Source organism: Paraburkholderia steynii, from assembly GCF_900100565.1.
GTDB classification, from domain to species: Bacteria; Pseudomonadota; Gammaproteobacteria; order Burkholderiales; family Burkholderiaceae; genus Paraburkholderia; species Paraburkholderia terrae.
The window spans coordinates 1-56,765 of record NZ_FNDI01000001.1 but is presented as its reverse complement, the minus strand read 5'-3'; the positions used below and the strand labels follow the sequence as shown (position 1 = coordinate 56,765).

Annotated in this window: 52 protein-coding genes (1 of these 52 running past the window's edge); 26 read left to right on the top strand and 26 right to left on the bottom strand. The window is 63.0% G+C overall.

What is annotated here, in order from left to right; genetic code table 11:
• Positions 1-574: the 5' portion of a P-loop nucleotide/nucleoside kinase family protein gene (locus BLT65_RS00280; protein WP_091773943.1), read on the bottom strand. 47 nt of this gene lie to the left of the window's left edge; 574 of the gene's 621 nt are visible here — the first part of the coding sequence; its start codon is at positions 572-574; its stop codon lies beyond the left edge, outside the window.
• A gap of 169 nt (positions 575-743) precedes the next feature.
• On the opposite strand from BLT65_RS00280, the gene BLT65_RS00275 reads away from it, so the two are divergent.
• The 4 genes from BLT65_RS00275 (at position 744) to corA (ending at position 3,149) form a co-directional block, all read left to right on the top strand.
• On the top strand, positions 744-989 hold the full coding sequence (locus tag BLT65_RS00275; protein ID WP_007588356.1) for a FitA-like ribbon-helix-helix domain-containing protein: 246 nt from the start codon (positions 744-746) through the stop codon (positions 987-989).
• Entirely contained in the window at positions 976-1,404 is a 429-nt protein-coding gene (locus BLT65_RS00270; RefSeq protein WP_091773941.1) for a type II toxin-antitoxin system VapC family toxin, read from the top strand. Before BLT65_RS00275 ends, BLT65_RS00270 begins: the two co-directional genes overlap by 14 nt.
• A gap of 89 nt (positions 1,405-1,493) precedes the next feature.
• On the top strand, positions 1,494-1,967 hold the full coding sequence (locus tag BLT65_RS00265) for a hypothetical protein (RefSeq protein WP_091773937.1): 474 nt from the start codon (positions 1,494-1,496) through the stop codon (positions 1,965-1,967).
• A gap of 204 nt (positions 1,968-2,171) precedes the next feature.
• Positions 2,172-3,149, top strand: a complete 978-nt coding sequence (gene corA, locus BLT65_RS00260; RefSeq protein ID WP_042314781.1) for a magnesium/cobalt transporter CorA — start codon at positions 2,172-2,174, stop codon at positions 3,147-3,149.
• A gap of 42 nt (positions 3,150-3,191) precedes the next feature.
• Here corA and BLT65_RS00255 read toward each other — a convergent pair whose 3' ends face one another.
• The gene (locus BLT65_RS00255; RefSeq protein WP_042314780.1) at positions 3,192-3,830 is read right to left on the bottom strand and encodes a LysE family translocator; all 639 of its coding nucleotides are present in this window, start codon (positions 3,828-3,830) and stop codon (positions 3,192-3,194) included.
• Between the two features lie 551 nt (positions 3,831-4,381).
• Between BLT65_RS00255 and BLT65_RS00250 the strand changes: the two genes are divergently transcribed.
• From BLT65_RS00250 to BLT65_RS00190, 11 genes are all read left to right on the top strand, one after another.
• Positions 4,382-5,338, top strand: coding sequence for a sugar ABC transporter substrate-binding protein (locus BLT65_RS00250; RefSeq protein ID WP_042314779.1), 957 nt, complete (start codon positions 4,382-4,384; stop codon positions 5,336-5,338).
• Positions 5,339-5,666: 328 nt separating this feature from the next.
• Entirely contained in the window at positions 5,667-7,253 is a 1,587-nt protein-coding gene (locus tag BLT65_RS00245) for a sugar ABC transporter ATP-binding protein (protein WP_091773934.1), read from the top strand.
• Entirely contained in the window at positions 7,250-8,296 is a 1,047-nt protein-coding gene (locus BLT65_RS00240; protein WP_091773932.1) for an ABC transporter permease, read from the top strand. The genes BLT65_RS00245 and BLT65_RS00240 overlap by 4 nt, the downstream gene beginning before the upstream one ends.
• 117 nt (positions 8,297-8,413) lie before the next feature.
• Positions 8,414-9,457: a LacI family DNA-binding transcriptional regulator gene (locus tag BLT65_RS00235; RefSeq protein ID WP_091773930.1), complete on the top strand. Its 1,044-nt coding sequence runs from the start codon at positions 8,414-8,416 to the stop codon at positions 9,455-9,457.
• 75 nt (positions 9,458-9,532) lie between these two features.
• Positions 9,533-10,462, top strand: coding sequence for a ribokinase (rbsK, locus tag BLT65_RS00230; protein WP_091773928.1), 930 nt, complete (start codon positions 9,533-9,535; stop codon positions 10,460-10,462).
• A 229-nt stretch (positions 10,463-10,691) separates the two neighbouring features.
• Positions 10,692-12,440, top strand: a complete 1,749-nt coding sequence (locus BLT65_RS00225; RefSeq protein ID WP_091773926.1) for a methyl-accepting chemotaxis protein — start codon at positions 10,692-10,694, stop codon at positions 12,438-12,440.
• Positions 12,441-12,812: 372 nt separating this feature from the next.
• The gene (locus BLT65_RS00220) at positions 12,813-13,574 is read left to right on the top strand and encodes a 2-keto-4-pentenoate hydratase (protein WP_091773923.1); all 762 of its coding nucleotides are present in this window, start codon (positions 12,813-12,815) and stop codon (positions 13,572-13,574) included.
• Between the two features lie 903 nt (positions 13,575-14,477).
• The gene (locus BLT65_RS00205) at positions 14,478-16,400 is read left to right on the top strand and encodes a PrkA family serine protein kinase (RefSeq protein WP_007586951.1); all 1,923 of its coding nucleotides are present in this window, start codon (positions 14,478-14,480) and stop codon (positions 16,398-16,400) included.
• Between the two features lie 141 nt (positions 16,401-16,541).
• Positions 16,542-17,813 (top strand): YeaH/YhbH family protein, encoded by a 1,272-nt coding sequence (locus BLT65_RS00200; protein WP_042314770.1) that lies wholly within the window; start codon positions 16,542-16,544, stop codon positions 17,811-17,813.
• Complete coding sequence (locus BLT65_RS00195) at positions 17,810-19,546, top strand: SpoVR family protein (protein ID WP_091773921.1); 1,737 nt, start codon at positions 17,810-17,812, stop codon at positions 19,544-19,546. The genes BLT65_RS00200 and BLT65_RS00195 overlap by 4 nt, the downstream gene beginning before the upstream one ends.
• A 966-nt stretch (positions 19,547-20,512) precedes the next feature.
• Positions 20,513-21,808 carry an MFS family transporter gene (locus tag BLT65_RS00190; protein WP_091773919.1) on the top strand — a complete coding sequence of 432 codons (1,296 nt, stop codon included), beginning with the start codon at positions 20,513-20,515 and terminating at the stop codon, positions 21,806-21,808.
• A gap of 104 nt (positions 21,809-21,912) precedes the next feature.
• Here BLT65_RS00190 and BLT65_RS00185 read toward each other — a convergent pair whose 3' ends face one another.
• Together BLT65_RS00185 and BLT65_RS00180 are read right to left on the bottom strand one after the other, a co-directional pair.
• Entirely contained in the window at positions 21,913-22,893 is a 981-nt protein-coding gene (locus BLT65_RS00185) for a glycosyltransferase family 2 protein (protein ID WP_091773917.1), read from the bottom strand.
• A gap of 280 nt (positions 22,894-23,173) precedes the next feature.
• On the bottom strand, positions 23,174-23,362 hold the full coding sequence (locus BLT65_RS00180) for a hypothetical protein (RefSeq protein WP_091773915.1): 189 nt from the start codon (positions 23,360-23,362) through the stop codon (positions 23,174-23,176).
• 117 nt (positions 23,363-23,479) lie between these two features.
• Between BLT65_RS00180 and BLT65_RS00175 the strand changes: the two genes are divergently transcribed.
• The gene (locus tag BLT65_RS00175; protein WP_007586962.1) at positions 23,480-23,710 is read left to right on the top strand and encodes a hypothetical protein; all 231 of its coding nucleotides are present in this window, start codon (positions 23,480-23,482) and stop codon (positions 23,708-23,710) included.
• A 55-nt stretch (positions 23,711-23,765) separates the two neighbouring features.
• Here the strand turns inward: BLT65_RS00175 and BLT65_RS00170 are convergent, their stop codons facing one another.
• Entirely contained in the window at positions 23,766-24,230 is a 465-nt protein-coding gene (locus BLT65_RS00170) for a hypothetical protein (RefSeq protein ID WP_091773913.1), read from the bottom strand.
• A gap of 148 nt (positions 24,231-24,378) precedes the next feature.
• Positions 24,379-25,701, bottom strand: coding sequence for an MFS transporter (locus tag BLT65_RS00165; RefSeq protein ID WP_244186389.1), 1,323 nt, complete (start codon positions 25,699-25,701; stop codon positions 24,379-24,381).
• 267 nt (positions 25,702-25,968) lie between these two features.
• Here BLT65_RS00165 and BLT65_RS00160 point away from each other — a divergent pair, with 267 nt between their 5' ends.
• From BLT65_RS00160 to cls, 4 genes are all read left to right on the top strand, one after another.
• Positions 25,969-26,829, top strand: a complete 861-nt coding sequence (locus BLT65_RS00160) for a mechanosensitive ion channel family protein (RefSeq protein ID WP_091773911.1) — start codon at positions 25,969-25,971, stop codon at positions 26,827-26,829.
• A 270-nt stretch (positions 26,830-27,099) separates the two neighbouring features.
• A complete protein-coding gene (locus BLT65_RS00150; RefSeq protein ID WP_042315252.1) occupies positions 27,100-27,312 on the top strand; it encodes a hypothetical protein in 213 nt (70 codons plus the stop codon).
• 305 nt (positions 27,313-27,617) lie between these two features.
• Positions 27,618-27,881, top strand: coding sequence for a hypothetical protein (locus BLT65_RS00145; RefSeq protein WP_091773907.1), 264 nt, complete (start codon positions 27,618-27,620; stop codon positions 27,879-27,881).
• A 79-nt stretch (positions 27,882-27,960) separates the two neighbouring features.
• Positions 27,961-29,223 carry a cardiolipin synthase gene (cls, locus tag BLT65_RS00140; RefSeq protein ID WP_091773905.1) on the top strand — a complete coding sequence of 421 codons (1,263 nt, stop codon included), beginning with the start codon at positions 27,961-27,963 and terminating at the stop codon, positions 29,221-29,223.
• A 416-nt stretch (positions 29,224-29,639) separates the two neighbouring features.
• Here the strand turns inward: cls and BLT65_RS00130 are convergent, their stop codons facing one another.
• From BLT65_RS00130 to BLT65_RS00110, 5 genes are all read right to left on the bottom strand, one after another.
• Positions 29,640-30,731, bottom strand: a complete 1,092-nt coding sequence (locus BLT65_RS00130; protein WP_091773902.1) for a porin — start codon at positions 30,729-30,731, stop codon at positions 29,640-29,642.
• A 105-nt stretch (positions 30,732-30,836) separates the two neighbouring features.
• Positions 30,837-31,154 carry a high-potential iron-sulfur protein gene (locus BLT65_RS00125; protein ID WP_042315257.1) on the bottom strand — a complete coding sequence of 106 codons (318 nt, stop codon included), beginning with the start codon at positions 31,152-31,154 and terminating at the stop codon, positions 30,837-30,839.
• Positions 31,135-31,914: a Pr6Pr family membrane protein gene (locus BLT65_RS00120; protein WP_091773900.1), complete on the bottom strand. Its 780-nt coding sequence runs from the start codon at positions 31,912-31,914 to the stop codon at positions 31,135-31,137. Before BLT65_RS00120 ends, BLT65_RS00125 begins: the two co-directional genes overlap by 20 nt.
• A gap of 183 nt (positions 31,915-32,097) precedes the next feature.
• The gene (locus tag BLT65_RS00115) at positions 32,098-33,573 is read right to left on the bottom strand and encodes an esterase-like activity of phytase family protein (RefSeq protein ID WP_091774820.1); all 1,476 of its coding nucleotides are present in this window, start codon (positions 33,571-33,573) and stop codon (positions 32,098-32,100) included.
• A 295-nt stretch (positions 33,574-33,868) separates the two neighbouring features.
• Positions 33,869-34,777, bottom strand: coding sequence for a formate/nitrite transporter family protein (locus tag BLT65_RS00110; protein ID WP_091773898.1), 909 nt, complete (start codon positions 34,775-34,777; stop codon positions 33,869-33,871).
• 179 nt (positions 34,778-34,956) lie between these two features.
• Between BLT65_RS00110 and BLT65_RS00105 the strand changes: the two genes are divergently transcribed.
• Together BLT65_RS00105 and BLT65_RS00100 are read left to right on the top strand one after the other, a co-directional pair.
• On the top strand, positions 34,957-35,619 hold the full coding sequence (locus tag BLT65_RS00105) for a J domain-containing protein (protein WP_091773896.1): 663 nt from the start codon (positions 34,957-34,959) through the stop codon (positions 35,617-35,619).
• A 73-nt stretch (positions 35,620-35,692) separates the two neighbouring features.
• Complete coding sequence (locus BLT65_RS00100) at positions 35,693-36,232, top strand: hypothetical protein (RefSeq protein ID WP_091773894.1); 540 nt, start codon at positions 35,693-35,695, stop codon at positions 36,230-36,232.
• A 106-nt stretch (positions 36,233-36,338) separates the two neighbouring features.
• On the opposite strand, the gene BLT65_RS00095 is transcribed toward BLT65_RS00100, so the two are convergent.
• Together BLT65_RS00095 and hpaC are read right to left on the bottom strand one after the other, a co-directional pair.
• Entirely contained in the window at positions 36,339-36,632 is a 294-nt protein-coding gene (locus BLT65_RS00095; RefSeq protein ID WP_042315264.1) for a hypothetical protein, read from the bottom strand.
• Positions 36,633-36,766: 134 nt separating this feature from the next.
• The gene (hpaC, locus tag BLT65_RS00090) at positions 36,767-37,300 is read right to left on the bottom strand and encodes a 4-hydroxyphenylacetate 3-monooxygenase, reductase component (protein WP_091773892.1); all 534 of its coding nucleotides are present in this window, start codon (positions 37,298-37,300) and stop codon (positions 36,767-36,769) included.
• Between the two features lie 387 nt (positions 37,301-37,687).
• Here hpaC and BLT65_RS00085 point away from each other — a divergent pair, with 387 nt between their 5' ends.
• A complete protein-coding gene (locus tag BLT65_RS00085) occupies positions 37,688-38,320 on the top strand; it encodes a response regulator transcription factor (protein WP_208545724.1) in 633 nt (210 codons plus the stop codon).
• Between the two features lie 51 nt (positions 38,321-38,371).
• Here BLT65_RS00085 and BLT65_RS00080 read toward each other — a convergent pair whose 3' ends face one another.
• From BLT65_RS00080 to BLT65_RS00060, 5 genes are read right to left on the bottom strand one after another with little or no spacing between them, the layout of a single operon-like run.
• Positions 38,372-39,115: an SDR family NAD(P)-dependent oxidoreductase gene (locus tag BLT65_RS00080; RefSeq protein ID WP_091773887.1), complete on the bottom strand. Its 744-nt coding sequence runs from the start codon at positions 39,113-39,115 to the stop codon at positions 38,372-38,374.
• Positions 39,116-39,166: 51 nt separating this feature from the next.
• Positions 39,167-40,306 carry an amidase gene (locus BLT65_RS00075; RefSeq protein WP_091773885.1) on the bottom strand — a complete coding sequence of 380 codons (1,140 nt, stop codon included), beginning with the start codon at positions 40,304-40,306 and terminating at the stop codon, positions 39,167-39,169.
• On the bottom strand, positions 40,303-40,830 hold the full coding sequence (locus tag BLT65_RS00070; RefSeq protein WP_091773883.1) for a nuclear transport factor 2 family protein: 528 nt from the start codon (positions 40,828-40,830) through the stop codon (positions 40,303-40,305). Before BLT65_RS00070 ends, BLT65_RS00075 begins: the two co-directional genes overlap by 4 nt.
• A 3-nt stretch (positions 40,831-40,833) precedes the next feature.
• The gene (locus tag BLT65_RS00065) at positions 40,834-41,211 is read right to left on the bottom strand and encodes a hypothetical protein (protein ID WP_007586999.1); all 378 of its coding nucleotides are present in this window, start codon (positions 41,209-41,211) and stop codon (positions 40,834-40,836) included.
• A gap of 51 nt (positions 41,212-41,262) precedes the next feature.
• Positions 41,263-42,444 (bottom strand): acyl-CoA dehydrogenase family protein, encoded by a 1,182-nt coding sequence (locus BLT65_RS00060; RefSeq protein WP_091773881.1) that lies wholly within the window; start codon positions 42,442-42,444, stop codon positions 41,263-41,265.
• Between the two features lie 195 nt (positions 42,445-42,639).
• Between BLT65_RS00060 and BLT65_RS00055 the strand changes: the two genes are divergently transcribed.
• Positions 42,640-44,130: a PAS domain-containing sensor histidine kinase gene (locus tag BLT65_RS00055; protein WP_091774817.1), complete on the top strand. Its 1,491-nt coding sequence runs from the start codon at positions 42,640-42,642 to the stop codon at positions 44,128-44,130.
• A gap of 7 nt (positions 44,131-44,137) precedes the next feature.
• Here the strand turns inward: BLT65_RS00055 and BLT65_RS00050 are convergent, their stop codons facing one another.
• The 3 genes from BLT65_RS00050 to BLT65_RS00040 all read right to left on the bottom strand — a co-directional run bounded on the left by BLT65_RS00050 (position 44,138) and on the right by BLT65_RS00040 (position 46,368).
• Complete coding sequence (locus tag BLT65_RS00050; RefSeq protein WP_042315292.1) at positions 44,138-44,524, bottom strand: tautomerase family protein; 387 nt, start codon at positions 44,522-44,524, stop codon at positions 44,138-44,140.
• A 63-nt stretch (positions 44,525-44,587) separates the two neighbouring features.
• The gene (locus BLT65_RS00045; RefSeq protein ID WP_042315276.1) at positions 44,588-45,088 is read right to left on the bottom strand and encodes an aromatic-ring-hydroxylating dioxygenase subunit beta; all 501 of its coding nucleotides are present in this window, start codon (positions 45,086-45,088) and stop codon (positions 44,588-44,590) included.
• Positions 45,085-46,368, bottom strand: coding sequence for an aromatic ring-hydroxylating oxygenase subunit alpha (locus BLT65_RS00040; RefSeq protein ID WP_091773879.1), 1,284 nt, complete (start codon positions 46,366-46,368; stop codon positions 45,085-45,087). Before BLT65_RS00040 ends, BLT65_RS00045 begins: the two co-directional genes overlap by 4 nt.
• A 174-nt stretch (positions 46,369-46,542) precedes the next feature.
• On the opposite strand from BLT65_RS00040, the gene BLT65_RS00035 reads away from it, so the two are divergent.
• The gene (locus BLT65_RS00035; RefSeq protein ID WP_091773877.1) at positions 46,543-47,463 is read left to right on the top strand and encodes a LysR family transcriptional regulator; all 921 of its coding nucleotides are present in this window, start codon (positions 46,543-46,545) and stop codon (positions 47,461-47,463) included.
• Positions 47,464-47,465: 2 nt separating this feature from the next.
• Here BLT65_RS00035 and BLT65_RS00030 read toward each other — a convergent pair whose 3' ends face one another.
• From BLT65_RS00030 to BLT65_RS00010, 5 genes are all read right to left on the bottom strand, one after another.
• Positions 47,466-48,437, bottom strand: coding sequence for a PDR/VanB family oxidoreductase (locus tag BLT65_RS00030; RefSeq protein ID WP_091773875.1), 972 nt, complete (start codon positions 48,435-48,437; stop codon positions 47,466-47,468).
• 122 nt (positions 48,438-48,559) lie between these two features.
• On the bottom strand, positions 48,560-49,540 hold the full coding sequence (gene acuI, locus BLT65_RS00025) for an acrylyl-CoA reductase (NADPH) (protein WP_091773873.1): 981 nt from the start codon (positions 49,538-49,540) through the stop codon (positions 48,560-48,562).
• Positions 49,541-49,764: 224 nt separating this feature from the next.
• Positions 49,765-50,334 (bottom strand): hypothetical protein, encoded by a 570-nt coding sequence (locus BLT65_RS00020; protein ID WP_091773871.1) that lies wholly within the window; start codon positions 50,332-50,334, stop codon positions 49,765-49,767.
• Positions 50,335-50,558: 224 nt separating this feature from the next.
• Positions 50,559-52,301 carry a PQQ-binding-like beta-propeller repeat protein gene (locus tag BLT65_RS47065; protein ID WP_091773868.1) on the bottom strand — a complete coding sequence of 581 codons (1,743 nt, stop codon included), beginning with the start codon at positions 52,299-52,301 and terminating at the stop codon, positions 50,559-50,561.
• Positions 52,302-52,488: 187 nt separating this feature from the next.
• Positions 52,489-53,538: a hypothetical protein gene (locus BLT65_RS00010; RefSeq protein ID WP_091773866.1), complete on the bottom strand. Its 1,050-nt coding sequence runs from the start codon at positions 53,536-53,538 to the stop codon at positions 52,489-52,491.
• A gap of 924 nt (positions 53,539-54,462) precedes the next feature.
• Here BLT65_RS00010 and BLT65_RS00005 point away from each other — a divergent pair.
• The gene (locus BLT65_RS00005; RefSeq protein ID WP_091773864.1) at positions 54,463-56,382 is read left to right on the top strand and encodes a hypothetical protein; all 1,920 of its coding nucleotides are present in this window, start codon (positions 54,463-54,465) and stop codon (positions 56,380-56,382) included.
• Positions 56,383-56,765 lie beyond the last annotated feature (383 nt).

Below are 56,765 nucleotides of genomic sequence, written 5' to 3'. Positions count from 1 at the left end.
GGACGATCCGCGCGAGCAGCGCGTCGTAATCGGCAGATGCGGGTGCCGTGTTGTCGAACATCAGAAGGCCGTCCCGCGCGTCGCCCGTCGGCACGAAGCGGCGCTGCCGGTATTCATCCCAATGCGCGAGCTTGTAGGCGTCGTTGGGATTGCCGCGCGCGGCGATCCGCTCGCGCGCCGTTTCTTCCTCTGTCGATACCCACACGACGCTGATGTTCACATCCCTCGGCACGCCGAGCCACGCGTGATCGAACAGCTTGCGCTCGCGCACTTCGCGCGACAGCGGGCCGACGGCGATCACGCCGATGCCCAGCCGGAGGTTCTCGGCGGCCGTGTCGAACAGCCCCCGGTACTCCGGGTCGCGAAAGTGCTGAAGGAAGAGCGGGCTGTCGCGATCGTTCGGATCGCCCGTCAGCGCACCGATCGCGGCCGCGCTGTAGACGCCGTATAGCGTGTCCTTGTCGAGCAGGCAGAAGGCCTGGCCGGTTGCCCTCATCAATGGGCCGATCAGCTGTTTGGCGAGCGTCGTCTTGCCGGTGCCCGCATGGCCACAGATAAAAACCAGGTGCGTCACGTCGATGAATTCCGGTGGTGAAGGTGGGAGGGCGGCGCGCCGTTCGCGAGCCGCCGCAACCGATCTTGAATGGGATGGCGGCATGTCGCAACCCCTATGCCATCTGGCCAGATTGACTGCGCGAATCTGTTTGATATCATTGCTATCACACGTGTGGCGGGGAATGGAAATGGCAAATCTTTTGGTCCGAAATCTGGACGATGCGTTGGTGCAGAACCTGCGTGAGCAGGCCGCGGCTCACGGGCGCAGCGTCGAAGCAGAGCATCGGGAAATCCTGGCGCAAGCGCTCTTTCAGCCCAAGAAGCTCAGCTTCGCGGAATTGCTGATGAGCATGCCCGACGTCGGCGACGACGCCGACTTCGAGCGCCGCAATGACGTAACTGACGATAGCGGGGGACCGGGTGTATTTGATTGATACCAATGTAATCAGCGAAATGCGCAAGAGCAGCCGCGCCAATCCAGGCGTGCAGGCTTTTTTCGAAACGGCGAAGAAAGGCGGGCATCGCCTGTATCTGTCGGTGGTGACGGTCGGCGAGTTGCGGCGCGGCGTCGACCTGATCCGGCATCGGGGCGACAAGTTCCAGGCGTTGCGCCTGGAAGGCTGGCTCGACACGATCATGAGTTCGTTCAGCAGCCAGATCCTGAATGTCGGCACCGACGTCGCGCAGACGTGGGGCCATCTGCGCGTGCCGGACCCCGAGCACTCGCTGGACAAGCTGATCGCGGCGACGGCCCTGATCTACAACCTGACTGTCGTGACGCGCAACGTGGCAGACTTCGATGGCACGGGCGCACGGGTGCTGAATCCGTTCCAGCTTCTTGACGCATGACCTGTCCTGCGTAGCAGCGGGCAAGGGCGCATGACGGCAAGACCAATCGACCAGCAGGGAAGGCGAACCATGCAACGGGGAGACGAACGATGACACGCACGCAAAGCCGCGCGTCGCGGGCAGCGATCAAGGTCATGGCGGCGGCTTCAGGCGCTGCCGCCGCTGCCATCATTGCCGCGCTTCTCTCCGGGTGCGCAGCAACGCCCGCCGACAAGGTGCCGTTCAAGGACGTCCCCGCCGATCGCATCGTCAAGCAGGGCTACACGCAGCCAGGCGCCGACAAGGTCGCCGTCGATCTACGTCGCGAGCGGAGCGATAACGTGATCGTGCGGTTTCGGGACGCGCTCGTGTATGTCGACGGCGAGCGGGTCGCGGACATCATGAACGGCGAGCACATTGTCCTCTGGCTCACGCCCGGCACGCATCGCATCGGCGTGTCGACGCAGTTCGATCCCGTCGTCGAGATCAACTTCATCGTCACGCCCGACAGCCGCTACTCGAATCGCGCCAGCGTCTCGTTCAAGGACGATCACCGGATCATGCTGCGGCGCGTCGCCAATTGATTGAAGGTGAGTGAATGAGCTGGGCTCGGCGCGGCGTTGACAATTCGACACAGCGTATCGGTTCAACTCCACGTAACATCGCAGCTTGACACCGCGCGCCGCGCGGCTTTGCATTGGACTGCGACCCGACGGAGACATCGGCTCGCCCATCGCGACTAACAATTTGTAATCCGCAAAGCCGATTCGTATTCAAGGTATTCAATCATGCTGATCAACTGCGCCGCGTACCAGGACGGCCGCAAACTGGCCGACATCGAAATCGACGACATCAGCGTCTATGTCGCCAAACCCGAATGCTTCGTGTGGGTCGCTCTGAAAGATCCCGGCCCCGGCGAACTCGAAGTGATGAAGCACGAATTCGGACTGCACGAACTGGCCGTCGAGGACGTGCGCCATGGTCATCAGCGTCCGAAGATCGAGGAGTACGGCGACTCGCTGTTCGCCGTCATGCACACCATCGAAACCGACGACGACGGCGAATTCGTGATCGGCGAAGTCGATGTATTCGTCGGCTCGAACTATGTGCTGTCGGTGCGGCGCGGTACGCGTCACGGGTTTCAGGAGGTCCGCGCGCGTTGCGAGCGCGAGCCCCAACTGTTGAAGGAAGGGGCGGCGTTCGTGCTGTACGCGCTTGCAGACAACGTCGTCGACCGGTACTTCCCGATTCTCGAAGCAATCGGCACCGAGATCGAGGAAATCGAAGACCGCATCTTCGACAAGCACGATCTGGCCTCGTCCCGCGCGATCATCGAAGACCTGTACTCGTTAAAGCGCCGTCTCGTGATGCTGCAGCATCACATCGCGCCGTTGCTCGAAGGCATCAGCAAGCTGACGGGCGGGCGTATTCCCGCCATCTGCGTCGGCATGCAGGCGTACTTCCGCGATGTGTACGATCATCTGGACCGCAGCGTGCGGACCATCGAAGGCCGCCGCGAAATGATCGTCACGGCCATCCAGGTCAACCTCGGCATGATCTCGCTGGCGGAGAACGAGGTGACCAAGCGGCTCGGCTCGTTTGCCGCGCTGTTTGCCGTGCCGACCATGATTGCCGGCATCTACGGGATGAACTTCCAGGAGATTCCCGAACTGCATTTCAAGTACGGGTATCCCATCTGCCTGCTCGTCATGCTGCTGATCGACTTCGGGCTGTACCGCGGCTTCAAGAAGGCGAACTGGCTTTGACGCGCGCGGGTCGCCTTGACGAATACCTCAGCGCGAAATGTCTCAGCGCTTCGTCAATGCGAGCCGCACACCCAGGCCGATAAAGCCCGCGCCGATCACCCGGTCGATCCACCGCCGCACGGAAGGCCGCGAGTTCACGGCGCGCGCCGCCGTCGAGGCGAGCCACGCGATCACGCAGTCGTTGAAAAGCCCGAGCGTCACGAACACGGCGCCCAGCACGAGAAACGCGAGCGTCTTGTGCGGGCTGTCGGCGCTGACGAATTGCGGGAAGAACGCGATATAGAACAGCAGCACCTTCGGGTTCGACGCGTTGGTCACGAAGCCGCGAAACAGCAGCGTGCCGCGCGACAGACGCGGCGCGCCCGGTGCCGCTTCGCCCTTGACCACGGCGGCCGCCGTGGGCCACAGCATCCGCAAGCCGAGATACATCAGATATGCGGCGCCGATCCACTTGATCGCATTGAAAGCGCCCGGCGACGCCGCCAGCAGCGCCGTGATGCCGAGCGCGCACGCGACGGTATGCATGCAGCCGCCGAACGCGACACCGAGCGCGGAAAGCATGCCCGCGCGGCGTCCCTGGGCGATGCTCTGGCCAGCGACATACGCGATGTCCGGCCCGGGCGTCAGATTGAGCACGGTGACGGCGACGAGAAACAGCGGGAACTGGCTGATACCCAACATGGCAACCTCGTGGCAACTCTGCAGATGAATACACGGCCAGCCTCGATGCTGAGAGCAACGGCAAGCGATGACCGAATGCGTTCGGCCCATGATACCCCGTCCCATCTGTTGCGCCGATCGCGACGCCTGGCGCTATTTAACTTGCAGCACGCGCAATTAAGCGCCAGCATATGCGACCTGCTTGCCACATAACTTGCGGCTTGCGGGAAGCTAGGGAAGCAGCAGTAAGGCGATACCGGCGCATTCCAGCGCCGTGCATCAACGAACGCCGCTGCGAACCGCACGTGAGCCTTTGCACAGGCCGCGTCGTTCGCACAGGCCGACCAACGCAGAACAAGCGAGCCATTCTTGCAACGACGACATTCGCCGTACCGCCGAAGCTACACGGCAAGCCGTGCGTCCAGCCGCGCGCTGCACGTCGCGGCGCGCTGTGCAGCGCAGCACTGTCAGTCGTTGACACTGCGAACAGGCGCCGCCGAGAATAGCGCTCGCAAACGTTTGCGGACAATCAAAAAACGGGCTCGCACGAGTCCAACAACTGGAGATACTGCATGAACCAACGCATTCGCCGCCGCGTTTTGACCACCGCCGTCGTGCTCACGGCAGCCGCCGCGATGCCGTTCTCGTCGGCGTGGGCCCAGGCCGCGAAGAAACCCAAAGTCGCGCTCGTGATGAAGTCGCTCGCCAATGAGTTCTTCCTCACGATGGAAACGGGCGCGAAGGACTACCAGAAGCACAACGCCAACCAGTTCGACCTGATCACGAACGGCATCAAGGATGAGACCGACACGGCGAACCAGATCCGCATCGTCGAGCAGATGATCGTGTCGAAGGTCGATGCGATCGTGCTCGCGCCGGCCGATTCGAAGGCGCTCGTGCCAGTGGTCAAGAAGGCGGTGGATGCCGGCATCATCGTCGTGAACATCGACAACAAACTCGATCCCGACGTGCTGAAGTCGAAAGATCTGAACGTGCCGTTCGTCGGCCCGGACAACGCGAAGGGCGCCGAGAAGGTGGGCGACTATCTGGCCAAGAAGCTGAAGTCGGGCGACGAGGTCGGCATCATCGAAGGCGTGTCGACCACGACCAACGCGCAGCAACGCACGGCGGGCTTCAAGACGGCGATGCAGAAGGTCGGCGCGAAGATCGACTCGGTGCAATCGGGCGAATGGGAAATCGACAAGGGCAATGCAATCGCTTCGTCGATGCTCAATGCATATCCGAACATCAAGGCGCTGCTGTGCGGTAACGACAACATGGCGATCGGCGCGGTGTCGGCCGTGCGCGCGGCGGGCAAGCAGGGCAAGGTCTATGTGGTCGGCTACGACAACATCAACGCGATCAAGCCGATGCTGAAGGATGGCCGCGTGCTCGCCACGGCTGACCAGTACGCGGCCAAGCAGGCTGTGTTCGGCATCGACGTCGCGCTCAAGGCGATCTCCGAGCACAAGAAGCAGTCGGATCTGTCGGGCGTCGTCGAAACGCCTGTCGATCTCGTCACGAAGTAACGGCCCGCGCGGGTGTCGGACGGCACGCTGCCGGTGGTGCGTGCCGGCCTCGCGCGAATGTTAACCAAACGCTCAAGAAATTCGCCGCGCCGCCGTTATGCCAGAGGTAAGCGTCATGACGACGGGCCACTCGCGCGACGATGAGGACGGACAACGCGCATTCCGAAGTGTTCTGCTTCGGCATGCGCAGGGCTTTGTGCCTCGCTTGTGCCTGGTTTGTGCGCTTGCCGCATGACTTGCGCGGCCGCCGGCCAGCGCCGCCTGACGTGATGCCGGCCTCGCCGGATTCGCGCAGGCGCCGCACGGCGGCTACGAGATCTGGATCACGATGGCATCAACCGACCAACAAACATTGCCTGCCGTGCTGTCCGTGAAGGGCATAGGCAAGACCTACGTCGAGCCTGTGCTCGCCGATGTCTCGCTGGCGTTGCACGCCGGGGAGGCGCTCGCGCTGACGGGCGAGAACGGCGCGGGCAAGAGCACGCTGTCGAAGATCGTCGGCGGGCTGGTCGACCCGACGACGGGCACGATGCAGCTCGAAGGCAAACCGTATGCGCCTGCGAGCCGCACAGAAGCGGAAGCGCTCGGCATCCGGATGGTGATGCAGGAACTGAATCTGCTGCCAACCTTGTCGGTCGCGGAGAACCTGTTTCTGAACCGTCTCCCGCGCAACGGTTTTGGCTGGATCGATCGCGGCAAGCTGCGCGAGGATGCGCGCGCGGCGATGGCGCAAGTCGGGCTGGAGGCGATCGACCCGGACACGCTGGTCGGCGAGCTGGGCATCGGCCATCAGCAGATGGTGGAGATCGCGCGCAACCTGATCGGCGATTGCCGCGTGCTGATTCTGGATGAGCCGACGGCGATGCTGACGGCCCGTGAAGTCGACCTGCTGTTCGAGCAGATCGACGCGCTGAAGGCACGCGGCGTCGCGCTCGTCTATATCTCGCACCGGCTCGAAGAACTGGCGCGCGTGGCCGAGCGGATCGCCGTGCTGCGCGACGGCAAGCTGGTGCGTGTCGACGCCATGGCGAACCTGACGAGCGACCAGATCGTCACGCTGATGGTTGGGCGGGAGATCGGCGAGCGGATCGATCTGGGCGTGCGCAACATCGGCGCGACGCTGTTGAAGGTCGAACGGATGAGCCGCGCGCCCGTGGTGCGCGACGTGTCGTTCGAGGTGAAGGCGGGCGAGATTTTTGGGGTCAGCGGACTGATCGGCGCGGGACGCACGGAACTGATGCGGCTGATCTACGGCGCCGACCAGAAGGATGGCGGCACGGTATCGCTGGCGGCTGCGCCGGGGGCCACGCCCACTCCCGTGCAAATCGACACGCCCGCCGATGCCGTGAAGCACGGCATCGCGCTGATCACGGAAGACCGCAAGGGCGAAGGCCTGTTGCTGCCGCAGCCGATCGCGGCGAACGTTTCGCTGGGCAATCTGCGCAGCGTCGCGCGGCATGGCATCGTCGACGCCAAGCGCGAGAATGCGCTGGCAAAGAAACAGATCGATGCGATGCGCATCCGCACGTCGGGGCCGGCGCAGCCGGTCGGCGAGCTGTCGGGCGGCAACCAGCAGAAAGTGGTGATTGGCCGCTGGCTCGCGCGCGATTGCAGGGTATTGCTATTCGACGAACCGACGCGCGGCATCGATGTCGGCGCGAAGTTCGATATTTATGGATTGATGGGCGCGCTGGCTCGTGATGGGCGCGCGCTGGTGGTCGTGTCGAGCGACCTGCGCGAACTGATGCTGATCTGCGACCGGATCGGCGTGATGTCGGCGGGACGCATGACGGGTGTGTTCAAACGGGACGAGTGGACCCAGGACGCGCTGCTCGCGGCGGCATTCGCGGGCTATCGCAATCGCGAGGCGCTGCTGCACACGCACGACACCGACGAGGGAGAAACTCAGTCATGAACGACCAACGGGTCACGGACAAGGATTCGACGGGAAGCGCCGGAGCCGGTGCCTCGGCGCCCGCCGCCGATCCGTCGGCGCCGCTCGCGAGCGGCAAGCCGGCGGGCACGCGTCTGGGCTTTTCGAACTATCTTGGCCTGATGGGCGCGCTGATCGCGATGATCGCGCTGTTCTCGGTGCTGAGCTCGCATTTCCTGACCTACGAGACCTTCGTCACGATCGCGAACCAGATTCCCGATCTGGTCGTGATGTCGGTGGGGATGACCTTCGTGCTGATCATCGCGGGCATCGACCTGTCGGTGGGCTCGGTGCTGGCGCTGGGCGCGTCGGTCGTGAGCGTCGCGGCGCTCAAGTGGCAACTCGGTCCGTTCGCGGCGGCGGTGCTGGGTCTCGCCGCGGCGGCGCTGACGGGCACGGTCACGGGCGCGGTGACGGTGGGCTGGCGGATTCCGTCGTTCATCGTGTCGCTCGGCGTGCTGGAAGCGGCGCGCGGGCTGGCTTACCAGATGACGAACTCGCGCACCGCCTATATCGGCGACGCGTTCGACTTTCTGTCCAACCCGATCGCCGTCGGCATTTCGCCCGCGTTCCTGATCGCGGTGGCGGTGATGATCGTCGCGCAACTGGTGCTCACGCGCACGGTGTTCGGCCGCTATCTTGTCGGCATCGGCACGAACGAGGAGGCGGTGCGGCTCGCGGGCGTGAACCCGAAGCCGTACAAGGTGATCGTATTTGCATTGATGGGCGCGCTGTCCGGGCTTGCGGCGCTGTTTCAGATTTCGCGCCTGGAAGCGGCCGACCCGAACGCGGGCGCCGGGGTGGAGCTGCAGGTGATCGCGGCCGTCGTGATCGGCGGCACGAGTCTGATGGGCGGGCGCGGCTCGGTGATCAGCACGTTTTTCGGCGTCTTGATCATTTCGGTGCTGGCGGCGGGCCTCGCGCAGATCGGCGCGAACGAGCCGACCAAGCGAATCATCACGGGCGCCGTGATCGTGGTCGCGGTCGTGCTGGACACGTATCGCAGCAGGCGCAAACGCAGTTGAAACAGGGGCCGCCGTGGCGCGGGACGGCGGACACCCAGTAAGAACTAACGAGAGCACCGCGGATGCAGCATGAGCTGCATTGGCCAGTAGTCAGAACAGGCAGGGGGTTTTCAGCTTATGGCGACGATCAAGGATGTGGCGGCCATAGCCGGCGTGTCGTTCACGACGGTGTCGCATGTCGTGAACAATACGCGGCCGGTGTCGGCGGATGTGCGCTCGAAGGTCGAACTGGCGATCCGCCAGCTCAACTACGTGCCGTCCGCCGTCGCGCGGTCGCTGAAGGCACGCTCGACGGCGACGATCGGGCTCGTCGTGCCGAACAGCACGAACCCGTATTTCGCGGAAATGGCGCGCGGGATCGAGGATGGTTGCGCGCGCAATGGCTATTGCCTGTTCTTCTGCAACTCGGACGACGATCCGGCGAAGCAACGCAATTATTTGCGGGTGCTGCAGGAAAAGCGCATCGACGGGTTGATCGTCGCATCGGCGGGTGACGACGCGACGCTCGCCAAGACGCTGGCTGATTCGCGCGAGCCGCTGGTGATCGTCGACCGGAACATCGAAGGCATATCCGCCGATCTCGTGCAGATCGACCACGAAAAGGGCGCTTACCTCGCGACGCGCCATCTGCTGCAACTCGGACACTCGAAGATCGGCTGCATCACGGGCCCGGTCGAGACGGCTGTCAGCGCGATGCGCGTGCATGGCTTCATCCGCGCGATGGCCGAGCGCGGCATCGAGATCGCGCCGAACGGTATCGTCGAAAGTGATTTCTCGGGCAGCGGCGGCTACCGCGCGGCGGGGCAACTGTTCGACACGGTGCAGCCGACGGCAATCTTCGCGGGCAACGACATGATGGGCATCGGCGCGCTGCGCGCGGCGGCCGAACGCGGCCTGCGCGTGCCGCAGGACGTGTCGGTGATCGGTTTCGACGATATCGAACTGGGGCGCTTCACGTACCCGGCGCTGTCGACGGTCGGCCAGTCGGTGCGCGCGCTTGGCGAAATGGCGGCGCAGACGCTGATCGAGCGGATCAGCGGCACGCCGGCGGGCGCGCCCTCGGGCGCCGCGTTCCGGCGCCGCGTGATCGCGCCGCGCCTGATCCTGCGCGAATCGACGGCGGCTTTTGCGGGGGCGCGTCGCGGGGCCAAAGCGGCCTGAGCGCAGCCGTGGCGCACGCATGACGAATGCGGGCGCAACGAGGAAGTACCCGGTTGGCAACCACAGGAGGCAACCGTGGCAACGAATGAAGCGCGCGGCCACGTAACCGTGGTCGGCAGTCTGAATATGGATCTCGTCGCACGTGCGCCGCGCCTGCCGCAGCCCGGCGAAACGCTCGCGGGCCACGCGTTCGCGCAGGTCGCGGGCGGCAAGGGCGGCAATCAGGCCGTCGCCGCGGCCCGCCTCGGCGCGCAGGTGTCGATGCTCGGCTGTGTAGGCGCCGATGCGAACGGCGCGCAACTGCGCACGGGCCTCGAAGCGGAAGGCATCGACTGCGCGGCGCTGGAGACGAGCGCGACGGCGCCGACAGGCGTCGCGCTCATCATCGTCGACGACGGCAGCCAGAACGCGATCGTCATCATCGCGGGCAGCAACGGTGAGGTGACGCCCGCGACGCTCGCGCGGCATGAAGCCGCGCTGGCGGCGGCGCAGGTCGTGATCTGCCAGCTGGAGACGCCGCCCGCCGCCGTGCATGCGGCGCTGGCCGCCGCGCGACGGCTCGGCAAGACCGTCATTCTCAACCCCGCGCCCGCTACGGGCCCGCTGCCCGCAGACTGGCTGCCCCTCATCGACTATCTGATTCCGAACGAACTCGAAGCCTCGACGCTGACGGGCTTGCCCGTATCGTCGCCGGATGAAGCCATCGCCGCCGCCGACGCATTGCGCCGCGCGGGCGCCCGCAATGTGATCGTCACGATCGGCGCGCAAGGCGTCGTGGCCGCGCTCGGCGAGGCGGCGCCTCAGCATTTCGATGCGCCGCGCGTCAAGGCCGTCGATACGACGGCTGCGGGCGACACGTTCATCGGCGGCTTTGGTGCGCAACTGGCGCGCGGCGCGGATGTCGCCGACGCGATCCGCTTCGCGCAGCGCGCCGCGTCGATTTCGGTGACGCGCGCCGGAGCGCAGCCGTCCATTCCTACCCGCGCCGAAGTCGGCAGTGCCTGACGCTCGCGACGCTCGAAGCCAACGGGCGTAGCGTCGCCCGTTGTCGCTTGTAATACTTACAATCTCTTCCAGGTCATTTCCTCAGACCATATAGAAGCTTCAAGTCTTCCGTCGATGTGCCGTAAACGCAGTCAGAGCGCCATGATCCATAGCAAACGGCGCCGCGCACAACCACCGCATACGCAATGCGTTATCAAGCGCCTCTCATCGACATCTCACAGGAAGAAGCATGAATAAGGGCATCACCATCAAGGCGCGAATCGGCCTGACGATGGCTTTTCTCGCCGCGTTGCTGGTCGCGATCGGCCTTCTCGGGCTGTTCGGCCTGAGCCGCTCGAACGAATCGATGCGCGACATGTACACGAACCAGATGCCGAGCGCCGTCGATATCGGCAACGCCGAGATCTATGCGGCGCGCGAGCGTCTCGCGCTGGATCGCGCGGCGTTCATGATCGGCACGCCGGAAGCGGCTTCGACGCTGGAGCGCGCCCGTTCGATGCGCACATTGTCGGATGAATGGTGGAAACGGTATCTGTCGCTGCCGCGCGAAAGCGAAGAAGATCGCCTCGCGCAGGAAGCCTCGAGCAAGCGGGACGCGCTGCATCAGGTGATGGAGTCCTTCTACGCAATCGTTAGCGCAAACGATCAACCGAAAATTCTCGACGGCGCGAAGCGTCTGCAAGCCGCCTACAACGACCTCTCCACGGCCGACGACACGCTGCGCAAATACCAGTTCGAACAGGCAAAAGACGGCTTCGACAGCGCGCAGTCGAGTTTCTCGACGTTCCGCGTGTTCAGCATCATCGGACTCGCCGCGGGCGTGCTCGCCGCGCTGTTCTCATACTTCACGCTGCGCGGTGCGATTGCGCGGCCGCTGTCGGAAGCGCTTGGGCACTTCGACGCGATCGCCTCGGGCGATCTGCGCCGTCCCATCGTCCCGACCTCGCGTGACGAAATGGGCCAGCTGATCGAAGGCATCGGCAAGATGCAGCGCAGCCTGACGGAGACGGTTCGTTCCGTGCGTTCGGGCAGCGAGTCGATCGCCACGGCCACGCGCCAGATCGCGGCGGGCAATATCGACCTGTCGTCGCGCACGGAAGAACAGGCCTCGGCGCTGCAGGAAACGGCATCGAGCATGGAAGAGCTCACGGGCACCGTGAAGCAGAACGCCGACAATGCTCGCCAGGCGAGCGCGCTTGCGGCGAATGCGTCGGATATCGCCAATAAGGGCAGTTCGGTGGTCGGCCAGGTGGTCGGCACGATGGGTGACATCAACCAGAGCTCGGCGAAGATCGCGGACATCATCGCGATCATCGAAGGCATTGCGTTCCAGACCAACATCCTCGCGTTGAACGCGGCCGTCGAAGCGGCCCGCGCGGGCGAGGAAGGCCGCGGCTTCGCGGTGGTCGCAGGCGAAGTGCGCAGCCTCGCGCAGCGCTCGTCGGCGGCGGCGAAGGAGATCAAGGAACTGATCGATACGTCGGTCGAGCGGGTGCAGGCGGGCTCGGCGCTGGTCGACGAAGCAGGCCGCACGATGACGGAAATCATCAGCGCGGTGCAGCGCGTGACGGACATCATGGGCGAAATCGCGGCCGCATCCGAAGAACAGAGCAGCGGCATCGACCAGGTGGCCCGCGCCGTCACGCAGATGGACGAAGTGACGCAGCAGAACGCGGCGCTCGTCGAGGAAGCGGCGGCGGCTGCGTCGTCGCTGGAAGAGCAGGCGGCCAAGCTGCGCACGACCGTTTCCGTGTTCCAGGTCGACGAGGCGGTCGGCGCATTCACCGCCACGCCGGCGAAGCGCGTCACGCGTCACGCCGCGCCTGTCAGCGCGCCCCGCAGGGTCGCGCCGTCGATGCCCGCGGTGAACCCGGCGCCCGCCGCGCCGGCCGCCGCGTCCGCATCCGCGCCCGCCCGTGCGGCAGCGGCGCCGCAAAAAGCGGCGGCGACATCGGATGCGGATTGGGAAACTTTCTGACGCACCAAAACTGGGCTTGCGAGGCGGCATGCGCCGCCATGCGTGAGCGAGCGCTTCGTCCGCTGGCGCGGACGCCTGCGTAGTGATGCAGAACCGGGGACGGCTGCCCATGCCAGGGCAGCCGTCTTTTTCTTTTCGGCGCACGCCGAACCCGACCCGGCGCGTAATTGTTCCGGTACATTGACGAACGCGGTGGCGAACTGGCCGCCCGATGTCGTCATGCATCGTCCCACGCCGCATGACAGCATGCAGACCGTATGACGTGAAGGCCGAGCGGCAACCCTCGTCGCGACCTTTGCGTTGCCGTAACCCCATGCACCGTTGCATCTGCCTCGCGACGCCACGCCCCAACACAGCCAACAGGGAAACGACATGACGGATCACGACCTCGCGCAACGCATCGTGCATGCGCGCCGCCAGCACCGCGCCATCGGCACGCTGCCGCTCGACAGCCTTCCGCCCGATGCCGCCACGGCCTACGCGATCCAGCAGGCGGTGATCGCGGGCCTGGGCGGCGCGACGGGCGCCTGGAAAATCGGTGCCAAAGCCCCGGGCGGTCCGACCTCGGGTGCGCCGATTCCGGCTGCGCTGACGCTTGCGTCACCGGCGCGGCTCGAACATGGTGCGTTTTTCCGCGTGCTGCTGGAGCTGGAGGTCGCGTTCCGCTTTGCCGAGCCGATCGAGCCGCAAGGCCAGGCCTATGCGCGCGATGAAGTGCTGGCGCGCGTCGGTTCGGTGCTGCCCACCATCGAGATCGTCGACAGCCGTTTTGCCGAGTGGCCGAACATCGCGCCGCTCGCGCAACTCGCCGACGCCCAGAACAATGGCGCACTGGTGACGGGGCATCCCGTGCCTTATGCGTCGATCGCGCGCTCGTTCGATTTCGTTTCGCCCGAGCTCGAACTGACGTTCGACGGCAAGTCGCTCGTGCCCGAATCGCCGGGCAATCCGGCAGGCGACCCGCGCGAGCTGCTGGTGTGGTTCGTCAACCATTGCGCGGCCATGGGTATCACGATCGAACCGGACTGGACCATTACGACGGGCTCGTATGTGGGCGCGCATCGCGTCGATGGGCCGGGCCGCGTATATGGCCATATCGACGGGCTTGGTGAAGTCGAAGTCGAGTTGACGTAAACCACTAACGTCCCACTCCGCGTCGAACGCCACCTTCATCCCACCCCATGCGGCAGCGGCACGTCGATGACGTTCCGCTGCATGCGCATGCACCCATGCCCGCCTGCACCGGCACTATCGATCGTGAAGGGCAGGCGACGACGGGCGAACATCTGGTTACATCCGCCTATTCAGATACGCACTGCAAACGCCGTCATACAGACATGAACGAGCGTGCATGCTGACCCTGCGAACATCATGGATTTTGACGTCGCGCAACGTTTGCGACGTCGGGAGCATGCAGTCGTGCGTATGCAGGTTTGTGTTGAACGAATTGACATACGCGCTGACGAACTGCAGGAAGTGCGCGCTGGCGCACATGCGAAACATGTAACACAGCGAGCGCGCTGTCGTCGCAAGCACCGATGCGCGCGTTATGGCGGAAAGGACGGCAGCGACGCTGTCGAAGCATGAAGCATCGCGACGATGGAAGTGAGTCACATGCACTGCACGTACATGCAAGACGCAGTAATGTGTGGACGTAATGTGGTCAGGCAGACAGCGTGTTACGTGGGTCTTTTGCGAATGTGCGTAAAAGTGCAGGAAACGCGAGTGCAGGTAACACGAGTGCAGGGAACCGCGCGATGCCACATGGTTCGTACGTCATGCGACAGATGAAGTGCGGGGAAGGAACGCAGGATGCAATGCAACACTGCCTGTCATGTTTCGCACGGTGTGGGCAATGATTGTAGGTGACCGAATTTGCGTCATCAAGCAGGGGTAGGACAGTGCTAGCTGTGGCGCGATTTTCACAACGTAGTTCGTGAAAAAAAATTTAAAAGGGTTTAGGATGAATTCGAGCGATGTCGTTTCCTGATAGCGCGCCGCGCACGACATCGTCCCAGACTTCGGCGAGGAGGTAGCATGGATATCTACAGCAGTTTCGCGACCCGCTTCGAGAAAACGCGAGAGGAGGAACTTTCGCTCGAGGAGTATCTCGCGCTCTGCAAAGAAAATCCCGCCGCGTACGCCACAGCCGGCGAACGCATGTTGACGGCAATCGGGGAACCGGAACAGATCGACACTCGTAACGATCCGCGCACCTCGCGCATCTTCGCGAACAAGGTCATCAAGGTATACCCCGCGTTCCGTGAGTTCTACGGAATGGAAGACGTGATCGAGCAGGTGGTCGCCTACTTCAGGCATGCTGCCCAGGGGCTCGAAGAAAAGAAGCAGATTTTGTATCTGTTGGGCCCGGTGGGCGGCGGCAAGTCGTCGATCGCCGAACGGCTCAAGCAGCTCATGGAACGCGTGCCGTTCTATTCGATCAAGGGTTCGCCCGTCAACGAATCGCCCCTCGGGCTGTTCGATTATGACGAGGACGGTCCTATCCTCGAAGAGCAGTACGGCATACCGCGCCGCTACCTGAAGAACATCCTCAGCCCGTGGGCGGTCAAGCGTCTGCATGAGTACAACGGCGACATCCGCAAGTTCCGCGTGGTACGCCGCTACCCATCCATCCTGCGGCAGATCGGCATTGCGAAGACCGAGCCTGGCGACGAAAACAATCAGGACATTTCGTCGCTCGTCGGCAAGGTCGATATCCGCAAGCTAGAACAGTATGCGCAGGACGATGCGGATGCATACAGCTATTCCGGCGGCCTGTGCCTCGCGAACCAGGGCTTGCTCGAGTTCGTCGAAATGTTCAAGGCGCCGATCAAGGTGCTGCACCCGCTGCTCACGGCCACCCAGGAAGGCAACTTCAAGGGCACGGAAGGCTTCGGTGCGATCCCGTTCGACGGCGTCATTCTCGCTCACTCGAACGAGTCAGAATGGAAGGCGTTCCGCAACAACCGCAACAACGAAGCACTGCTCGACCGTATCTTCGTCGTGAAGGTTCCGTACTGCCTGCGCTACTCGGAAGAGATGAAGATTTACGAGAAGCTGCTGCGCAATTCGTCGCTGTCCAACGCCGTGTGCGCGCCGGGCACGTTGAAGATGATGTCGCAGATGTCGGTGCTCACACGCCTGCAGGAACCCGAGAATTCGAGCCTCTTTTCGAAGATGCAGGTGTATGACGGTGAGAACCTGAAGGACACCGATCCTAAGGCGAAGTCGTATCAGGAGTATCGCGATTTCGCGGGCGTCGACGAAGGCATGACGGGTGTGTCCACGCGCTTCGCGTTCAAGATACTCTCGCGTGTGTTCAACTTCGACACGACGGAAGTCGCGGCGAATCCGGTACACCTGATGTACGTGCTCGAACAGCAGATCGAGCGCGAGCAGTTCCCACCGGAAACCGAGCAGAAGTATCTGTCGTTCATCAAGGACGTGCTCGCGTCGCGTTATGCGGAATTCATCGGCAAGGAGATTCAGACCGCGTATCTGGAGTCGTATTCCGAGTATGGGCAGAACATTTTCGATCGCTATGTGACGTACGCCGACTTCTGGATTCAGGACCAGGAGTTCCGCGACCACGACACGGGCGAGAGCTTCGACCGGGCGTCGCTCAATGCCGAACTGGAGAAGATCGAGAAGCCTGCCGGTATCAGCAACCCGAAGGACTTCCGCAACGAGATCGTCAATTTCGTGTTGCGCGCGCGTGCCGCGAACGGGGGCAAGAATCCCGCGTGGATCAGCTATGAAAAGCTGCGCGTCGTGATCGAAAAGAAGATGTTCTCGAATACGGAAGAACTTCTGCCCGTCATCTCGTTCAATGCGAAAGGGTCGGCGGAGGAACAGCGCAAGCACGAGGACTTCGTCAACCGCATGGTCACCAAGGGCTATACGCCGAAGCAGGTGCGGCTCTTGTGCGACTGGTATCTGCGGGTGCGCAAGTCGTCATGAAATGCGTAGCGCAAAGCTCGCTCGAACGGGTTCGCTTCACCCGGTTCGCGCGAGCCTCCTGCGAGGCGCGAGCCGCATGGACATAAGATTGCATGCGCAACTTGCGCCCCGCGTATTCCAAATCGGAGCGGGAGACTGGATGTGCTTCATCAAATCATCGACCGCAGGCTGGCAGGCAAGAACAAGAGCATTGCAAACCGCGAACGCTTTCTGCGTCGCGTAAAGGGATACATTCGGCGCGCTGTTTCGGAAGCGGTGCGCGACCGTAGTATCAAGGATATTCAGAACACCCAGAGCATCACGATTCCGCGTAAGGACATTGCTGAACCGTCGTTCCGGCATGGTCCGGGCGGCAAGCGCGAAATGGTGCATCCGGGTAACGCGGACTATATCCGCGGCGACAAGATCCCGCGTCCGCAAGGGGGCGGCGGCAGCGGCGGCGGTGGCAGCGCCAGCAACGAAGGCGAAGGGCAGGACGATTTCGTCTTCGAACTCAGCCGCGAAGAGTTCATGCAGTACTTCTTCGACGATCTCGAACTGCCGCGTCTCGTGAAGACCCATCTGCTTGCCGTGCCGACGTGGAAGAGCATCCGCGCGGGCTGGGCCGCGGAAGGCACGCCGAACAATATCGACGTGGTACGTTCGCTGCGCAGCGCGTTGGGCCGGCGTATCGCGCTCGGCGCGCCACTCGTCAACGAACTGCACGAACTCGAAAAGCAGCTCGAAGAGATGAAGGCGGACCCCGCTGACCGTCGCGACGAGATCAAGGTGCTCGAAGACGAGATCCATCATCTGCGCGGCCGCATCTGGCGCATTCCATTTATCGACCCGTTCGATCTGCGTTACGTGAACCGCGTGAAGCAGCCGCAGCCGTCCAGCCAGGCCGTGATGTTTTGTCTGATGGATGTGTCGGGGTCGATGGACGAGCAGCGCAAGGATCTCGCCAAGCGCTTTTTCATCCTGCTGTATCTGTTCCTCAAGCGTAACTACGAGAAGATCGAGGTGGTGTTTATCCGCCACCATACGCGCGCCGAAGAAGTCGACGAAGACACGTTCTTCCATTCGACGGAGAGCGGCGGCACCGTCGTATCGAGCGCGCTGGAACTGATGCAGAAGATTCTCGACGAACGCTACTCGCCGACTGAATGGAATATTTACGGCGCGCAGGCTTCGGACGGCGACAACTGGACCGACGACTCGCCGAAGTGCCGCAAGATACTCAGAGATGACATTCTCGAGAAGGTGCGGTATTTTGCGTACATTCAGGTTACGCCTGAAGAGCAGAACCTGTGGCTCGAATATGCGCAACTCGCGCTGTCGCAGCCGCATATGGCGATGAAGAAGGTCGAAACAGCGGCGGATATCTATCCCGTGTTCCGCGAGCTGTTCGAAAAGCAGGTGGAAGCCGCATGACGACTCGTCACCTGCACAACGAGGCGCGAGGGTACGAGCCCGAGCGTAAGAAAGGCGTGCCGAAGCAGAGTAAGGCCGGGCATGCCGAGGCGAACACGGCACACGCGCAGGACGCGCGTGTACCCGATGCCGGAGCAGGCGTAGTGCCTGACGCAGCTGCAGCACGGGGACCCACCGGGGCGCCCACCAAAGGGCAAAGGGAAGTCCGTATGAACGTTGCCGACAGAAGGCCGTTGCCGTGTCCGTCCGACTGGACCTTCGAGCTGATCGAAGAGTACGACACTCACATCTCGCATGTTGCGGAGCAATATGAACTTGATGTCTATCCAATCCAGCTCGAGCTCATCAGCGCTGAACAGATGATGGACGCGTACGCGTCCGTCGGCATGCCGGTCAACTACCGGCACTGGTCGTTCGGCAAACACTTTCTCGCCACTGAAAAAAGCTACAGACGCGGGCAAATGGGCCTCGCGTATGAGATCGTCATCAACTCCAACCCCTGCATCGCGTATCTGATGGAAGAGAACACGATGACGATGCAGGCGCTCGTCATCGCGCACGCGGCCTATGGGCACAACTCGTTCTTCAAGGGGAACTACCTGTTCCGTCTGTGGACGGATGCGCACGCGATCATCGATTACCTCGTCTACGCGAAGAACTACATCGCGGAGTGCGAAGAGCGTTTTGGTCTCGATCGTGTCGAAGAATTGCTCGACTCGTGCCATGCGCTGATGAACTACGGCGTGGACCGCTACAAGCGTCCACAGAAACTGTCGCTGCAGAAGGAGTTCGCCGCGCGCCGCGAGCGCGAAGCGTATCTGCAGTCGCAGGTGAATGAGCTGTGGCGCACGCTGCCGAATCGTCACACGCCTTTGCCGGAAGAGGTGGAGGAGCGCTATCCGCCGGAGCCGCAGGAAAACCTGCTGTATTTCGCGGAAAAGAACGCGCCGCTGCTCGAGCCGTGGGAGCGCGAGGTCATCCGCATCGTGCGCAAGATCGGCCAGTACTTCTATCCGCAGCGTCAGACGCAGGTGATGAACGAAGGCTGGGCTACGTTCTGGCACTACACGCTGCTCAACACGATGTACAACGAGGGCAAGCTCGAAGACGGCTTCATGATGGAGTTCCTCCATTCGCACAGCAACGTCGTCTACCAGCCGCCCGTGACAAAGCCGTATTACAGCGGCATCAATCCGTATGCGCTCGGCTTTTCGATGATGAGCGACATCCGGCGCATCTGCGAGAACCCGACGGAAGAGGACCGAAAGTGGTTTCCGGAACTCGCGGGCAGTCCGTGGTTGCAGGCGCTGCATTACGCCATGCGTAATTTCAAGGATGAGAGCTTTGTCGCGCAGTATCTGTCGCCGCATCTGATCCGTGAAATGCGGCTCTTTTCGGTGCTCGATGATGATATGCGTGATGCGCTCGAGGTCTCCGCGATTCACGATGACAGCGGGTATCGGTATGTGCGTCAGGCGTTGTCGCGGCAGTACGATATGCATCATCGTGAGCCGAATATTCAGGTGTATTCGGTTAATACGCGCGGCGATCGTAGTCTGACGTTGCGGCATTTTATGAGCGATAACCGGCACCTGTCGGGTGATAGTGATGAGGTGCTCAAGCACATGGCTCGGTTGTGGCAGTTCGATGTGTATCTGGAAAGTGTCGACGAAAACGGCACTGTGAGGAAACGCTACGAGTGTCGGTATACGGCGCCTGCCGTGCGGGTCTGATCGGGTTTTTCTGGCTGGGTTTGGGTTTGGGTTCGCGGTGCGGCTGGTTTGGTTTGCTTGTGCTTTTGCTCGCATCCGCGTTTTGTTAGCGTGCTTCACATGTCGCCCCTGTGCGGGGCGGCACCTACTTTTCTTTGCCGCCGCAAAGAAAAGTAGGCAAAAGAAAGCGGCTCACACCGCCAGTTCTTGTTCTTGCCTGAGGGCCCCCACAGGGTCTTACGCTTCATACGGCAATCACGTGACCCACGTTCGTTGCCAACGCTTCGAATGCGCGCCTCACCCGCTTCACGCGTCCGCGTCGCAACACGCCGTGCCAGCTATTCCACCGCCGCCTAGGTGGCAAACTGTGTGTAGGACGTAGTGCTACACACGCCTCACTTCGGACCGATTGCACATGCGCTCCACCCTGTAAGAGCGCCAAGCCATACGCCGCGACAACCTACACACAGTTTGCCACCTGGGCGGCACATACCATTCGCTGCTGCCTGCCCGAGTACGGGTATTCGAAGTGGGTGAGGCGCTCATTAGAGCGCTGGCAACGCACGCAAACAGAAATGCTGCCGTGTGAAGCGTAAGACCCTGTGGGGGCCCTCAGGCAAACACTAGCACTGGCGGTGTTAGCCGCTTTCTTTTGCCTACTTTTCTTTGCGGCGGCAAAGAAAAGTAGGTGCCGCCCCGCACAGGGGCGACGCGTGAAGCACGCTAACGAATCGCGGATGCCAGCGAAAGCCCGAGCAAGCCAAGGCCAAAACCAAAACCAAACCCAACCGGCATCCACATGCCGCCATCCCCTGGTATCCGTTAAGATACCGACCGCGCAGAACATTACATATCTATACAATCTCGCAGGCGCGCTGCAACCTGCTTGCAACCAGGCCGAAACCTGTCTGCAAACCTGGCGGCAGCGATAGAAAGCACAAAGCGGCACCCGACCGCTAAAAAAACCTTAGAAGGGACCGACCCAGCATGACCGACACGACCATCTTCACTCCCTCCGACACCCGGCGCCGCATCTTCGCGATCGTCGGCGCTTCGTCGGGCAATCTCGTCGAGTGGTTCGATTTCTATGTCTACTCGTTTTGCGCGCTGTACTTCGCGCCGGCATTCTTTCCGAAAGGCGATACCACAGCACAGCTGCTGAACACAGCGGGCGTGTTCGCCGCGGGCTTCCTGATGCGCCCGATCGGCGGCTGGTTCTTCGGACGCCTCGCGGACAAGCGCGGTCGCCGTTTCGCGATGATGGTGTCGGTGTTCATGATGTGCGGCGGCTCGCTCGTGATCGCCATGCTGCCGACCTATGCGCAGATCGGCGCGCTCGCGCCCGCGTTGCTGCTCGTTGCGCGCCTGTTCCAGGGTTTGTCGGTGGGCGGCGAATACGGCACCAGCGCAACCTACATGAGTGAAGTCGCACTGAAGGGCCGCCGCGGATTCTTCGCGTCGTTCCAGTACGTCACGCTGATCGGCGGCCAGCTGTTTGCGCTGCTCGTGCTCGTGATCCTGCAGCAACTGCTGACGACGGAAGAGCTCAAGGCCTGGGGCTGGCGCGTTCCGTTCGTGGTCGGCGCGCTTGCAGCGCTGGTCGCGCTGTACCTGCGCCGCTCGCTCGACGAAACGACCACGGCCGAGACGCGTCAGCGCAAGGAAGCGGGCACGCTGCGCGGCATGTGGAAGCACAAGGGCGCGTTCTTCACGGTGCTCGGCTTCACGGCGGGCGGCTCGCTGATTTTCTACACGTTCACGACCTACATGCAGAAGTACCTCGTCAACACGGCGGGCATGCACCCGAAGACGGCCAGCAACGTGATGACGGGCGCGCTCTTCGTGTACATGATCATGCAGCCCGCGTTCGGCGCGTTGTCGGATCGCATCGGCCGCCGTCAGTCGATGCTGCTGTTCGGCTTCTTCGCGACGATCGGCACGGTGCCGCTGCTGCACGCGCTGAAAGACGTGACGAGCCCTATGATGGCGTTTGTGCTGGTGGTGATTGCACTGGCTATCGTCAGCTTCTATACGTCGATCAGCGGCCTCATCAAGGCCGAGATGTTCCCGCCAGAAGTGCGCGCGCTCGGCGTCGGCCTGTCGTATGCCGTTGCCAACGCGATCTTCGGCGGCTCGGCGGAATATGTCGCGCTGTGGCTCAAGCAGGCAGGCAGCGAATCGATGTTCTACTGGTATGTGACCGTGCTGTGCGCGATTGCGGGCCTCGTGTCGTTCCGCATGCGCGATCCGTCGAAGGTAGGCTACCTGCGCAACGAGCCGTGATGCGTGCGGCCTGAAGCGCGAAGCTGAAATGCAAAAAGCGGCTCTTTGAAAGAGCCGCTTTTTTTATGCTGTTTTGTATTCTGCGCGATGCGCGCGAAACACACTCAAGGGAAGCGCGGCGCCGAAGGCGGCAGTCCGCCGCGCCACCGCATGGCGATGAACGCGCGCGCGATCAGCGACAGGTGATAGTAGAACCGCGCTTCGAAACCATATGCATACGCATACGGATGCTCGAACGCTACGCGCAGCGCCGCAAGCGGTGCATCGTTCTTCGCGTACAACGACACGACGATGGGCGCGAGCCTTCGCAACGCAAGCCGCCGAGCCGGTTCGAGCGATGCGTCGAGCTTGAGTGCCGTCACGAACTCGAAGGCCGTCAGCGAAGCAGCGAAGGTCGAGCCGCGCGTGCTGTGCGAGATCGACACATCGGTCTTGCGGTAGTACGACACATAGCGATGCAGGTAGTACACCTGTGAAGCGGCAAGGCACAACTCCGAGCCGAACACGTAATCGCAGCACATGCCCACGTCGTCGCGATAGCTGATCCGCTTGACGAGATCCGCATTCGCCATCCAGCCGTTGTTCGGGAACATCTGCACGAGACCCGTGCGTCCCGGCTGCTTTTGCAAGCCTTGCGCGAGCGCCGTGCGATGGAAGTCGGCATTCAGCGCCGCGCTTTTCGATGCATCGACGTTGCCTTGCGCATCCACTTCATACTGGTCCGCGAACGCGACTTCGAGTTGCGGATGCTGCTGCCATAGTTCCAGCAGACTCGCGATGCCGTCGTTGGCGAAGTAGTCGTCGTCGTGAATCAATGCGATCTTGTCGCCGCTGGCGCGCGCAAAAAGACTCGCGACGTTGCGCGCCTGACCGAGCGATGGCTCGTTCTTCACATAGCGAATGCGTGCGTCATGCGCGTAGCGCGCTGCGATCAGCGCTTGCGTGCGGCTGTCGCTCGAATCGTCGCCGATCAGAATTTCGATGTTCGTATGTGTCTGAGCCAGACACGAGTCCAGACATTCGACGATCAGCTCAGGCCGATTGCAGGTCGGGACGCAAATGGAAACCTTGCAGGATGTCGTCATTGTTTTCCGCTCGCTCCATTAAACGGATGGCAGCGAACGCTTCACATTACGAAATCTTTCGCTGCAAGCAGCAAGGTAGATGAAGGGCGCAGAAAAATAACCAGAAATAATTCAGTAAAAAATGCGGGGCGCGTCGAGTTGAACGGCACACAATGCGCATGCCGCGTCGAAAAAAATACGGCGGCCCTGCAAAATGTGCAGGCCGCCGTATTTCTTGCCACAAATGACCGCGCTTGCGCGCAATTTGTATCAGCCGGAATTTGCCGGTATCAGATGCCTTCTAGCCAACCGGCGTTTCGCCCTCGCCGGAATTCTTGCCGGGGCGATCCGCGGGCGACCGCTTGCGGTTATCGTCGTCACGCTCTGGCATCTTGCTGTTTTCGTTGTCGCTATGAACCGGGTGCTTTGGATGTTCGATGTCGCCGCCCGGGCTGGTTGTGGCTGCCTTTTGCTGCTTTTCGCTGCTCATGAGACGCTCCCTCCTGACAATGCCTGTCGATGATCGAGCAATTGCCGCTCCCGTCCTGCCATTGATAGACTCATCGGCAGGCGCCAACCATTAAAAACAGCCTGACGGAGACAAGTTATGAGCAAAATCGCGTTTCAGGATTTCGAACGCCAGGTCTTGCAACGCCACATGATCCGCGGACATGTGTACGAGAATGCCGCCGCGCTCGTCGACCGCGCGAACGCGTGGCTTGCGGAGCACAACGTCGATGTGATCAACATCGAAAGCCTGTCGACCTTCGGTTCGGGCGACGATACGAGCGTGAGCCACTGGTATTCGGGTATCCGCGTCTGGTATCGGGTCGAATAGCGTCGCGGCGCGGGCCGCTTTTCGCCGCCCGCGCTTTTTGCCCGCTTCTTGCCCGCTATTTGCCGGAGACCACCAGTTTCACCTTGTTCGCGCCGGCGGGCATCGCGGTGATTTGCGTACGCGTTTCGCGCGGACCGATATAGAAGTGCTGACGCGCAGGCGAATTCACGTCATGCGTGGCGTCGGGCACGCACGAGGCGATGTCCGCCGCGACCGCCTGCAAGGCAGTCACACTCGACCCTGCGCCGCCGCTCGGCGTCCATGAGCATTCGTAGCTGCCTTTGGCCGCACCGCATTGCGCGTCGGCGCCGTAGGGCTGCGCGACGCCTTTGCCGTCCTCTGGCGTCAGTTGAGAAAAGCCCGTGGGCGCGGCCGCGACGATGCGCTTGAGCGCCGTGCAGGGGCTGGGCGCGTCGTCGGCGCGCGCCGATAGCGGCATCAGCGTCGCGGCTGCGAGCGCGGTGATGGTGAAGAGCGCGTAGATCGAATGAATGCGACACGCGCGTCGGCTCGGGTGCATGTGCGTCTCCTTGGCATGGATGGCTGCGGAGCGTGCGTTGGCAGCCGATCTGCCCAGCACTGTGCAATGAACGCGCCTGATCGCTCGCGCGCGCCGGAAGCGCCTGTCTGACGTGGCGCGGCGCGTCGCTCACAGGAGAAGCCTGACGTCAGGCCGCCATTTCGTGCTGCTCTTCGCGCTCGAGCGAGCGCGTGCGGCGCAATTCCGGAAACAGCTTCATCCACAGCAGCGCGATCGCGATCGTCGCGCATCCGCCGATGAGCACGGCCGTTTGCGCGCCCCACCAGCCCGCCGTCACCCCCGACTCGAACTCACCGAGCTGATTCGACGTGCCGATGAACAGCGAATTGACGGCGCTGACGCGACCGAGCATCTCGTCGGGTGTGCGCAATTGCACGAGCGACAGCCGCACGACCACGCTGATCACATCCGATGCGCCGAGCGCCATCAGCGCGAACAGCGACACGATGAACGAATGCGACAGTCCGAACACGAGTGTCGCGATGCCGAACGCGATCACGCCGCCGAACATCGCCGCGCCGGGCCGCTTGCGCAACGGGAAATGCGCAAGCCAGATCGTGCCGCCGAGCGCGCCGACAGCCGACGCCGAACGCAGCAGGCCGAGGCCGAGCGGCCCCGCATGCAGCACGTCGCGCGCGAAGATCGGCAGCAACGCGGTCGCGCCGCCGAACAGCACCGCGAACAGATCGAGCGACAGCGCGCCGAGAATCACCGGCTGGCTGCGGATGAAACGCACGCCCGAGAACACCGATTCGAGCGTCACGGGCGCGCGCGGCACGGGCTTCGTGCGCAACGGGATCGTGCTGACGGCAGCGGACGCCAGCGCGAACGACAGCGTGCAGGCGAGATACGCCGCGCCCGGCCCGATGCCGTAGAGCAGGCCGCCGAGCGCCGGCCCGCCGATCTGCGCGGCCTGGTTCGCGGAGGTGGCCCACGCCGTCGCCTGCGAGAGCTGCGCGCGCGGCACGACACCGGGCAACAGCGACGCGACAGCGGGCGACTCGAACGCGCGCGCCGCGCCGACACAGGCGGCCAGCACATAGATCACGGGCGCGCTGATCCAGCCGCCGAACGTGCCCCACGCGAACAGGGCCGCGGCCACGCATTCGAGCCCCTGGCAGATCGACGCGATGCGCCGCCGGTCGTAGCGGTCCGCGACCTGGCCGACGACGAGCGTCAGCACGAACATCGGCAGAAACTGCGCGAGGCCGACCAGGCCGAGCGCGAATGCGCTGTGGGTGAGGGCGTAGATGTGCCATCCCATTGCAACGGCGAGCATCTGGAACGACAGCGACGACAGCACGCGCGTACACCAGAAACGCTGGAACGGCGTCTGTCGAGGCAGGCTGATTTCGGGAGCGCGGTCGGCGTCGCCGACGAGTTTGTCGAAGGCGTCAGGGGCGGTGGTCGGGCTGACCTGTTCGCTGGTGTCGGCGGGAGGTGTTTTCATCGATAGATGGATCGTCGTCCCATATAACGGGCACGATTTCCGTCGTGCATGCGGGCCTGCGCTCAGGCACCGCATTTGCACGCGCATTGGCGGAAATAGCTCAACGGAACCGCGTGTTCTGTCGAGACTTCGTTCGGGCCGCCAGTGTAGAGCAAGTCAGCCGCGCTTGCCGCGTCGCACCCGAAGGTGTCCGGCATGACCCGTTACGCGGCATTACGGTGACGTTGCGCTGCACCTTTTCAAACGACCTATCTGAACCCTTGAACCATGGATGATCTGCTTGCCCGTATGTTTCACCTGCAACCGTCGCTGCTCGTATCGCTCATGCATGACCTGATGCATGCGGGCGTGGCGATTCTGATCCTGATTGCCGGTTGGTGGCTGTCCAACCGGCTTGGCGCGCTGCTGTCGAAGGCGATGTCGCGCACCCACGCGGACCCGACGCTCGCGCCGATGATTAACGCGATCGGCACATGGACCGTGCGCGTGCTGGTGCTGTTCGCGGCGCTCAGCGAAGTCGGCGTCGCAGCGGCGAGCGTGCTGGCCGTGCTCGGCGCGGCCGGACTCGCAATCGGACTTGCGCTGCAAGGGACGCTGCAGAATATTGCAGCCGGCATTATGTTGCTGATGCTGCGGCCATTCCGGGCCGGCGACGTGATCGAAGGCACGGGCGCGACGGCCGGCATCGTGCGTGAAGTGGGGCTTTTCACGACGCGCATCGAACGCAGTGACGGTAATGCCGTTTTCGTGCCGAACAGCCAGATCTGGAGCAACCCCGTGATCAACTACAGCAGCGGCGGCACGCAGCGCGTCGAGGTGAAAGTGGACATTGCGCAGCGCAAGGACGTCGCCTGTGCGATTGAGGCACTGAGGAAGATGATTACCAGCGATCCGCGTGTGCTGGGCGGCGCGACGCTCGCGCCTGTCGTGACGGCAGCGGATCACCAGCGCGGGGGCGGCGCGGTGGTGCGTCTCGCCGTCTGGGTCAGCGGCTCGGACGCTCAACTCGCCGCCGATGATATGCGCGATCGTGCGCGGACCGTGCTGGAAGAGGCGGGCTGCAAGACGGCGGACGCTTCGCGAGCGCAGCCTGGCCGTGTGCGTCAGTCGGAAACGCCTTACGCCTGATTGATACCCCTTCGGCAGGCGCCGTTTGACTGACATCGAGTGGGCGCGCTTGACCATTTTCTCCTGCGCGAATCGGCGCACGGCACGCACCGCTTCATCGCCAGATCTGCCCGTTTTCTGGGCCTTTCCCTCGAAGCATGGCTTCTTTCCAAGCCAGGCGGCACGCACGCGAACGTGCATTTCCGCCCTGGCATGTTGCAAAGCCGCAATTCAGACTAGGTACAAACCCTAGTATTGAGATAAAATGGCGCTCTAAAGGAAGAGATTGCCATGTCGCCCCGTTTTCAGATCTTTGAAAAAATTGCCTTTTCGCTGGTCGTGATGTCCGCCGTGCTGTGCTCCGGCTATATCGCGTGGGAAACGTCGCCCGGTTTCCAGGACGCCGTGCATGCGAGCGCCGCTGCCGTGCGCTGGAGCGGCGACTACTCGTTCATCTGCGCGTCGACGGCAACCAACGCCTGCGACCAGCTGCCCATCGACTGACTCCTCGACGCCGAACGGCATAGGAAGCTGGCGCGTCTCTCGGCGCAGGCCAGCGAGCAGCGTCGCGTAATTTTCACCCCTTCCGTCCGTCTTTTTTTCAACGCGCCTGCCGGTCATCCGGCCTGAGCCGCGTCTCGTCTCGAACATGCATCTGGAATGCCGCTTGCTTTCAATTGAGCGGTTGGGCTTCGTCTGTCGCCACGACACGCGGCCCGTTCCATCGAAAACCGTCGTCGCAGCCCGTCGAGCATCATGATCTGGACTGCACGGTGTAGAACAATTCCGATGCATTCAGGAGCCGCGCCATGACGCCCGCCACCCGCTATGAAATGCAGATCCTGCAAACGGACATGCGCATGCTGATCGCCGTCGACGACACTGCAATCGAGTTCATTCCCGGCACGGCCATAGGCGGCGACATCGCGGGAAAGCCGTACGCCGTGCTGCACACGGATTCGCTTGCGACGCTGAGCAGCTGGCGCGAGGTGATGCAGGCAGGCGGGCGCCCGCATCGGCTCGTCAATAACGCCTATGGCTATCGTCAGGAAGTCAACAATCCCGACTGGTAAAGCCACCGTCCCGACGCGCGTCTTCGCGGCCACGCGGCGCGGTGCGCTTCGACGCCTCCTCAACCGCTGAACGCGGCGCATGCTGACGATCCTGCTCACGGCCGTCGTCACGCTCGTCGTCGTGCTCGCGGTCGCCAATCTGTCGACGGGCGAAAAGAAGATCGAGCACAAGATCGAGCGCCGGTACGGCAGCGACGATCCCCAGTTCATCCGCTCGATGGGTCTGCTGCTCGGCCCACCCGTGACATCCGGCAACCGCTTCGAGGTGCTCCTCAACGGCGACGAGATTTTTCCGTCGATGCTCGAAGGCATTGCGAGCGCGCAGAAAACCATCACGTTCGAAACGTTCATCTACTGGTCCGGCGCGATCGGCGAGCAGATCGCCGGCGCGTTGTCGGAAAAGGCGCGCGCAGGCGTTGCGGTGCATGTGCTGCTCGACTGGGTTGGATCGCAGAAGATGGATCGGCACTACCTGCAGATGCTCAAAGATGCAGGCGCTGAAGTGATCCAGTACCACAAGCCGCACTGGACCGGGCTTGGCCGCATGAACGACCGCACGCACCGCAAGCTGCTGGTGATCGACGGACGCATCGGCTTCACGGGCGGCGTCGGCATCGCGCAGGAGTGGACGGGACATGCACAGGACGACATGCACTGGCGCGATTCGCATTTTCGCGTGATGGGCCCTGTGGTCGGACACATGCAGGCCGTCTTCATGGATAACTGGATCAAGGCGACGGGCAATGTATTGCATGGGCCCGACTATTTTCCTGAGCCGGATGAGGTCGGCGACGGCCTCGCGCACATGTTCAGCAGTTCACCGTCCGGCGGCAGCGACGACATGCAGTTGATGTATCTGATGGCCATCACGGCGGCGACGCATTCGATCCATCTCGCGAGCGCCTATTTCGTTCCCGACAGGCTGACGATCAACGCGATCGTCGAAGCGGCGAAGCGGGGCGTCGACGTGCGGATCATCACGCCCGGCAAGCACATCGACACGCATACCGTGCGCGAGGCGTCGCGCGCATGCTGGGGACCGCTGCTCGAAGCGGGCGTGCAGATGTTCGAGTACCAACCGACGATGTTCCACGTCAAGCTGCTGGTCGTCGACGACTACCTGGTGTCGGTCGGCTCGACCAATTTCGATTCGCGCTCGTTCAAGCTGAACGACGAAGCCAACCTCAACATCTACGACGCGGCGTTTGCGCGCCGTCAAACGCAGATCTTCGCCGATGATCTCGCGAAGTCCAAACGCGTAACGCTCGACGACTGGAACAGGCGGCCATGGACCAGGAAACTCGTCGATCGCGCGGTCGCGCTGCTCGATTCTCAACTTTGACGGGCAAACTAAGCGCGTGACGCCCGTGCGATCCGCGCGTGGCGGCACACGCATGCATGGGCGGCGCTCGCTCGGGCGGATCGCCTGTGGGCGGCTCCTGGCTGGGCGGTGCGCGGTCCGGTTCGCGCCCGGGAATGGGCGGTGAGTGCGGGTCCGGGTCGGGATCGTCGTCGGGCGGCGGCGCCGGATCGGGTTCGACCTCAGGTGGCATCGGCGTATGCAGTCGTTTGCCGATACGGAACGGTGAAATAGAAAATGCAGGAAACGCGGTCAGGTTCATCGTGAGGATCTCTCGCATGCAGTTCGATACACCGATGAATTCCGCAATGCATGTGCCATCGATCCGCGCATCACGATGCATGCGTCGTAGAACCACCGCCTGCACGATAGTTCGACGCGCACGATAGTGCTTCGCGCTAGAACCGCTCGATCATCCCGATCTGCACACCACGAACGGGCGCCCCCGGATAAGCGACGGGGATGCCCGTCACGTTCACGCCGCGCAGCGTGAACGTGGCCTGTCCGCGATTTTCGAGGTCTGCGGCGCTGAGATACAGCAACAGCGCCTTCGACACCTGGTAGTCGAAGGCGATGCTGAACTGATCGGCGTCGTTGTCGCCGCCGCTGCGGTCGCGCGCGTGCGCGTAGCCGACGGATGCACTCGCCTGCGGCGTGATCTGCCATAGAGCGGACACCGAGAGGCCGTCATCGTGATAGCGCGGCGTCCCACCATCGCCGTTGAAGTACGCGACGAAGCCCGTGAGCGCGCCCCACTGATACGACGCGCCCGCGAAGTTCGCGCGCAATGCGCCGTCGCCATGTGTCTGCTGGTGCGCGTAGAGCAGCTTCATCCCGCCGAGCGCCCATTCAGCCGTCACGTAGTAGCCGCCAATGCCGTTGCCGTCGTCGCCGGGGTCCCGCAGCGCAACCATGCCCGTCGCGCTGAAGCCGCCGATGGTCGGCGACAGATAGGCGAACGCGTTGTCGGTGTAGGGCGTGATCTTCGACAGGTTGTTCAGGCCGGATGCGATCGTGCCGGCGCCGAATGCGTCGAGCTGTCCCTTGAACGGAATGTAGAGCGGCGAATACTGCCGGCCGGCGCGCAACTCGCCCCACGCGCCGTGCGCGCCGATCCACGCCTGCCGGTTGAAGATGCTGCCCGGCACCGAGAATGCGCCGCCTGCCGAATCGAAGCCGTTCTCCAGCGTGAAGACGAGGCTGTTGCCATCGCCAAGCGGCTCGCTGCCGTGCAGGCCGAAGCGCGTGCCGCGATACGCGCCTGAGTCCATGCGCGCGACATAGCCGCTGCCGGGATTGGTCACTTCGATACTGGTATCGATCAGCCCGTAGAGCGTAACGGAGCCCTGCGCACGGGATGGCCACGCAATGACGAGCAGACAGGCGAGGGCGAGCAGGCGGCACACGGCAACGAGCGCTACGAGGCGTCGCCGCGAAGGGGAGCATGGATCAGGAAACGGCAGCGGGCTGGACGTGACGGACGTTGGCATCTCTCGGGCGATTGTTATGGCGTCGCGAGGGCGCAACGCCATCGACGACACTGCCGCATGCAGATACCAGCGAATACTAACCGAACATCACCAGCGCAAGGCGCACTACATGTTCGTGTAAGAACTGCACCAGCCGCCGCCCGCCACCTGCTTCGTTCCGAACAGCGTGCAGCCGCCCCATGCATCCGTTGGATTGCCTTGGAACAGCGAGCAGTTGGCGCAGGTCTGCCCGGCCTGGTAGGTTGGAAAGCGCGCCTTGTCGACTTTCGCTGCGGCGATCACATAGCCGACCGCTTGTGCCGCTGGATCGCTCTCACTCAGCTTGTCGTCGGCGCGCGCGTCGCGGCTCGCGGCGAGCGCTGCACACAGGCCGGCCGCGGAGCCGAGGCCCGCGACGATGAACTCACGCCGGGTTGTTGTCATGATCGGTCTCTGGTGGGCGAGGCGGTGAGGCAGATGTGAAGGACGGCATCGGCCGCCGCTGATTGATGGCGGCGAACACGGCCATCAGCAGCACGAATGCGAGCACGAGCAGGCTCGCATTGAGCAGCGCGCGTTCGTAGCCAAGCTCGCTGACGTTGATGAACGGATAAGGATAGAAGTCCGACTGCGCGCCGCGCAACAGGGTCAGCGCGAGATAGCCGAGCGGGAACACTAGCCATCCCAGCAGATGGCGCAGCGTCAGATGAAAGCGCGGCACGAACAACAGCCAGTAGAGCGCGGCGAGCATCGGCACGACGGTGTGCAGGGTTTCGTTGAGCAGCATGCGCCAGCCCGACGGCGTCCACAGATGGCGTAGCAGCAGGTTGTAGGCAACGCCGACGAACACGATATAGCAGGTCACGGCCGTCACGACCGTGGGTTGCCGGAAAAAGCGCACGAGCGGCGGGCTGCGACGCGGGAAGCAGGCGACGCAGGTGAAGCACAGCGCGCAGGTAAAGATGGTCAGATTGGTCAGATAGCTGGTGAGCCGCTCGATGCCGTCGATCACGCCGAAGCCGCGCGACAGCATGCGATGCACGGTGATGTCCGTCTGCGCGGCAAACGCGAGCCACGAAATCAGCGCGATCGACATCGCGAGCGCGACGGATGCAACGCTCGGCGCGTGCAGCGGCAGCTCGGGCTCGATGATGCTGGTCGGTAGCGTATCTCGGCGCACAGCGGGGGACACAGGCTTCTTCATGCGTCGATTCTATACGCGTGAAGCGACGCGTGCAGGCGCTGCGCGGGTCGAAGCGCAGCCGGACTATCCGCCAGAATCAGCCGGATCAGCCCAAAAAAAGAGCCGGTCCGCAGATTGCCGCGGCCGGCCCGTTACATCGTCCCATCACGGTCCGTCAGGGACGCAGGAACTCAATGCACGATGTCAGTGACCGTGGCCATCATGGTCATGATCGTGATCGTCGTCATCGCGGCCGCAGACGTTGTCATGATTGTGATCGCGGCCGTTCTTCGACACGCCCGGCAGGCGCTGCGCGACATAGTCGGGCAGATCCGACGTGTCGATCGCGAACACGAAGAACTGGTTCGGATTCGCGATACCCGACGGATGGTTCGTGTCGGTGACGGTCCCGATAAAGTCGTTGTCGTTCGCGACGTAGAGCGTGTGCTTCTTCACGCCGCGCACCGTCACGTCCGGACCGAACGCGATGCCTTCGATCTTCGCGGGAATGTCGTTCGCGTTGTAGCCGTGGGCCGTCAGCGCCGCGACGATATCGAGGAACAGCGTCTTCTTCACCGCAAACGGCGCGAGGCCGCTCGCGCCGCTTGCCTGGCTCACGTCCGCTGCGCCCGTCAGGTCGATGCGGTTGAGTTGCTTGAACGCAGCCGTCGAGTTGTCGCCGAGACCCTTGCCGTCGCGCTCGTCGACGAGCAGTTCGTGATCGTTGATCGCAAGCACGTCGCTGATGGTCGGGTACTTCGGCTTGGACGCCGTACCGATGTTCGTCAGCTGATACGCGTACTGCGTCGTGCGGCCCGTGCGGATGTCGATCTTCACGATGCGCGTGTACGGGGCGTCCGTGCCGCCGTCCTGGATCAGCGGGCTTTGCATCGCGCCGAACAGCGTGGTGCCGTCGGGCGAGATCGCGAGACCTTCCATGCCCTTGTTCGCGACGCGGCCCGACGTGTTGATGCTGATCTCGTCGTTGCCGACGGGCGAGAGCGTCGACACGGCGAACGTATCGGGCAGCTTGTACGTTGCAATGCGGCGGCCGCTCTTGCGGTCGAAGCGATAGACGTAGGGGCCGTATTCGTCGGAGATGAACACGCTGTCGCCGTCGTTGGCGATGCGGATGCTTTCGGGATCGAAGCGGCCATCGAGCGGATACGTCGACAGATGCGTCGGATCGAAGTTGTCCGAGCGGCCCGTGAAGTAGTTCGTGTGGTTGTCGCGGTTGAGCTTCGGCGCGCCGTTCGGCACGCCATACGCGGCGCCCGTGCCATAGACGAGGCGATCGGACGTATGCAGCAGCGTCGTGTCGACGAGCTTCGGCGTCAGCGTGAACGGCAGCGACGCGCCCTTCGGCGCGTCTTCCAGGTGCAGACGCAGCGTCTGGAAGCGATTGATGTACGACGCGGTGTCGTCGATCGCCGCGTTGTACGAGATCGCGTTCGGGCCGCGATCGGGCACGGCGAGGAACGTATGGCAACCCGCGTAGCCGATGCCCGAGCCAAGACCGCCGAGCAGATCGCCGGGCGCACCGTTTTCGAGCTTGCCCGACGTCTCTTTCGATTTGTCGAGCAGATTGCCGTCGAGCTTGCCGATGGCGATCAGATCGACGGAAGCGTGAGCGGCGGGAGCAGCGGCGAGCGCCGCAAGCGAGGTGATGGCACCGATCATGGTGCGGGTGAAGAGCGATGAGCGCAGCACAGGAATGTCCCTTGGAGGATCAATGCGATGAAGGCGGCGCCGGGCGCGTACGGCAAACGAAAGCAGTCTGGCGACCGGACGCAAGGTTTCTTACTTTTTATTTCCGGGGACCGATACTGCGTGACATGTATGTCCGAATTGTGACGGCGCGCCGGCGTGGGGCGCGCTGTGTGCGCAAGCGCACATTCGCATGAGCAAGCGTCATCGACGAAAGCGCACTCAGACCCGCGCCGCATGAACGGGCACGGTGCAGTTCAAGCTATGGTCAGCGCCGCTCGCTGATTTCCGGCGCGATGGCCGCATGATTCAGCAGCGCGACGAGCGTCATGCCGCCCACCACGTTGCCCGCGAGCGTTGGCAGCAGGAAGCGGCCGAAATAATCGGCGAATGACGCGTCGCCCGCCAGCACCGCATACGCGACTTCCGTCGATCCCGCGATGATGTGCGACAGCTTCGCCACCGCGACCACCCACGTGATCAGCACGACGGTCAGCAGCCGCGCGGAGCGCGCGCTCGGCAGCAGCCACACCATCAGCGCGATCAGCCATCCGCCCAACACGGCGCGTATGAAGGTCGGAAAGGTATTGGCGGGACCAACGGCGGAGCGCGCCGTTTCGTCGAGCGCATCGACGACATCCGCTTCGAATACGCCGGGCAAACGCAGCATCGCGGCAAAAGCCCACGAACTGAGCAGATTGCAGAACAGCACGACGATCCACAGGCGCAGCGCCTTCAGCAAGCAGTCGAGATCGCGCCGCGTCAGCACGGGCAGCACGACAGTCAGCGTGCTTTCGCTGAAGAGTTGCTGACGCCCCATGATGACGAGCACGAAGCCCGTCGTGTAGCCGAAGCTCGACACGAGATGCCGCCATGACGTATCGGGCAGGCCGGCCTGGAGAACGGCTGTCGTGAGAAACGAAAATCCCATTGAAAGCCCCGCTGCCAGCGACGACCAAACGAGCGCCATGACCGTGCGCTCCAGCGCGGCTTCGCCTTCTTCGCGCACGATCTCGTGCAGCATCAACGCGTGCGGCGCCGTGTGTTGCGCGGCCTGGTCCTTCTCGCCCGCATCGAGATGCGGTGACTCCGCGCCGGCTTTTTCCGGGTGGTCGGGCGGCGTGGCACGATCGGTCGTGTCAGGATGTCGTTCGTGCTGGATGGTGTCTTTCGTCATGGCCGCTCGCTCGTACGCTGTATGCGCGCATCCATCGCAGTCGCAAAAACGGTGCCCGAAAAGCGCGGATATGTTCGCGCTTTTTGTCGGACCAGCCTCGTTTCGAGCGGCGAGGAGCGTCGTGCTACGATGAACGCGACCATCATCTGCAACCGTCTGCAAGCGAGACTCAACGCGACATGGCAACCCTTTACGCGAAGCTTGGCGTGTCTCAAGACGCCACCTCGGAAGAGATCAAACGGGCGTACCGGAAGGCCGCGATGAAGTGGCATCCGGACCGCAACGCCGGACAGGAAGAGGTCGCACGCGCGGCCTTCCAGGAGATCAAGGACGCGTACGCGATCCTCTCCGACGACAGTCAGCGCAAGGTCTACGACGCCGTCTACGCGCAGGAGATGCGCCAGTATGAGGCGCTCGAAAGGCGTCAGCGCGAAGTCGAGGCAGCGCGGGCGCGCAAGGCCAAGGCCGAGGCCGAGGCGAAGTACACGCAGATGGTCGGCGTGGCCATGCGCTATGCCGACGAAGGCCATAGCCGCGACGTGCTGTTCGGCGTGCTGCTCGGACGCGATTGCGACGCCGACGTGGCGCAACGCATTGCCGATAGCGTGTGGGCCTTGCAGCAGTCGCGGTACGCAGCGCAGGCAGGTGAATCCGCCGATTCGGCTGATGCCGATCGCGCGGACCCCGTCGCTAAGGCTGCGTCATCACGCGAACCTGTTGCGGAAGACGCGCCTTCGCAACCTCAGCCCGCAGCAACGAAACACGACAAGCCTGCGCAGGAACCACGCAGCGCGGGTCTGTTCGATTCGCTGTGGCAGGGCTTTTTCGGCATACGCTCATAGCGCGCCGCGATTTTCGCTTCACACCGCGTGCCATTCAAAATGGCGCGCTCGACTTACGCATGGACATGCTTCGATGAAAGACGCTTTTGAACGACGCGCGTTGCTGCTGCATCTCGGCGACGCGCTGCAAACCCTCTCCACGGCGCTCGCCGCCGATGCAAAACATCACACTGTGCATCATCTGTTGAACGCCCATCCGGAACTGGCCGGGCACGCATGGCTCGCGGCCGTCTCGCCGAAGATGAAGGCGGCAGAGTTTGCGAAACGCGCGAGCGCATCGTTTGTGGAATGGCCCGCGCTGCTGCTTGAAGAGCAAGTGGACTACACGCGCCTTGCGCTTACCGTGCGCGACCATTTGTTTTCGGACGATCGCACTGGCTGGCGCACGTACGTCGACGCGATGAAGCGCGAGGTCGAATGGTTTGGCGATGCGCTGCCTTTCGCGGAGGAACCCGTACAGGCGGCCGAAACGGCGCAGCCATCCGATGAAACCGACACGCGCGCAAATGACGCCGACGTCGAGCGTGCCGGCGAGGGCAGCGATCCGCAGCGTGACAGCGTCGAGAGCAACGGAGGTTTGTATCCCGCATGGCCGTGGAAGCCAGTCGTGTGATGTAGCAGGAACGACATCGCCTCGCGACAGCCGGCTTGATTCCGGCCATAGCGAGGCGATAGAAGATCACGCGTTCAATGACACAACGCGCGATCAGACACTTCGATCAGTAACCCCAGCGTTCGCGTTGACGCTCGTGCCACTCATGCTCACGCCACGCTTCGTGACGGCGCCATTCGCGTTCACGCCACTGATGCTCGCGCCATTCGCGACGCTCGCGCCAGTCGTCGCCGTAGCCGTAGCCCACGGCAACGGGGGCGGGCGCAGCGTACACCGGCTGGGCGGGCACGATCACACCCGGCACGCCGAGTCCGACGGCGACGTCGACATGCGCCGAAGCAGCTGCCGAAGCCGCCAGCATCGCCACGCCGATAGCTGCACCAAGCATCATCTTCTTCATTTTTTGCTCCCTGCGCATGGATGCGCGTCACTGAATTCGGCTTCAGTCTAGGGGCGCGTGTCGGACACAGGTGCTACAGCCGTGCGAGAAAAGTAACGCAGGGTAACAGCGCTCAGGAAGTGCTCAGCCAGCGCTCAGGCCGCGCACAGTCTCGGCACGCGATGAAACTGGCGGTCGAAGTAGATGAGACTATCGCCGTTGGCGCACACGCGAATCTGCGTGGCCTCGACGAACATCACCGAATGCGAGCCCACTTCCTTCAGATCGACGATCGTTCCTTGCAGGCTCGCGAGCGCGTCGCGCAGTACCGGCACGCCGTGCGGGCCTTCGTCCCAGATCGGCAGGCTGAAGCGCGCTTCCATCGGCAGTTGCGTGAGCCCGGCGAAGTGCCGCGCGAGCAGTTCGTGATGACCCGGCAGCACGTTGATGCAGACATTGCGATTGCGTTCGAACACGGCATGCATCGCGCTCGAACGGTTCATGCAGACGAGCAGCGTAGGCGGCGCATCCGTCACGGAGCAGACCGCACTCGCCGTGATGCCGCAACGCCCGGACTCGCCGGATGTCGTGATGATGTTGACGGCCGCGCCCAGATGCGCCATTGCCTGGCGGAACTGCTTGCGCGCGTCGTCGGGGTCGAGCATGGTCGGACGTTGCATATCGGACATGTGAGTGGCTCCCTGCACGGTGGTCGCTATGAATCGATCGCTGAATCGACCGCTCGCCCGCGATGGTTGCGCGCGCGACGATCCCATGCATCAAGCGTACGGCATGCGTCGCACGAAAAAAATCCGCGCGAGTGGCACGCGGGTTGGCACGCTTCCCGACCCGTCTAAAGGTTTTACCAGGTTGCATTCGACTCGCATCTGCGCATCGCGCGTTGGCCTGTGCTGTCACGCGATCAGGCCTGCAATAAAGGCTTTGCACGCGAATTTGGGCTGGTTATGATGAGCTTTCTCAAAATTAAACAGCGAACGCGTGGAGACAGCCGGACAACATCCGGCGCGCGTCGCAGACAGGTTCAAGACATGAGTCCAGCCAGCAAGATCCCGCCCATCCAATCGCCCGCGCCCGTCGTGTATATCGTCGACGACGACAATGGCATGCGCACATCGCTGGCGTGGCTGCTGGAGTCGGTCGGCGTGAAGTCGGAGGGGTTTGCGAACGCCGCGGATTTCCTGCGGGCCTTCGACGCGAACATACCGGCGTGTCTCGTGCTCGACGTGCGGATGCCGGAGACGAGCGGCTTCGACGTACAGGCTGAACTCAACGCGCGCGGCGCGACCTTGCCGATCATTTTCGTCAGCGGGCACGGCGATATTCCGATGTCCGTGCGTGCGTTGCAGAACGGCGCGATCGATTTCGTCGAAAAGCCGTACAACTCGCAGCAGATGCTCGAGCGCATCCAGCGCGCGATGAAGCTCGCGACGCAACGGCATGCGGCGGATCAGAAGCTTCGCGATCTGCGTCAACGGATCGAATCGCTGACAGCGCGGGAAAAAGAAGTCTTGCGCGGCGTGCTGGACGGAAAGGGCAGCAAGCGCATCGCGTCGGATCTGTCGATCAGCGTGAAAACGGTCGACGTGCATCGCGCGAGCATCAAGGACAAGCTCGGGGCCACGTCTATCGCGACGCTGGTGCGCGATGTGATGGCAGTGTGGAGTCCGGGCGAGGGCGGGCGAGAATGATATCGAACAGCACGGCTTGAGTGAAACGTGCCGTGCCTTTTGCTCGTTGTTCTATCGCATGTAAAGCCCGCCATTAACATCCCAGCACGCGCCGTTAGCGAAGTACGCATCGCCCGATGCGAGCAGCACGGCGACCTGCGCGACGTAATCCGCCGAACCGAGACGCCCGCCGGGGATGCTCGCAATGACCTTGTCGAGTTTGTCGGCGGGCACGCTTTCGTGAACGATGGGCAGATCGAGCGGTCCGGGCGAGATGGCATTGACGGTCACGCCGTGCGCGGCGAGATCGCGCGCGAACACCTTGGTCAACGTGATCGCGCCGCCTTTTGCCGCGGCATAATGCGCGCCTGTCGCGGAGCCGCCATTCTGTCCCGCCAGCGAAGCGATGTTGACGATGCGTCCCGCGCCGCGATCGGCGAAATACTGGCCGAACACCTGGCAGCCAAACAGCACGCTGCGCAGATTGATGTCGATTACCTGATTGAACTCGTCGGCGCTGATCTCCATCACAGGCACGACCTTCGACGCACCCGCGTTGTTCACGAGCACATCGACGCGACCCCAACGCGCGATCAACGCATCGCGTGCGGCTTCGAAGTCCTGCTTGCGTGTGACATCGAGTGCGATCGCGCACGCGGTTTCGTGATGCGCGCTTAGTTCGGTGGCCAGTGCAATTGCGGCATCGAATGCGATATCGGCCAGCGCGACCTTGTAACCCACGCTATGAAAATGCTTCGCGACGACGGCGCCCAACCCGCGCGCCGCACCCGTCACGATGACGACTCTGTTCGACATGAGTAACAATTCCTTCGCTGCGTGCGTCCAACTGAACGTACGCCGTTGATCTCAAGAGGCGGCAAGCGCCGCTTCGAAGTGCGCGGCAACGGCGCACACCTGTTCGTCCGCGCCCTTACGCCCGACGATCTGCAAACCGGCCTTTATCGGCGAGCCTTCAATCGGGATCGGCAAGCTCAGCGCGGGATGCCCGCTCAGATTGAACGGACGGATCAGCGACGACATCGTGAGCACGGGCGTGCCGTTGCGCGCGGCTTCGATCGTGATTGGCAAGGCGGGTAAGGTCGGCAGCACCAGTACGTCGGCATTTTCGAGTGCGCGATCGACGGCGGCCGTGAATGAACGCCGCGCGCGCTCGGCAGCGTCGAGTTGCGCCTGGGTCGTTTGGACCGCTACGCGCAAGCGTGCGTCGACATCCGCACCGAGCTTGCCCGTTTCGACGAGATGCGCGAATGCGCGCGCCGTTTCGACGTTGATGACGGCGAGGCCCGCTTCGAAGGCTTCTTTCAGGTGCTCCAGTTCGATCGCGTGTGACGCAAAGCCCGCGACCTGCACCGCGCGCGCCACGCCCTGGCGGATGGCCGCGTCTGCGTCGACGGAAACGATCGCGACGTTTGCGCTAGCGTTCGCGCGTTTCGCGGCGTCCGTGTCGAACGCGGGTGCGATAGCCGCCATTGCATGGACCAGCGTGGCGATATCGCGTGTGAACGGACCCGCGCAATCAAGCGTGGATTCACGCGGCACGGCGCCTTTGCGTGACACGCGCCCGAACGTCGGCTTGAGTCCGATCACGCCGCAGCATGCAGCCGGTCCGCGAATCGAGCCGCCCGTGTCGGTGCCGAGCGCGGCATCGACGAGTTTCAATCCGACTGCCGATGCCGATCCACTCGACGAACCGCCGGGAATGCGCGCGGCGTCCTGCGGATTGACGGGCGTGCCTGTGTAGTCGTTGATGCCCGTCATGCCGAACGCGAGTTCGTGCATGTTGGTCTTGCCGGTGATGCGCCAACCCGCATCGAGCAGACGCTGGACGACTTCGGCATGCGCGGCGGCGGGCGGCGCGTCGGCGAGCGAGCGGCTTGCACCCGTAGTCGGATAGCCGGCTACGTCGATCGAGTCCTTGATGGCGATGGTCGGGCCTGGCGCGGCAGGGTCCGCGCTCAGCGTGAATTCGCTGATGAATGCAGTCATGTTGTCGTGTCCTTGCGAGCGTTGACTTGCCAGGGCGCATCGAAGAGGCGCTCGGTGCGAAAGTGCTGGATCAGCCAGTTGCGGCCGTCCTGCGCGGGCACAAAGTCGATTTCGAGCCGCGCGGCGATCAATTCGGCGCGCGCATCGACGTAGCCCGACGCCTGCAGCATGATCCAGCGGCCTTTCGCGCGCGCACCGTCGACCTCGATCGTCTCCGACGTCAGGAAATGCACGTTGGTCGCGAAGTGCGGCACGGGCGGCAGATAACGCTGCAGCATGGCAAGGATAGCCTCATGCCCGCGCAGATGGCCAAACTTCTGCGTGTACTGCGGGCCGATGCCTTCCCAGATCGCGTCTTGCGTGAACAGCGCGGCAAGCGTCTCGCCGTCGAGCGTACCCGAGGGCACATCGCACAAGGCCATATAGCGCGCAATGGTCTTGCGCACCGCGTTCTCGGCTTCGAGCGCGACGATGCGCGCCTGCAAGGCTTCGAGCGCGCTGGATGCCAACGTGATATCGCTCATGGCTCAGGACGCGTTCTGTGCAGCAGGCGGCACCGTCAACGCACGTCCGACACGCGCCTCGATCTTGCCGTAGCGCCACAGGTTGTATTCGCCGACGGGGGTCGTGCGATACAGGTTGCACACGGCCACGGCCGTGTCGAAATCGGCGACGTCGGCCATGATGTAGAACGTCCACGGCGCACCGTCCGACTGACCGACGACGAGCCGGTCGTCGTCCATCACGCCGAGCACGCGCACGTTGTCCATCGCTTCGACGGCGGCCAGCATCTTGCCGTAAGCCTGCCATACCTCGCCGATCTTCTCGCGCGGCAAGTCGAAGAAATTCTGCGTGACGCCGCAGCAGAACAGCACACGCAACGGCAGCGAACGATTGTCAGTCATGAAACGAAACTCCCTTGAAAACAGGCCTGAAATGAAAAGTATCCAACGCAGTTACAGATAACCGGGGATCGGCGGCACGCCGACGAACACGGCGCCCGCGCCGTCGTAGTTGCCTTCGCCGAGGAACGCGTGCTGCGTGACGACCATCGCATCGCGCATCAGACGTTGCAGCGGATGCGAGCGGTAAATCGCCATCGTGCCGCCCAGCCGGTACGCGCGGCCCACCACGTCCGCGCCTTCGCGTGCGATCTGTGTGGCCGCGAGGCGCAGCAGGCTGACCTGATCGGGCGTCACGTCGTTGCCGGCGAGGATCGATTGCCACACATCATCCGTCGATTCGTAGAAGAACGCGCGCGCCGAGCGCAACTGCGCTTCGGCCTTCGCGAGTTCGATCCGGTAATACGCGCGGTCGGCGAGTTGCGGCGCGCCCGTCGTCGTCTTGCGCCCGCCCGCCATCTGGTTGGCGACGTCGAGTGCGGCGCGTGCAAGCCCGAGGTTCACGACGGCGAGCACCTGGGCCGCGTACGCGATGGTCGGATAGCGATACAGCGGCTCATCGACGGTCGGCGTTCCGCCGCGCACGAAGGTCCAGTCATCGGCGACGAACTGGTCGGTGACGCGCAGATCGTGGCTGCCTGTGCCTTGCATGCCGACCACGTCCCAGTTCTCGACGATCTCGACCTGCCCGGGACGGAACACGGCCGTGCGCGGCTTGCCGGGTGCGCCGCCATCCTTGCCCACGCCGATTCCTACTCCGAGCCAGTCCGCGCCCTTGCAGCCGCTCGCGAATTTCCACGTGCCGTTCACGCGCCAGCCGCCGAGCGCAGGCTGCGCGGCCTGCACGGGAAAGAGGCCGCCGGCGAACACCTGATCGGGGCCGCTGGCGTAGATTGCTTGCTGCGTCGCGAGCGGCAGCGCGGCGAGATACACGTTCGCGCTGCCGAAGCTCGCGACCCATGCAGCCGAACCGTCCGCGACCGCAATGCGTTCGATCATCGCGAGGAATTCGCCCGGTGCGCGCGCGTCGCCGCCGAAGCGCCGCGGCGTGCCCGCGCGATAGATGCCGGCGCGCTTGAGCTTCGCGATCACATCGCGCGGCACGTGCGACAGCCGATCGAACTCGTCGCGACGCGCGGCGATTTCTTCGATCACCGCATCGAGGGGCAAGGCATCGGCGGGTTCCGATTGCAGCGTGTGAACGTTGCTTGTGGCGAGGGCAGTGGCGGCTGACATGTCGAATCTCCTGAATACGTTTGACGTTATTGACGTTCAGGCCAGTCTAGAAACGCAAAAAAGCGGCAGCAATTGGGGCGCCGGTCCGCGTTTCCTGGTATCGACGCCCGCGCGTCTAAAGAAATCTTTAGACGCGTGACAGATAAGGCCGATGTTATGGTTACGCTTGCACTCCAGCCCCGTCTCACGCGCATCATGAACTTTCCCGCCGAAGAAGATTTTCACCGTCTGCTCGACGCATTGACGCTGTGCGTGCTGCTGCACGACGCGCAGACGAAGGCGATCGTATGGGCCAATCGCGCGGCCTGTGTCGCATTGGGTTTCTCGCTCGAAGAACTGCTGCCGCTCAAGGCACCCGACATGACGCGTCCCGAGCCGAAGTACCGGCGCGAGGTCGGCGTGGCCGCGATGGATCGCGCGATCACGCAAGGGCCGCAGGTGTACGAATGGTGTTACCGCTCGCGTGCGGGCATCGACATGTTGTCGGAAGCCATTGCGACGTATGTGCCGTTGCATGAGCGTGCCGTCGTGATGGTGCAGTTCCGCGACATCACCGAAGAAGAGGCGACGCGCCGCAAGCTGCGCCGCTATGAAACGCGCCTGCGCGAATTCATGCAGGATCTCGGCGAAGGCGTGGCGGTGCTGACGCCGCGCGGCAAGCTCGAATACATCAGCGAGTCGGGGCGCCGCGTGTTGGGCGTGGGGCCGGGTGAAGCACTCGGTGGCGTGCCCGATTACTGCACGCCCGCCGATCGCAACCGGCTCATCACGCAGTTGCGTCACGCGACGAGCGAGCAGCCGACGCATGCGCAGCGCTACCGGATCACGCGCCGCGACGGTGCGACGCGCTGGCTGCGCATCACGTGCCGGCGGGTTGCGATCGAAAACGACCTGAATGGCTTGCTGATTCACTTCCGCGACATCAGCGACGAGGTCGCGACGGAAGAAGCACGCCGCACGGAAGCGCGCATGCTCGAATATGCGGGCCGCTACAACGCAATGGGTGAGATGGCGACGGCCATTGCGCACGAGTTGAGTCAACCGCTTGCCGCCGTGCGTAATTTTATCGAAGGCGCAATTCAGCGGCTGGGGCAGGGCAGCGTCGACTCCGCGATCTGGGGACTGCGCAGCGCGGACCGTCAGGCCGAGCATGCGGCGCTCATCATCAAGAGCGTGCGCGAGTACATCGTCAAGCGCGAGCCGACTGAAACGCACGCCGACCTGCGCGATATCCTGAGCGACGTCGCGTACTTCATCGAATTGCGCGCGAAAGAAGCAGGCGTGCGCGTGCGGATCGAACAGGCGAGCGAAGCGTTGCCCGTGTTTTGCGAACGCGTGCTGATCGGCCAGGTGATTTTGAATCTCGCGTTCAATGCGCTCGAAGCGTTGACGGAAGCAAAGGGCACGACGGGCGTCGTGACGCTCGCGACGGCCATGGCGGAGGGGCGCGCCGAGTTGCGCGTGATCGACAACGGCCCCGGCGTACACGCCGACGCGCACGAACGTCTGTTCGACGGCTTTTCTTCTTCGAAGGCGGGCGGCAACGGCATCGGCCTTTCGCTGTGCAAGAACATCGTCACACGGCACGGCGGACGCATCTGGGCACAAGCGGCAGACGGCGGCGGGCTCGAATGCCGCGTCGCGTTGCCGCTCGAACTCGCGCTCGCTCCCGATGCACGCATCTAGCTTCGTCTCAGCGTCCAAGCGAGCGGGCCGTCTGACCGCCAATGCCGAAGTCAGTGTTGGGAATGTCCTTGATCATCACGCGCGTGGCCTGAAGCGGCGCATCGAGCACGGCGGCGGCCGTTTCGGATAATGCGGCGATCAGCGCTTCTTTTTGCGCATCGGTGCGGCCCGCAATCAGGATCGCGACGATCACGGGCAGCGAAGGCGGCGCGCCATGAGCCGCTGTCTTGCCGCCCAAACCGAAATGCGTGGCGGGCATCTCGCTCAGCAGAATACGCACCGCTTCGGCAGGCGCGCCGATCGCGGCGACCGTCGCTTGTGTGAGACCCTGGATCAGCGACGCTTTGCGCGCTTCGTCGTGTCCATGCGGCAGATAGACTTCGAGTGTAGGCATCGGGGTTCGCTCCTTACGCACAGCGGCCTTGCGTAGCCGCTGCGCGCATCGCGCATCAAAGGATCACAGCAGGAAACCGATCGCGCTCAGCGCTTCAGTCGAGTCGATCAGGCGAATCACCTTTTCGACGAGTCGCGGTTCGCCCGTCGCGAAGCTGATCTTGTGCGTGAGATCGGCGGCGAAGATCGTCGACACGCCGCGCTTGTAAGCGACGATCACCTGCGCCGATTTCACTTCGACGACATCGGCGGTATCGCTCGTCAACGTGAAGCGCGACACCGTGCGTACGGTGCGTGCCGCATCGGAGGCCGAAGCGGAATAGCCGGACACCATGCGCTGCACGCGCAGTTCGCGCATGTGCTGATCGTCGTACGCGTAGTTCAGCGTCGCGGCAAAGTCGGTGGCTTGCGGATCGATCGGCACGACATAGAAGCCCGATGCGTCCCACAGTTCGAGCCACGCGCGATAGTCGCGGCGATCGAGCATCTCGGCTTCGCGCCAGATGAATTCGATGGCGCGCGCGAGAGTCTGTTGCGAGAAGAGTGCGTTGCGATCGTCCATCATGCCTGCTCCATCATTGCGCGCCACTGGCGATACGCTTCGCGCATGCCCGTTTCATCCGTTGCGTGTGCGGTTTTTTCGCCGTTCGCGGCCGTCGTTTCGCGATTCAATCCACGGTTGACGAGAATCGGCACTTCGGGTCCTGCATATGAGCCGCGCTGCACGCGTTCCCATGCTTCCGCATCGTCGGGACTGCCGAAACCGAACGGGCCCTGGAAGTGTTCGTGAATGCGCAGGCGCACGCGGTTCGCTTCGTCGGGGCCGCCGTCCATTGCGAGCGCGACGTGGCGGATTTCCGTTTCTTCGGCGGAAATGGGGCGCAGCACGCGGAAGAACGCCATCGACAGCGCGAGGTTAGGAAACAGATTCAGGTTGAAGCCGACACCCATCAGCGAACGCACGATGCGCCGCACTTCTTCCGGCGTGTGACGTTCGGCGAGCTGCGCGGCCAGTTCGTTGAAGCGCTCGGGCAGCGGCGCGCCATCGTCCTTGTCGAGGTCGACGAGTTCCGGCACCAGCACGGCGAGGCTATGGCCATTGCCGAGCGAACGGCAGAACGCCTCATCGCTCGTCATGAAGCTGGTGATCGCGGCCGCCGTTTCGTCGTCGATCGATTTCATCCACGACTTGTGTACGACCGGGAAGTGATACAGGTCCGTCGTGTTCTCGAGCTGGATTTTCCAGTTGCCCTTGAACTTGAACTTGTGTTCGCCATTCGCCTTGATCGGAAAGCCTGCGCCTTGCTTCATGAACAGGTCGATCCACGGCTTCGCGCCGCCGAGAAAATCTTCGAGCGGTTCGACGTTCTCGTCGAAGCTCGCGAAGATCAGCCCTTGATAGATGCCGACGCGCAGCTTCGCGAGCGGCAGGTCGCCTTTCTCGCATACGCCTTCGTAGCCGTCGCCGTAGGGCAGCGCACGCAGCGTGCCGTCGAGCGCATACGACCAGCTGTGATACGGGCACGTAAAGCCTTTTGCATTGCCCTTGTGTTCTTCGCACACGGTCGCGCCGCGATGGCGGCAGCGGTTCTGCAGCACGTTCACCGCGCCCGTCTTGTCGCGCACGACGATCACGGGTTGCCGGCCGATCGTGGTGGTGCGGAAGTCGCCGGGGTTCGGCAGTTCGCTTTCATGTGCGACCCAGACCCACGTCTTGTAGAAGATGCGCTCGAGTTCGGCTTCGAACAGGTTCGGGTCGTAGTACAGCGAGGGCGCGATGCGATCGGCGTGAACGCGCTCGCGCAGCGTACTGGTGTCGATGGTTTGCCAGGTAGTGTCGCTCATCGGTGTTGTGTCGGGACGTGATTGTCGGAAGTGAAATCGAACGAAAGCGCACACAGGTGGTGTTTCTTTCGCGTTGACATCAGTCTCGCTTTGCACCGATCATGCGTCAAATCGATTAAAAATGAGCCGGCCAATAAGTCCGGCAAATAATCTAGACACAGTCGGAAGCCCACCATGACCTCAATCGATCACGTCGATCTCAATCTGCTGCGCGTGTTTCAGGCGATCGTCGATGAGCGCAGCCTCACGAAAGCAGGCGAACGGCTAGCGTTGTCGCAACCCGCCATCAGTTATTCGCTGGCGCGTTTGCGCACGCTGTTCGACGACCCGCTGTTCATCCGCACCCGCTCGGGCATGCAGCCCACGCCGATTGCGCTGGAGCTTGCAAGCATCGTGGGCCGCGCGCTCGATACGGTGCGCGAGGCGCTGCGTTATGCGGAGAGCTTCGACCCCGCGACGAGCACGCGCACGTTCCGGCTGTCGCTTTCGGATGCGGGAGAGATGGCTTATTTGCCGGCGATCTGCGAGGCGTTGCACGAGCGCGCGCCGCGCGTGAAGCTGTCGGTCGAGCCGCTGCCCGTGGAAGAGATAGAAGATGCGCTGCGTTCGAGCAGGCTCGATTTCGCAATCGGCAATCTGCCGATGCTGATGGCGCGCACGCGCCATCAGCTGCTATTCGAAGAGACGTATGTGTGTATGACGCGCAAGCGCCGCGGCCTGCCGGCAGGTTCGGCGTTGAGTCTCGAACATTTTCTGCAGGCTTCCCATGTGCAGGTGCGCTCCGTCGAGCACAGTCACCATGCGCTCGACGATGCGTTGCGCGCGCAGGGCGTGGGCCGCAACATCGTGCTGCAGTTGCCGCACTTCGTGGCGCTGCCTGGCGTGCTGGCCGTGACCGATCTGTTCGCGACGTTGCCGCAAAGGCTTGCGGGCATCCTCAACGGCAACGACGCGTTTCGCGTCTACACGCTGCCTGTGCCGATTCCACAGGCCACCGTGACGATGCACTGGCACGAGCACTTCCACGAAGACGAAGGCATCGCGTGGATGCGAGACCTGATGGCCGAAATGGTGAAGCGCTTCGACAAGACGTAGCGTCAGAGGTCGAGCACGAGCACGGGCGAGCGGGAGCGCGACACACAGCAACAGATCACGCTGTTGCTCGCGCGTTCCGCCTTGCTCAGGCAATGGTCGCGATGCTCGGGCTCGCCGCTCACCACGTCGACCATGCAGGTGCCGCATACGCCTTCGCCGCAAGACGTGTCCACTTCGATGCCGATCGCAGCGAGCGCCTCGACGATCGAGGTCTTGCTGTCAACGCGAACGGTCTGCCCGCTGCTGGACAGTTGCACGTCGAAGCTGTCGAGCGCGGAATCGCTGCCGGGCGCTTGAGGCTCGGCGGTGAAGCGTTCGAGATGAATCGCGTCGGCAGGGAGGCGCGCTTCGCCCGCCGCGACCACGCGATCCATAAACGGCACGGGGCCGCATGTGTAGACATGCGTGCCTTGCGGCACGTCGGCAAGACACGCGGCGAGTTCTGCATCGAGCGCGTCCGGCTCGATGCCGAAATGCAGCGTCGCGTACGCGTCGAACGGAGCGCGCGAGAGCAGCGGAAGAAACGCCGCATGTTCGGCGCTGCGCGCGAAGTAGTGCAATTCGAACGGCACGTTCACCTTCTGCAGCCGATACGCCATTGAAAGCAGTGGCGTGATGCCGATGCCCGCGCCGATCAACACATGCCGGCTGGCATTTTCAGCGAGGCGAAACAGATTGCGCGGCGCGCCGATGGACAGTTCGGTGCCGATCTGCACGTCGTCATGCAGCGAACGCGAGCCGCCGCGCGACTGCGTTTCTTTCTTGACGGCGAACAGATGCGTGTCGCGGCAATCGGGGTCGCCGCATAGCGAATATTGGCGCGTGACGCCCGATGGACTCGTGACATCGATGTGCGCGCCGGGTTCGTACGCGTCGAACGGCACGCCATCGAGGCGCGAAATGACGAATGAGCGGACGCCGTGTGCTTCGTCGCGCACTGCGTCGACGCGAACCTTGAACGATTGAGCTTGCATGGTGCGATCCAGTCTGTTGCAGTTGGCGGATTCGCATTCAGCTTAAGGTTCGCATCTGAATCAGGCAAATCGATTAAAAATAGTCAGATGCATAAGTCTGTTCGATAATACGTGCCCGTGTGCTATCGGTTGACGTCCACCACGAGCCGCCCGCGGATCTTGCCGTCGAGCACGTCTGGCGCGGCCGCCAGCGCTTCCGCAAGGCTGATCTCCTTGACCATTGCGGCCAGCCGCGCCGTGCTCAGGTCTTGCGCGATGCGCTGCCATGCCTCGACGCGGCGCTCGTGCGGCGCCATCACGCTGTCGATGCCTGCAAGTGTCACGCCGCGCAAAATGAAGGGCGCGACGGTGGCGGGGAAGTCCATCCCTTGCGCGAGTCCGCATGCGGCGACGATCCCGCCATACGCGGTGCCCGCGCAGGCGTTTGCCAGCGTGTGACTGCCCACGGCATCGACGGCGGCGACCCAGCGTTCCTTCGCGAGCGGCTTGCCCGGCCCGGACAGTTCCGCGCGATCGATGATCTCCTGCGCCCCCAGTTCGCGCAGATAGTCCGACTCAGCAGGACGACCCGTCGATGCAATCACGTGATAGCCGCGCTTCGCGAGCAGCATGATCGCCACGCTGCCGACGCCGCCCGCCGCGCCCGTCACGAGCACCTTGCCTTGCGCCGGCGTAACGCCGTGACGTTCCAGCGCGAGCACGCATAGCATCGCCGTGTAGCCGGCCGTGCCGACGGCCATCGCGTCGCGTGATGTCAGCGGGGCAGGCGTGCGCACGAGCCAGTCGCCGCTCACGCGCGCGCGTTGCGCGAGCCCGCCCCAATGCTTTTCGCCGACGCCATAGCCGTTCAGGATCACGTGGTCGCCGGCTTTCCATTGCGCGTGCTCGCTCGCTTCGACGATGCCCGCGAAGTCGATGCCGGGCACCAGCGGAAAGCTGCGCACGACGGGCGAGCGGCCCGTGATCGCAAGCGCGTCCTTGTAGTTGAGCGTCGACCATTCGACACGTACGGTCACGTCTCCTGCGGGCAGATTCGCTTCGTCGATGTCGGTGATGGACGCGCGGCTGCCGTTGTCCTGCTTCTCGATCAAGATGCCTTTCATGGTCCCGTCCGTTGAGTTCGCCTTGCGTGGGTGCGTATTAGTCTAGGCGAGTCTCGGCGAATGCGGGCTATCGGGTCCGGCTTGTAATGTTCAACAATGCGGCGTGTCTTTGCTTTCGACGCGCGAGTGGCGGCACCTTCAAAAGCGCATTGAAGCGGAGTGACGGCGCGATGGAACAAACGGCGGCATGCCGTTTGTCTTTCGTCGCATGAATGACGCGGGCGCTAGCGCGTGTAGTAGCCGCGCTGCTGCATGCACTTCGAATAAGCGGTCCAGTAACGGACCATCGGCGGCTCGGGTGGAGGCGGTGGCGGCATGGCCGCGAGCGAAGCCGCCGACGGCATGCTGGCTCCCGAAGCCTCGAGCGCGCCCGATGCCGGCATCGCGCCCGAAGCACCCGATGCCGCTGCAACCGTCGACGGAGCTGCGACCCCGCTCGCACCGCTTGCGGCCGTTGCGATGGTTGCCCCGCTTGCGCCCGCTGGGGCGGACGCCGCCATCGCGCCCGATGCGCCCGAGGCGCCCATCGCGGAAGGCAAGGGCGGATTGACCGGCGAGGGCGCAACGATAGGCCGCGGCGCAGCGGCGGCCGCCTTGCCGGGTGGCGGCGGACGCTGCGACTCGCGCGCCATGTTCACTTTCGTCGTCTTGTTGGCATCCGCGTAACACGCGGCGTTGTCGACGGCCTGTTGTCCCGGGCTCTGGCTGCGTCCCGGATAGGTCAGCGGGTGCTGCGCAACGGATGCGCCGCTGACGACGAAAAGCGCGATTGCAGCATGGGCGAAGCGTGTCATAAGCGAGCGGACTCCCTGGCGAAGTCTTGGTCTTGTCGGCGCGGATGCGCGTCGCGAGGTACGCATGAAGCCATGACGTGCAACATGGCCATTGCGGCCAGTCAGGCCATCGCAGGCCGAAGGGTAGCTATTCCAGCATATCGCCTCACAGCGGCGCAGCACGCCAGAAGCACGCCATTCGTCGCCATTTTCCGTGCTGCAACGCGATATGGGTCACAGCATGATCAATGCAGCAGGCCGAACACGGCAACACCGTTGGTCGCGCCGACGTAGACCTTGCCGCGCGAGATCATCGGCGTGATGAATTTGTTGCCCGCGCCCCACTGGTCGCGGGTTCCCGCCTGATTGCTGTTGTAGAGTTCGCTGCCGAGATTGGTCGCGTCGTACGCGTGCAGCGCGCCCGTCGTGCCGTTTTCCGCGGCCCACAGTATGGCGTTCGAGGTCCCGTTCGCCGATATCGCGGGCACGGCGCCCGGATAGGCGAAGGTCGTCGGGCTCTTCGATGCAGCCGTGCTGGCAACCATCGCATTGGTGACGGGCAGCGCCTTGATGTTGTCGTTCAATGCGCCGTAGTAGACGCTGCCGTTGAAATAAGCGGGCGAGCCCCAGATGCCGCCCGCCAGCGTGCCCGTCAACACCTGCCAGATGTTGTTCGCGCTCGCATTGAATTTGCCCATCGTGTCGCGATCGACCACATAGATCTTGTTGTCCTTGCCCGCCGCGACCGCGAGATGCTTGATGGTGCCGTCGGCAGTCTTCTGATCGGGAAGCAGCATCGCACCGCCCGAGCCGAAGTCGCCGTCTGCGTTTGCGAGCGCCACGACGTCGAGCGGCGCGAAGTAGTCGGTCACCTTGAGCGGGCTGGCCGATAGCTTCATGAACGAATTGCCGTAATCGCTATCGACGGGGAAGCCGTTGGCATCGAGCGTCGTGCCGAACGTGCCGTTGCCGTCCACCAGGTAGATGGACGTGCCATCCGATGCCATGCCCGAGCCCGCCATCCACACCGAGCCCTGATGGCCGTTCGGCGCGACGTTGACGACGCCTGTCTGCTGCAGCGTGTCGGCGCTATAGCTCATGATCCAGCCCGTGTAGGCGCCGGCCATGCAATGCGCCGTCCAGCCCATGAAGATGTTGCCGTTTACGAGCGTCAACGCGACGCGCTCCGTATGCAACGAAGGATCGAAGGTGAGTACGCCGTTGACGCTGTTGCCGCCCGTGCCTTGCGCGGTCGCCGCGATTTCGGTCGGACCGCCGAAGAGTTCGGCGCCGCTCGCGAGATCGAGTGCATGCAGGCGGTGATGAAGGCCGCCGCTTGCATCCTTCGTCATCGCGACCGCGTACAGCACGCCATTCGCGCCACGACTGCGGTCGATGACGGGCGTCGACGTAATGCCGATTTCCGGCGTGATGTCGTTGCAGCCGCGATTGTCGCTGGGTGTTTCGTTCGTGCCCGTCAGCGAGACCTTCCATAGTTGCGCGTAGTTGTCGGCGTCGTACGCGTAGACGCTGTTGTGCTCCGTCACGACATAGATCACGTTGTGGGTCGTGCCGTTGATCGACAGGCTGGTGACCGAGAGCGGCTGGCCGTCCACCTTGCCGTCGGCGGGCAGAAACGCGAGTTTGCCGAACGTTGCCGAATTGACGTTGGACGGTGTGAGCGTCGTCTCGGCGAGCATTTGACCGGTGCGTGCGAGATCGTTGTGATGTGTCAGCACGTCGGTGGCGACTGACGCTGTCGGTGCTGCGCCGCCGCCCGAACCCGACGTGCCGCTGCCTGAGCCTGAGCCCGATCCTGTGCCGTTAGTGCCGGCGTTGCTGGCGCTCGCGCTGTCCGACGAGCCGTTGCCGCATGCCGTGCAAAAGAGCGCGAGCGTCAGTGCGACGGTAGCCTTGCTGACGCGTGAAAGCGTGCGAGCCGTATCGCTCGTCGAAGAGACCAGGGATGCTGACAGCTGTCGATGCATGCGCGTGTCTCCCCACGCCCCAATGAGCGTCCTCGGATGGAGGCATGCGCGTTATCGCTGTTCTATGCGGCGCTTGCCAATCTGTCCATGGTAAGAACGACGGCGCACGCTCAGGCGACATCGCTTCGTCTCTTTCCGCCAGACGGCCGCTTTTCTCGCGATGGCGGAATGATGGCGCTCGGGAAAGCTAGTGCTGCCGATAGACTTGCGAGTCGTCGCTTGCGGGCAACGTGGCGGGACTCTCGGGTGGAGACCAGGCCTGAACGGTGGGAAGAGGCGGGTGCTGCACGGGCTTTGAGGCTGTTTTTGCTGGCGTACGTCGTGCCGCGACGGTGGTCGTGGCGGACTTTGCCGGCGGCGTTTTGCTTGCGACCTTCACGGGCTTGCGCGGACTTTGCGCGTTCGCTTGCACACAAGGCGAACGCGGTCCGCACGCGGTATTTGCCTGCTTCGTGCTGGTTCGACGTTCCTGTTGTGCAGCCGTCGTGCTGTGAGCGCGCGTGGTCGGCGGCACGCTGGCGAGCTGACGTGTGCGTGGCGCGGGCTGAGGCAGCGGAGGCGCAAGTGGCTTTGCTGTGAGCTGTTTCGTCTGTTTCTCGGGCGTCTTTTGCGTCTTAGGCGGTGTCTTGGCTGGCGCCACGGGCGCCGTCGTTACCGGCAAGCTTGGCGTGCTGCTAGCGAGCGTGCTGCTGTGGGCGTTTGCGGACTGATGAGCGGCGGCGCCCGCCATGACGGCCGTATCAGTGGCGTCGCGGCTGCGCAGCGCTTCGATCTGCTCTCGCAGGCTCCGCGCGAGTTCCTGCGTGCGATCGGCGATCGTCGGTCGATCGTGACGCGGCATCGCGCGCAGTTCGTTCTGGGTGACGATGCGGCGCAAGCGGCTTTGCATCGCATCGCGTTGCGTCAGCGTAATGTAGGTGCCGAATGCGATCGCGAAGCCTAGCAGCACGACAGCGGCGCCCGTGCTCAGCTTCCAGTCGGGCGTACTCACTGACGTAGGCGAAGCGATACGGCGTGGCCTTGGCCTGATGCGCCTGAAAAGTGGCGGATAAGTCGGCAACGGGTCGTGCGCATCATCCGCAGCCCTGTTCGCGCGTGCATGAGGCACTGAAGCGTCGAGGGGAAATAGCAGATCGAGCGGCGGCGCAGGATGGTCTCGCTGCGCGCCAGGTTTTGTCTCCTGCGTCGTGTCGCATTGCTCGTGCGGCGGCACTGGACGCTTGCGAATCGTGTCCATGGACAGACTCCCATGCCGGCACGCGTGACGGCATCGCACATTCTTCTCGTTGGCAACCATCGTGCGCAGGACATCGCCTTTACGACGCAATGCGTCGCACGTAATCGCAATGGTCGTTATGCAATATGAGTCAGCTTTCGCAAGAGGTCAATGAAACTCGGCTATTCGGTTGAAAAAAGCCGGTGTGCGTGTGTGTGAAGCGCGACAAACGGATTGGATTTCGCGAATTGGGCAAGTAAATCACCAATCGCAACTGATTCAGGCGATTCGGAAAATCGCCAGAAAAGAATTCATCGTGCGATACGCGCCTTTTAAAAATGGAAAATAAATGGGCAAAAAACCAGCTAGCTGTTTTGCGCCAATCATATATCCCTATTTACAGGTCATTGAAAGATTGCGCAATTTTGACCTGGGAAACGTGCGTCACGTGCAAGTTCAATACGGTCCTTGTCACCGTGCGAATGCAATCGCATAAAATGCAAGCGATTAATCTTCATACGTTACAAAGAGTTACCCCGTTTCAGCAGACGTAAGCATTGTCGTTCGGTACGATTCGGCCTTGCAAAAAGAGTCTGGGTAGCTGGATGTTTTTGTCTGAAGGCTGGAAAGGCCGTCGCACGGCGCTTCCGGTTTAAATCTGATTAATGACCGCGTATATCGCATTATTAATCAGACATTATCCTGATCTGTTTTGCAGTTACATCTGGTTGCAATCGGTTGAGCACGGCCTCACTCGCACTGAAAAATGTTGCGGGCATGCAGGAAACGCGCTGCTCCAAATTACCGGCACCCCCGGCGCACCGGCAGTCGACGCAGTAAGAACGACTCCGCGTGCAAGACAGCCAACCCAGAAATTCAGCGTACGCGTTCGGGCATTTTTGCCAGGCGTTTTCGGACGGATTTCGATTGCCCATTCGTACTTCCATGAAAGCCAATTTACTTCTTGTTTCGTCATCGATAGCCGTCCTTCTCGCGGGCTGCGGCGGTGGTGGCGGCAGCGACCCGGCCGGCGCATCGGCCAATAGCGGTTCTCAAACTTCCGCGATGTCGGGCGCGAATGCGACGGCCAACGGCAACACCACGGGCAACATCAGTTGCGTATCGCCTTCGACGGCAAGCGCGTCGGCAGGTGGTCCGCTGATTTCCGCCGATACGACTAGCAGCGACGGCACGCGCATGTTCGCGTCAGGCGCGAGTTTCCCGCTTGTGTTCACGACGAACACGAGCAATGCCGACACGCTGAACTGGTCGATCAACGATACGACGGGCCGCGTCGCGGCTAGTGGCAGCTTCGCGGTGCCGGGTGGCGCAGCGACGACGACTCTGACCTGTAATTCGACACTCGCGGGTTACTTCGCGGTGGCCGGCAGCCTGAAGGCGGGCGGTGGCGCGTTACCGCAGGCCGGCACGCGTCCCACGGGCATCGCCACCTTCGGGGTGATTCCGAACCTGAGTGGCATCGTGCCCGCCGTGACGTACACGAAGCAGGAGCAGCACCGCTTCGGCATGCAGGGTGAAAACGATCGCGCAGCGGTGCTCGCTGGCCTCGGCATCACGCAGACGATCGACGACCGCCAGATGTCGGTGATGGAGCCGAATGGCGCGAACACCTTCAATCCGTCGGCGAACAATCTCGACTCGTTCTATACGTCGGGCAACGTGATGCGCCTGATCCGTCTGGATGGCACACCCGGATGGGCGTCGAAGTCGGGGGGCGTCGAGGACTTCACGACCTTGCCGAAGGACATGTCGTACCTGCAGAACTACATGAGCCGCGTCGGCACCGAGTCGAACGCAATTCGCCTGAAGTACTTCCCGACGCAGTCGGCGAACTACTATCAGGTGACGTGGGAGCCGAATCAGTTCTGGACGGATACGGATGCCAATTTCGTGTCGCTGTACCAATCGGTCTATCAGGGCATTCACTCGACTGATCCGGGCGCTGTCGTGATGGGGCCGGCGGACGCGTTCCCGAGCCTCACGAACAACCGTCTGCAACGCATTGCTTCGCTGGGTTACGGCAAGTACATCGATGGCGTGGCGACGCACGGCTACTACGATGCGGGCACGTCGCCTTCGCATCCGCCCGAACGTCTCGCAACCGACCCCGTCGCCGCGAATGCTGCGAACGCGCTGAACAACTCGATGCGCACGCTGCGCACGACGATGCTGAACCAGTACCGCTCGGGCATGAAGCTGTATCAGACGGAAGTGGGTATCAGCTATGACCTCGGTTCGCAGTACGGTCCCAACTATCCGACGGGTAACGTGCTGTTCGCGCAGGGCGCCGTCGTCGCGCGCACGCACATCATTTTGCTGGGCGAAGGCGCGGACGTTTCGTACGTGTTCTACGGTGCGGACTATCCGGGCGAAGTGGGCTATGGCACGTTCTTCGATCTGTCGAACGCGCAAGGCTCGTTCGGTGCGAGCAACATCAGCCCGAAGCCGGCCGCCATGGTCGTGAGTGCGATGTCGCGCATTCTGGATGGCACGAATACGCTTGGCCCTGTGAAGAACACCCCGTCGGGTGTCTATGCTTACTCGTTCCAGCAGGTCAACAATGGATCGGTGATCACCGCCTTGTGGACGCACAACGACGATGCGTGGAGTGCAAGCGCGGGCTTCAGTTCGACGTATAGCGCGGCCTACAGCCTTGCAGTCGATGCGCCTGGCACGAGCGGCACGGTCAAGGTGCTCGACATGATGGGCAACCCGATGACGCTGAACTACACGGACGGCACGCTAAAGCTGAATCTGACGGAAGCGCCCGTTTATGTGGTGTCGAAGAATGCGAGCGTCGCGAAGAGCAACGTGAACGCACCGCCGGGTTACGTCGGTTCTTGAGTGAAGTGGCGCATGGGTAGCGGACTTCACGCTGCTCACCAAGCCGGGAGTTCTTGTGAAAAAAGCGCGCGGATGTTCCGCGTGCTTTTTTCTTTTGTGCGATTTGCGTCGTGTCCGGCGCAAAGATCTCCTCTGCAATGTGCGCTAAGCCTTTGATTGAATAGGCGAGTACATTGCAATTGAGAGTCGATGCGTGTGCCTAATAAAGTGGCATCGCAAACTTTTCGTAGATCGTGCGAAATAAGTGCTTGACAGCCCCCTGGGGGTTCCGCATAATTCGGCCTCTCCAAACGACGGAGACGCAAGAAAGCAGCAGAAAACAGCGGCTTTTTAGCGAATGTTCTTTAACAATCAACAGCCGATAAGTGTGGGTGCTCGATGGC

What these genes read in the sequence shown, in the direction of transcription:
- BLT65_RS00275 (WP_007588356.1), top strand. Translation starts at nt 744, where the DNA reads ATGGCAAATCTTTTGGTCCGAAATCTGGACGATGCGTTGGTGCAGAAC.
- BLT65_RS00265 (WP_091773937.1), top strand. Translation starts at nt 1,494, where the DNA reads ATGACACGCACGCAAAGCCGCGCGTCGCGGGCAGCGATCAAGGTCATG.
- corA (WP_042314781.1), top strand. Translation starts at nt 2,172, where the DNA reads ATGCTGATCAACTGCGCCGCGTACCAGGACGGCCGCAAACTGGCCGAC.
- BLT65_RS00255 (WP_042314780.1), bottom strand. Translation starts at nt 3,830, where the DNA reads ATGTTGGGTATCAGCCAGTTCCCGCTGTTTCTCGTCGCCGTCACCGTG.
- BLT65_RS00250 (WP_042314779.1), top strand. Translation starts at nt 4,382, where the DNA reads ATGAACCAACGCATTCGCCGCCGCGTTTTGACCACCGCCGTCGTGCTC.
- BLT65_RS00245 (WP_091773934.1), top strand. Translation starts at nt 5,667, where the DNA reads ATGGCATCAACCGACCAACAAACATTGCCTGCCGTGCTGTCCGTGAAG.
- BLT65_RS00240 (WP_091773932.1), top strand. Translation starts at nt 7,250, where the DNA reads ATGAACGACCAACGGGTCACGGACAAGGATTCGACGGGAAGCGCCGGA.
- BLT65_RS00235 (WP_091773930.1), top strand. Translation starts at nt 8,414, where the DNA reads ATGGCGACGATCAAGGATGTGGCGGCCATAGCCGGCGTGTCGTTCACG.
- BLT65_RS00225 (WP_091773926.1), top strand. Translation starts at nt 10,692, where the DNA reads ATGAATAAGGGCATCACCATCAAGGCGCGAATCGGCCTGACGATGGCT.
- BLT65_RS00220 (WP_091773923.1), top strand. Translation starts at nt 12,813, where the DNA reads ATGACGGATCACGACCTCGCGCAACGCATCGTGCATGCGCGCCGCCAG.
- BLT65_RS00205 (WP_007586951.1), top strand. Translation starts at nt 14,478, where the DNA reads ATGGATATCTACAGCAGTTTCGCGACCCGCTTCGAGAAAACGCGAGAG.
- BLT65_RS00195 (WP_091773921.1), top strand. Translation starts at nt 17,810, where the DNA reads ATGACGACTCGTCACCTGCACAACGAGGCGCGAGGGTACGAGCCCGAG.
- BLT65_RS00190 (WP_091773919.1), top strand. Translation starts at nt 20,513, where the DNA reads ATGACCGACACGACCATCTTCACTCCCTCCGACACCCGGCGCCGCATC.
- BLT65_RS00185 (WP_091773917.1), bottom strand. Translation starts at nt 22,893, where the DNA reads ATGACGACATCCTGCAAGGTTTCCATTTGCGTCCCGACCTGCAATCGG.
- BLT65_RS00180 (WP_091773915.1), bottom strand. Translation starts at nt 23,362, where the DNA reads ATGAGCAGCGAAAAGCAGCAAAAGGCAGCCACAACCAGCCCGGGCGGC.
- BLT65_RS00175 (WP_007586962.1), top strand. Translation starts at nt 23,480, where the DNA reads ATGAGCAAAATCGCGTTTCAGGATTTCGAACGCCAGGTCTTGCAACGC.
- BLT65_RS00170 (WP_091773913.1), bottom strand. Translation starts at nt 24,230, where the DNA reads ATGCACCCGAGCCGACGCGCGTGTCGCATTCATTCGATCTACGCGCTC.
- BLT65_RS00165 (WP_244186389.1), bottom strand. Translation starts at nt 25,701, where the DNA reads ATGAAAACACCTCCCGCCGACACCAGCGAACAGGTCAGCCCGACCACC.
- BLT65_RS00160 (WP_091773911.1), top strand. Translation starts at nt 25,969, where the DNA reads ATGGATGATCTGCTTGCCCGTATGTTTCACCTGCAACCGTCGCTGCTC.
- BLT65_RS00150 (WP_042315252.1), top strand. Translation starts at nt 27,100, where the DNA reads ATGTCGCCCCGTTTTCAGATCTTTGAAAAAATTGCCTTTTCGCTGGTC.
- BLT65_RS00145 (WP_091773907.1), top strand. Translation starts at nt 27,618, where the DNA reads ATGACGCCCGCCACCCGCTATGAAATGCAGATCCTGCAAACGGACATG.
- cls (WP_091773905.1), top strand. Translation starts at nt 27,961, where the DNA reads ATGCTGACGATCCTGCTCACGGCCGTCGTCACGCTCGTCGTCGTGCTC.
- BLT65_RS00130 (WP_091773902.1), bottom strand. Translation starts at nt 30,731, where the DNA reads ATGCCAACGTCCGTCACGTCCAGCCCGCTGCCGTTTCCTGATCCATGC.
- BLT65_RS00125 (WP_042315257.1), bottom strand. Translation starts at nt 31,154, where the DNA reads ATGACAACAACCCGGCGTGAGTTCATCGTCGCGGGCCTCGGCTCCGCG.
- BLT65_RS00120 (WP_091773900.1), bottom strand. Translation starts at nt 31,914, where the DNA reads ATGAAGAAGCCTGTGTCCCCCGCTGTGCGCCGAGATACGCTACCGACC.
- BLT65_RS00115 (WP_091774820.1), bottom strand. Translation starts at nt 33,573, where the DNA reads ATGATCGGTGCCATCACCTCGCTTGCGGCGCTCGCCGCTGCTCCCGCC.
- BLT65_RS00110 (WP_091773898.1), bottom strand. Translation starts at nt 34,777, where the DNA reads ATGACGAAAGACACCATCCAGCACGAACGACATCCTGACACGACCGAT.
- BLT65_RS00105 (WP_091773896.1), top strand. Translation starts at nt 34,957, where the DNA reads ATGGCAACCCTTTACGCGAAGCTTGGCGTGTCTCAAGACGCCACCTCG.
- BLT65_RS00100 (WP_091773894.1), top strand. Translation starts at nt 35,693, where the DNA reads ATGAAAGACGCTTTTGAACGACGCGCGTTGCTGCTGCATCTCGGCGAC.
- BLT65_RS00095 (WP_042315264.1), bottom strand. Translation starts at nt 36,632, where the DNA reads ATGAAGAAGATGATGCTTGGTGCAGCTATCGGCGTGGCGATGCTGGCG.
- hpaC (WP_091773892.1), bottom strand. Translation starts at nt 37,300, where the DNA reads ATGTCCGATATGCAACGTCCGACCATGCTCGACCCCGACGACGCGCGC.
- BLT65_RS00080 (WP_091773887.1), bottom strand. Translation starts at nt 39,115, where the DNA reads ATGTCGAACAGAGTCGTCATCGTGACGGGTGCGGCGCGCGGGTTGGGC.
- BLT65_RS00075 (WP_091773885.1), bottom strand. Translation starts at nt 40,306, where the DNA reads ATGACTGCATTCATCAGCGAATTCACGCTGAGCGCGGACCCTGCCGCG.
- BLT65_RS00070 (WP_091773883.1), bottom strand. Translation starts at nt 40,830, where the DNA reads ATGAGCGATATCACGTTGGCATCCAGCGCGCTCGAAGCCTTGCAGGCG.
- BLT65_RS00065 (WP_007586999.1), bottom strand. Translation starts at nt 41,211, where the DNA reads ATGACTGACAATCGTTCGCTGCCGTTGCGTGTGCTGTTCTGCTGCGGC.
- BLT65_RS00060 (WP_091773881.1), bottom strand. Translation starts at nt 42,444, where the DNA reads ATGTCAGCCGCCACTGCCCTCGCCACAAGCAACGTTCACACGCTGCAA.
- BLT65_RS00055 (WP_091774817.1), top strand. Translation starts at nt 42,640, where the DNA reads ATGAACTTTCCCGCCGAAGAAGATTTTCACCGTCTGCTCGACGCATTG.
- BLT65_RS00050 (WP_042315292.1), bottom strand. Translation starts at nt 44,524, where the DNA reads ATGCCTACACTCGAAGTCTATCTGCCGCATGGACACGACGAAGCGCGC.
- BLT65_RS00045 (WP_042315276.1), bottom strand. Translation starts at nt 45,088, where the DNA reads ATGATGGACGATCGCAACGCACTCTTCTCGCAACAGACTCTCGCGCGC.
- BLT65_RS00040 (WP_091773879.1), bottom strand. Translation starts at nt 46,368, where the DNA reads ATGAGCGACACTACCTGGCAAACCATCGACACCAGTACGCTGCGCGAG.
- BLT65_RS00035 (WP_091773877.1), top strand. Translation starts at nt 46,543, where the DNA reads ATGACCTCAATCGATCACGTCGATCTCAATCTGCTGCGCGTGTTTCAG.
- BLT65_RS00030 (WP_091773875.1), bottom strand. Translation starts at nt 48,437, where the DNA reads ATGCAAGCTCAATCGTTCAAGGTTCGCGTCGACGCAGTGCGCGACGAA.
- acuI (WP_091773873.1), bottom strand. Translation starts at nt 49,540, where the DNA reads ATGAAAGGCATCTTGATCGAGAAGCAGGACAACGGCAGCCGCGCGTCC.
- BLT65_RS00020 (WP_091773871.1), bottom strand. Translation starts at nt 50,334, where the DNA reads ATGACACGCTTCGCCCATGCTGCAATCGCGCTTTTCGTCGTCAGCGGC.
- BLT65_RS47065 (WP_091773868.1), bottom strand. Translation starts at nt 52,301, where the DNA reads ATGCATCGACAGCTGTCAGCATCCCTGGTCTCTTCGACGAGCGATACG.
- BLT65_RS00010 (WP_091773866.1), bottom strand. Translation starts at nt 53,538, where the DNA reads ATGGACACGATTCGCAAGCGTCCAGTGCCGCCGCACGAGCAATGCGAC.
- BLT65_RS00005 (WP_091773864.1), top strand. Translation starts at nt 54,463, where the DNA reads ATGAAAGCCAATTTACTTCTTGTTTCGTCATCGATAGCCGTCCTTCTC.